We start from the raw sequence: 56,823 nt of genomic DNA, 5'->3' as shown, positions 1-56,823 counted from the left end.
AGGTGTGTGCGGCTGTGCGGGCGCAGGGCACGCAGCTGCATCCGGGGCAGGTCGCGCATCCGCGGGCCGACGGGGTAGGGCGAGAGGACGAGCACCCGGGCGTGGCCGGCCGCGAGGTCGGCGTTGGCGATGGTGCGCAGGCCGCCGTCGACGTACCGCCGCCCGGCGACCTCGACGGCGGGGAAGACGCCGGGGACCGCGCAGCTGGCGGCGACGGCGCGTTCGAGCGGGACCCCGCCGGTGCCGTCGAACACCACGGAAGTGCCGGTCTCGGCGTCGACCGCGGTGACGAACAGCCGGCCCGGTGGCCACTCCTTGCCGACCAGCCCGAGCCCGGCGGTCTCCAGCCACTCCTCCTCGCTCGGGGTGGACGCCTCGAGGGCGGCCTGGGAGACCACCGACCGCCCGCCGCGGCGGTCCGCGGTGAGCTGGGAGCGCACGTAGCGCCCGGCGTCGGAGGCGCCGAGCCGCCCGTAGCTGGACAGCGGCGCGCCCTCCCGGATGCGGGTGAGCGCTCCGTCCTCGTCGGTGCCCAGCCGCAGGTGGGCGGCGACGATGGACCCCGCCGAGGTGCCGATCATCGTGTCGGCGGTGCGCACGTCGACGCCTTCGTCGCGCAGCCCGATGACGATCCCGGCCTCCCAGGCGATGCCCGTGGCCCCGCCGCCGGCGAGCACGAGAGCCCGCTCGAGCCCGTGCTGCGGTGGCCGCCAGTCCGCGAAGACGCTGCTCGTGGGGTCCGCGACCCGGGTGCTGCCGGCGAGGCCGGGCGCGACGGTGTCCGGCTCCGGCCGCTCCGGCGCGTCCATGGCGCTCTCCAGCGGCTCGGGCCGCTGCGGCTGGTCGATGTCGCGCTCCGGGGGCGTCGGCGCATCGCTGTCGTGGTCGCTCACGTCAGCCATTGTCCGCCGGTCGGGCGGGTGCGGTCACGGGCACCCCCGGTGAGGGTCCTCACCGGCCCTCGGCGCTCGCGCCCGTCCGCTCACCGCGTGCGCCGTGCCTGCCCCCGCGCGTGCCACCTCATGCCACCCGGCCGGCGCGCAGCACCCGGACCGCGTCGAGCGGCACACTGACGAGGTCGTCGCCGAGGCGCACCTGGCACCGCACGGCCCCGATGAGCTCGACCTCGCCCGAGCGGCCCTGCCACGGACCGGCCGCCACCTCGACGGCCTCGCCGAGGCGCGGAGGCTGCGCCCGCACCGCGGCCACGGCCGGGCGCAGCTGGGCGAGCTCTGCGGTGTACGAGGCCGGCAGCGGTGCCGACCGGCCCCGGTAGGTCCAGGTGAACAGGTGCGCCGGGTCGAAGGCCCGCGAGCAGCGCCCGCAGGACATCAGCCGGGTGGGTGCCCGGTGGCGCATCCGCTCGTGCCCCGCCGGGCAGCGGCCGACCCAGTCCCCCGGGACGCGCGGTGCGTCGTTCGGGACGCAGCGCTCACCCGTGCACCCGATGCGCACGGCGGCCGCCCGCCAGGTGGCGTCGTGACCGTGGGCGGGGCCGACGAGCGCGTGGGCGATCTCGTGCAGGACGGTGTCGCGCACCTCCTCCTCGGAGTGCAGCGCCGTGAGCGGCCCGCTGATGCCGATCTGCCGCCGGGCGAAACGGCACACCCCGGCACGCGTCTTGGCGCGGTCGACGACGACGCTCCACTCCTCGAGCCCGTGCTCGTGCAGGAGCCGCCGCGCCATGGCCAGAGCCTGCTGGACCTGCACCGCGCACCTCCTCCGCCGTCGGCACCGCGGGGCGTCCTTCCACGGTGGCTCGTCTCGAAAGCGTAGGGACGGGCACCGACAGGGACGCTGCGCCACACCGGAGCCGACCCGAGCTCGGCCCGGTGGTGGCGCCGACCGTGCCCTCCGGCCACTTCGTGAGCCCGTTCCTCCCCACGCGGGCGCCAACGTCCCTAGTCTCGGTCGCGGTGTTCGCCGCGCGGCGGGCCACCCGAGGCGCAACGGTGCGCCGGGACCAGTGGAAGGGGAAGGCATGTCCGCCACGACCGACGAGCAGGGGGCACCCTCGGGAGGGCTGCTCTCGCTGCTCGACCGCCACCACACCGTTGCGCCCCACGACTACAACCGGTGGCTCATCCCGCCCGCGGCCCTCGCGATCCACCTGTGCATCGGCCAGGTCTACGCGACGAGTGTCTACAAGGCCTCGATGGTGTCCCACTTCGACTCGTCGCTGACGGCCGTCGGGATCGTGTTCTCGATCGCGATCGTCATGCTCGGCCTGGCGGCCGCGGTCCTCGGCACCTGGGTGGACCGGGTCGGGCCGCGCAAGGCGATGTTCGCCGCCGCGTGCGCCTGGGCGCTCGGCTTCTTCGTCGGCGCGGCCGGGATGGCCAGCTCCCAGCTGTGGCTGGTCTACCTCGGCTACGGCGTCATCGGCGGGATCGGGCTCGGCATCGGGTACATCTCCCCGGTGTCCACGCTCATCAAGTGGTTCCCCGACCGGCCCGGTCTCGCCACCGGCATGGCCATCATGGGCTTCGGCGGCGGGGCGATGGTGGCCTCTCCCCTCTCCCGCCAGCTCCTGCGCTTCTACGACACCGACTACGACCCGTCGGTGTCGACCTCCCTCGCCAACGGGCACGCGCTGACCATGCTGTTCGTCAGCCTGGGGGTCATCTACTTCCTCATCATGATGATCGGGGTCACGAACGTCCGGGTCCCCCCGCCCGGGTGGGCACCGGCCGGCTTCGACCCGGCGACGGCGAAGAAGAGCGCACTGATCACCGACCGCAGCGTCTCGGCGGCGAACGCGATCCGCACCCCGCAGTTCTGGCTGCTGTGGACGGTGCTGTTCTGCAACGTCACCGCGGGCATCGGCATCCTCGAGCAGGCGGCGCCGATGATCCAGGACTTCTTCCGCGGCTCGGACGGGACCTCGTCGGTGGCGGTCGCGGCAGCCGGAGGCTTCGTCGGGCTGCTCTCGCTGTTCAACATGGCCGGGCGGTTCGTGTGGTCCACGACCTCGGACAAGATCGGCCGCAAGCCGATGTACATGGTCTACCTCGGTGTCGGGATCGTGCTCTACCTCGTGCTCGCGCTGGCCGGCTCGACGGCGACGGCGGTCTTCGTGCTCGTCGCGGCGATCATCATCAGCTTCTACGGCGGTGGCTTCGCGACGGTGCCGGCCTACCTGCGCGACCTGTTCGGCACGTTCCAGGTCGGCGCGATCCACGGGCGGCTGCTCACCGCCTGGTCGGCGGCCGGTGTGGCCGGGCCACTGATCATCAACGGGTTCCTCGACGCGGCCGGCAAGCCCGGTGAGCTCACCGCGGCCGAGTACCGGACCGCGCTGTTCACCATGGTCGGGGTGCTGGCCGTCGGCTTCGTCGCCAACCTGCTCGTGCGCGCGGTCGACGCCCGCTACCACGAGCCGGAGGGGACGGCGGCCGAGGCCGTCCAGGACTTCGCCGAGGGAGAGCGCGAGGGCTCCGTGGCCCGTGGCGGGTCGCTGCGCGTGTACCTGTCGTGGGGCGTGATGGTCGTGCTGCTCGCCTACGGCGTGTTCCAGACGCTGCAGACGGCAGCGAAGCTGTTCTCCTGACGGCTCGACCGTGTCGGCCGGTGTCGGGGACCCCCGCGTCCCCGACACCGGCCGCTCGCGGTTCGGTCGAGGGAAGGTCGGTGCGGCCGGCGCTCAGTGGGTGTAGAGACGGGCGGTGGCCTCACGCACGGTGAGCGTGACCGGCGTGCCCTGGAGGGCGACCTCCCCCGGGATGTCGACCCATGCGCCGCCGCCAACCCGGAACTGGCCGGTGTAGACGATGTCCAGGCGCACCTGATACCGACCGGGCCGGGTGTAGGTCTGGACGACGGAACCATCCGGGTACGGCCCGCCGAGGTCCTGGGTGGGGCCGACAGTGTCCTCGCCGAGGTGGTAGGTGACCGACTTCAGCCGCGGCCGCACGTCGATGGGATGGCCCAGCAGACGGGCGGGATCGGGGTGGTCCACCTCATCCGGGCCAAAACCCGCGTCGGGAAACCGTGCCTCGAAGAACGTCGGCAGGTTCACCAACGTCACATCCCCCTCCGGCTGGATGTTGACGGTCGGCACAGTGAAGTCGGTGTCGTGGAACGCATCCCGAATCATCGCCATCGTCAACGCGTTCTCGTTCCCCGGCACCGCCTCCGGCCAACACGTCAACGCCACCTCCACCCACTCACCCAACGGCCCCACCACCGGCGTCCCATCGCGCCTGACCACCCGCCGATAGACCACCACCGCCGGACCCTCACCCCCACCCGACGCGATACGACACAGCCCCCACGACGGCGGACACAGATCCCCGGGATTGGCGCTCTCCGGTCCCGCGTTCCCACACACCGAGACCGCCCGATAGTCGTGGAAAGGCCCACTCGCCACCGCGTTACGGAAGTAGGAACTAGCCAGGTCACGCATGTCAGCACTACTCAACGTCACCCGAGTACCGGTATTCGCGGAGCTGGCGTCAAGGTCCAACGGAGGGCCCGGTTCGTCCGCACCCACGCCGGAGACAGAGGACGCAAGTATCCCGAAGGCAAGCAGCGCCCGCTTCATGTCTTCTCTACTTCGAGCATGACCCACCGGCTGTTCGCCCATCGCAAGGTTGCGTAGCGGGGCAGTTCCTTGTAGGTGTCGGTCTTTACCACCTCTCCATCAAGACTCTCAATGCTGGCTCGACGTTGGACCATCGTCAGTGAGAGGTATTGCTGCCCAGGAGGAGCGCCCCCGAAGACCCGTACGTCCCGCACATCCACGGGGTCGGAGGCGTAACGCTGCCCATGATCGACCAAGTACCTCGCGGTACCTTCCGTCACCTCACAGAAGTGGCAGGCATCGATGCTCAGGGCTGCGATCAGGCCGGACTCCGGCGTGGTCCACGCGCTCTCGAGCTGGGCGAAGAAGTAGCGGACGAACGCCTCGGCGCCGGCGGGGGTCTGTTTGCGGGCGGCGGCGGGGATGTCGGGGCCGCTCTCGCTCGGCGACGGCGAGGGGCTGGCGCTCGAGGCCGACGGCGACGGGCTGGCGCTCGTCGCGCTCGGCGTCGGGCTCGCGACCTGGTCGTCGTCGGAACTGCACGCCCCGAGGGCGAGCACCGCGAGCACGACGGCCCCGGTGAGCGCACGACACGTACGGCCCATCCGTCCCTTCCCGGGCCACCACCCCGGCGACCCCCACCCCCGAAACGGTAGCCAAACCCCCCGGATCCGCCACCCGAGTTGTCCACAGGCAGCCACCCCACCCGTGGCACGAGCACGGCCCCGGACCCACGCGGGTCCGGGGCCGTCTGCGGGCGGCGGGGGCCGCCCGGCGCCGTACGTCAGGCCACGCGGGTCTGTGGCGCGTTACGAGCCGTCATCGCCGGGTCACGCACGACGACGTCGCCGAGCGCCTCGTCGATCGCCGCCATCGCGGACTCCTCGAGACGGACCCCCGCCGCCGCCACGTTGCTCTCGACCTGCTCCGGACGGGACGCCCCGACGAGCGCCGCCGACACGTTGTCGTTCTGCAGCACCCACGCGATGGCCAGCTGCGCCATGGTGAGGCCCGCCTCGTCGGCGATCGGCTGCAGCCGCTGGACGCGGGCGAGCAGGTCGTCGTCCATGAACCGCTTGATCATGTCGGCGCCGCCCTTGTCGTCGGTGGCGCGCGACCCCGCCGGCGGAGCCTCACCTGGCTTGTACTTGCCCGTGAGGATGCCCTGCGCGATCGGGCTCCACACGATCTGGCCGATGCCCAGCTCCTCGCAGGTCGGGACGACCTCACCCTCGATGACCCGCCACAGCATCGAGTACTGCGGCTGGCTCGAGATCAGCTGGATGTCGAGGTCGCGTGCGAGGGCGTGACCGGCCCGGATCTGGTCGGCCGTCCACTCCGAGACGCCGATGTAGAGCGCCTTGCCCTGGCGCACGACGTCGGCGAACGCCTGCATCGTCTCCTCGAGCGGGGTCTCGGTGTCGTACCGGTGGGCCTGGTAGAGGTCGACGTAGTCGGTCTGGAGCCGCCGCAGCGACCCCTCGATCGACTCCATGATGTGCTTGCGGGAGAGGCCGGTGTCGTTCTTCCCGCCCGGGCCGGTGGGCCAGTACACCTTGGTGAAGATCTCCAGGCTCTCCCGCCGCTCACCCTTGAGGGCCTCGCCGAGCACCGTCTCCGCCTTGGTGTTGGCGTACACGTCGGCGGTGTCGAAGGTGCTGATGCCGTGGTCGAGCGCGGCGCGCACACACGCCGTCGCCGCGTCGTTCTCGACCTGTGAGCCGTGGGTCAGCCAGTTCCCGTAGGTGATCTCCGAGATCTTCAGCCCGCTGTTTCCGAGGTATCGAAACTCCATGTCGCCACCGTATGCCGAGGCCACCCACCCACAGCACGGGAGGGACGGGCGGCCTCGCGGGCCGTCTCGGCTCAGAGGGGCTGGCGCCCGACCGTGCCGACCAGCTCGGCGGCGTACCCCGGTGCCGACACCCGGGCCAGCTCGGCCGTGACGTCCTGCAGGCGGCGCTGGACGTGCAGCCGGTCGGCGGTGTCGGCGTTGGTGTCGCCGGCGAGGAAGCGCTCGAGGTCGGCCACCGAGCGCTCGTAGTGGTCGATGTCGTAGCTGCGCTTGGCGTCCAGCCGCTCGGCGTACCAGTCGCTGGCGAGCACGCTCTCGCGGGTGAACTGCGAGCGCAGCTCGGGCGACTGCAGCGTCCAGCCCTCGTCGGTCTTGCCCAGGGCCATGTACTGCAGCAGCGCACGCAGCGGGGGCACGGCGAGCTCGATCGTGCCGTCGTCGATGTAGGACTGCGCGACCCGACGGTGGGTCTCGATGATGACCTCGACGCTGTCGGCGTAGACGTCGGCGCCCTGCAGCTCGGGGGCGAGCATCTCGTCGGTGAAGACCGTCTCCGGGTGCAGGAAGATCCGCCCGAAGAAGGTCGTCGCGAAGCGGTGGTTCATCCGGTAGCCGAGGCGGCTGGCCTCGACGGTCATCCCCTCACGCTCGACGTCGGGCACCTTCTCGAGGAAGCCGTTGTCGATGAGGGCGCGCGCGTCCCGCTCGCTCGGCCACATCCGGGCGAACAGCTCGGGCACGAGCAGGCTGAAGTCGTGGTCGACCCGGATCCGAGGGCCGATGTACCCGGCACCGGAGACCCAGCCGTCGTAGCCGGTGAGGGCGTAGGAGAGGAAGGCCGCGTTGAGGTCGATCACCGAAGGCAGCATGTTGAACGGGCCCTTGGTGAGGGCGCCCTCGGACCCGGCTCCCGTCGTCGAGGGCGACTTGCCGGTCATCGAGCTGATGAACTCCATGAACAGCTCGGGCAGCTCCATGTAGTGCAGGGGGTTGTACGAGCACAGCGCCGGGGACCCCGCCTCGGGCGGGTTGTTGCGCCGCCCCGCGGCGACGACGTCGACCGGCAGCGGGGCGAGCTCGTCCAGGGGCCGCTTGAGCGCGAGGTGGCTCGCGACATCGGCGAGGGCGGTGGCCGTCGGGTCGGCAGTGTCCGGGCGCGGCTGCAGGTAGCGGGGGTTCTTCGTCGGCACGCCGCCGACGAGCCGGGGCTCGGAGGAGGAGACGACGAATCCGGGCCCCTCCTCGGTCGTCGCGAAACGGGCCAGCAGGTCGGCCATCGGCGGGGTGTAGCGGCTGAAGGCCACCGCGTCGCGCACCATCTCGGCGGCGTCGGCCCGGGTCAGCGGCTGGAAGTTGGAGAGGAAGGTGCCCGGGGTGGCGATGTCGCGCTCGGCCTGCTTGTCGTAGCCGCGGTGGATCGCGTCGTCCGGGCGCTGGAAGAGCAGCCGCTCGCAGTTGGTGACGTACTTGCGCGAGACCGCGGGGCGGCTGCGCGCCTCCCGGCGGGCCTCGGTGAGGCCACGGTGGTCGCCGAAGTCGAGCGGCGCGAGGGTCTCGGGGAGGACGACGCTCGCGGTGATGTCGTCCTCGCTCTGCACCTTGACCGCGGGGCTGAAGTCGGGCCGCAGCGAGAACAGCCGCCACGAGCCGTCCGGGGTGAACCCGAGCCGGAGCATGTTGACGATGACCAGCTCGCCGTCCAGGCGCACCCGGCTGCCCTCGCGGCCGTTGATCGTGCTCACCGAGAAGTGGCTGCGCCAGTCCTCGCCCCACTCCGGCTCGTAGTACTTCTTGACGAGGTACACCAGCTCCTTGACGTGCGGCGGGATCTCCTCGAGCCAGGCGTTGTACTCGTCGGTGAAGTCCTCGTTCGGCGTGAGCAGCTTGATGACGCTGCCGAGCGTGCGCTCGGCGGAGAGCAGACTGCGCTCGTCCCGCGGGCGCTGGGGGTCGCGGTAGCGGCCGGAGAAGTCGGTGCCGACGAGGTCGGCGACGGCGTCCATGTCGGCGTCGAAGCCGAGGGTGGTCGCGTGCCCGAAGACGACGGCGTCCATGAGCGACTTGCTGATCTCGCTCTTGCCCCCGCCGGAGACGGTCGCCGGCTTGTGGCACTGGGTCGACAGCGGCGAGATGCCGAGCAGGTGCCATTGGGTGGGGTCGGCCTCGCGGGGCTTGGCGAAGACCCGGTAGCCGTTGGGGGTCATGTAGACCCGGTCGGCGTCCAGGGGGATCTCGTAGCGCTCCCCACGGCGCCCCGTCCAGGTCACGGCACGGCGCGGGATGCTGAAGGCGGCACCCGTGGGCACGAGCGTCAGCTGGGGCAGCCGGGTGTCGACGGCGTGCCCCTCCGGCCGGGGCTCGAAGCGGCCGGGGTTGCCGGCGAGCACCTCCCGCACGCTGTAGTCCTCCGGCGTGAAGGTGTCGGTGTACTCCTGGCCGAGGTTGTAGGCCGGGTAGCAGATCGCGCCGCCGGAGTGCTCCTCCTCGGCCATCCCGAAGAGGTTGGCGGCGTAGCTGATCTGGGTCTTGACCTCCTTCTTGCAGTAGCCGAAGTAGTTGTCGGCGATGACGGTGACGACGACGCCACGGGCGTCCCGGGCGGTGACCTTGAACGCCTTGCCGCCGTTGTACCGCTCGTCGGAGGTGGTCCAGCACATGCCGTCGCGCCGCTGACGCTCGGTGGCGTCGTCGACGTGCGGAAGCCCGAGCTCGCGCTTGGTCAGCGCGGTCAGGTGCGGCGCGAGGATGACGCAGCCGGTGTGCCCCGTCCACGACACCGGGTCCAGCGAGGCGTCGTTCTCGGGAAGGTAGGGGTCGCCGGCGTTGCCGAAGACCGTCTCGACGAAGTCGAGGTTGCACACGAGGCCGCCGGGGACGATGAACCGGGTCTCCATGCTGCGGGCGAGCGGGCTGGCGCCCGTGGCCGGCACGACGACGGGCCGCAGGAGGAGGGAGACCCAGGTGCGCGCCGGCTCCGGCGCGGTGGCGGTCCAAGGGAGGACGAGGTCCTCCGCGGGAGGCCGCAGCGCCTCCTCGAGCAAGCGCGCGTAGACGGCGTTGGGCACGGCGAGCTTGTCGTCCTGGATAGGCAGCCCACCCTCGGCGATGTGGAAGACCCCGGCCGTCGTGCGGCGGTCGTTGGCCGGGTTGTGCAGGACGCCGTTGGCCAGGCGGTAGCTGGCCACGAGGCGTGAGGTGAACTCGTCGCCGTCCCGGGGCAGGGTGAGCTCTCGGGCGAGGCCGGGCTCGTCGAGGACCAGCGTGCGCCGCGGCAGCTGGGGCCGGACGGGGGCGTTGGCGAGGAAGTCGTCGAGGAAGGCCTGGATACGCCGGTCGGCGGCGCACGGCCGGTCGGCGAGCCGGCGGCTCAGCTCGCGGTTGCGGGCGAGGATCGGCGTCGCGAGCTGCAGGGCGCTGTCGCTCTCCGCTCCCGGCGGGAGGGGCAGGCCGAGCGCCGCGAGCCGGAGGGTGATCGCCTCCGTCGTCGGGCTGGCTTCTGACGAGGTTCGGGTGTCGGACATTGGGGTCGTCCCTCCTGCGTCGTCCTGCCGGGAATGCGGGCCACCACCGACGTCCTCGTCGTCGTGCTCGCCGTCTCCGATCTGCTCTCGAAACTACCACCGCGGCCTGTGGGCGACCCGGGCCGACGGGGGCCCTCGGGACCCTCCGACGAACGACAGCGCCGCGCCCTTCGCGGGGCCGTCGTCGGTGTGGCGCACGCCACATCGCTGTGGTTATTCAACTACTACGGCTAGTAGTAGATTGTGACTCGCAAGACCACCCCCCCACAGCACCACCACCGGGGCTCCTACCCCGCCCCGCGGAAGGACTCGAGAACCATGCGCAGCGCATTCGACAAGCTCATCTCCTGGACCGGCCTCATCATTGCGGCCATCCTCCTCGTGGCCGGCGGCCTGCTCACGTGGGCGTCGACCTTCGCCACCTCCACGGTTCACGACCAGCTCGCGGCCCAGGAGATCACCATGCCCGAGGGCGACCAGCTGACGACGGACGAGATGAAGGACCACCTCAGCCAGTACGCCGGCCAGGAGCTCACCACCGGTGCGCAGGCCAAGGCCTACGCCGACTACTACATCCAGGCGCACATGGACGAGTCGTCCGGTGGCAAGAGCTACTCGGAGATCTCCGGTGAGTACATGGCCGCCGTCGCCTCCGACCCGACCGCCGAGGCCACCCAGGACCTCGGTCAGCTGCGCCAGACCCTCTTCATGGGCACGACGCTGCGGGGCATGCTCCTCAACGCCTACGCCTTCGGCACCATCGGCCTCATCGCGATGTGGGCCGCCATCGCCGCCTTCGTCGGCGCGGCCGTGATGCTCGTCCTCGGCATCCTCGGCCTGCGGCACGCCAGCAAGGTCAACAGCACCGACTACCCGGCCGCCGAGCGGATCCCCGCCAGCGCCTGACACCAGCTGCCGTCACTGCAGCACCCCCGAGGCCCCGGTCACCCGACCGGGGCCTCGCCCTGTCCCGGCTAGCATCTGCCGCATGCCGCTGCGGGTGAGCACGTGAGGGGGCAGCCGGAGCGGCCGACCCTCGACCAGGTCGCCGCCCACGCCGGCGTCTCCCGGGCGACCGTCTCGCGGGTCGTCAACGGCTCGAGCACGGTCGACGAGGCGCTCGCCACCCAGGTGCGCCGCGCGGTCACCGACCTTGGGTACGTACCCAACCGGGCCGCCAGGTCGCTGATGACGCGCCGGTCCGAGACGGTCGCGCTCGTCGCCGCCGAGTCCACGACGCGCGTCTTCGGCGACCCGTTCTTCGCCGCGGTGACCCGGGGGGCCGGGCAGGAGCTCGCGCGCTCGGGGCTGCACCTGGTGCTCTCGATGGTCCAGAGCGAGGAGGACCTGGAGCGGCTGGCCGGCTTCGTGCGTGGCGGGCACCTCGACGGCATCCTCGTCATCTCCGAGCACGACTCGCGCGACGTCGTCGGGGTCGCGGCCGGCTCGGGGCTGCCGGTCGTCGTCGGGGGGCGGCCGATGACGCCGCACGGCGAGGTCCCCTACGTCGACAACGACAACGTCACCGGCGGGCGGATCGCCGCGGGCCACCTGCTGGCACGGGGCTGCCGCCGGGTCGCGTCGGTCGCCGGGCCGCAGGACATGTCCGCGGGAGTGGACCGGCTCATCGGGTTCCGGGAGGGCCTCGGCGGCGCGTTCGACCCGGACCTGGTCGAGGTCGGCGACTTCACGACGACGGGCGGCGCGGCGGCGACCGAGCGCCTGCTTGCCCGGCGCCCCAACCTGGACGGCATCGTCGTCGCCAACGACCTGATGGCCCTCGGCGCGCTGACCGTGCTGCGCGGACGTGGCCTGGAGGTACCGCGCGACGTGGCGGTCGTCGGCTTCGACGACGCGGACGTCGCCGCCGTGGCCGCTCCCCCGCTGACGACGGTGCGCCAGCGGACCCTCGACCAGGGCCGTCTCATGGCGCAATACCTCCTGACGCGGCTCGGGCGCGAGGTGGCCGAGCCAATGCCCGAGCTGCACGGCAGGCACGACGGGCCGGGGATCGTCCTCGGCGTCGAGCTCGTCGCCCGCGAGAGCGCCTGAGCCCGTCCTCGGCGGCCGGCAGCTCCCGCGGGTCAGCGGGCGGCGTCCGTGCCGGTCACGGGTACTCGGCGACGTAGGCGGGCGTGCCGGTGTTGCTGTTGTCGACCTGGGCGCCGGTGTCGTTGACGACGTGCCGGATCGTGCCGGCCCCGAGGTTGACGGTGAGCAGGTGGTGCAGGCGCACGCCGGGCGTCCGGGGTACCTGGAACCCGTGCTCGGTGACGATGTCGGGGTCGTTGCGGTTGTAGACGTAGGAGCCGCCGCCCCAGAGCTCGTGGGTGCGGACGTCGTCGGCCACGAGGTAGCCGGCGTAGCCGAGGGTGCCGTCCGGCTGGGTCCAGTCGGCCTGGCTCGGCGGGTCGTAGGGCAGCTCGTTCTGGTAGAGCACGGTGCGGCCCCGCTCGCCGTTCCAGACGGTGTTGTGCCGCTGGAAGTGCTCGACGAACAGGCCCGTGGCGGTCACGTCGTCGCCGTTGACGACGACGCCGGTGGTGCCGATGTTCGTCACCCAGCGCTCGTCGTCGCCGAGGGCACCGCCGCTGAAGTCCTCGACGCCGTGGTCGGCGCGCCACACCCAGGTGTGGTCGACGAGGACGTGGTCGGCGTCGATCTCCAGGGCGACCCGCGTCTTGCCGACGTGCGGGCCGCCGACGCGGAAGTACACGTCGCTCAGCGTCAGGGGGTCGCGCGCCGAGGAGCCGCGGTGCGAGGCCCAGCCTCCCCGGCCGCGGTCGTGCCGGCCGACCTCGAGCAGGGAGGAGGAGAGCCGCTCGCCCGCGTCGATGGTGACGCCGGCGACGACGGTGCCGGGGCCGTCGGCGACGCGCAGGGGCGTGGAGCCGTTGCGGGCGGTGAGGGTGGCGTGCCCCATCCCGAGGACCACGGTGCCCGGCCGCCGCACCTCGATGCTGCGCGCGACGTCGTAGACGCCGGGGGTGAGCAGGAGGTGGCGCCCTCGGGCGAGCTGGGCGTTGATGGTCCGGACGGAGTCACCTGGGTGGGCGACGTAGAAGGCCGAGAGCGGCAGCGTGCGTCCCGCGGTCTCGTCGGCCGCCCAGCTGGTGCCGCGGGTGTCGGTGTGGGCCGAGGGGACGCGCACGGCCCAGCGGCCACGCTCGAGGACGAGGAAGGGCTTCTCGCGGCTGACCGGCGTGGTCTCCAGGGTCGTGTACGGCGGGTCCGGGAAGGTCGCGTCGTCGGGGGCACCCTGCACGCCGGAGAACACCTGGTTCCAGACGGCGTTGCTCCAGCTGCCCACGTCGCTGTTGCGGGTCAGCCACTGCTGCTGGGAGCCGTTGACGACGGTCTCGGCCGAGGAGTCGGCGATGAACCCGCCGCTGGCGTACTGCGGGCCGGCGGTGCAGTAGTCCATGAGGGAGAGGGTCCCGCCGTGCACCGCGACCCGGCGCATGGAGACCGCCTGCGAGACCGCCCAGAAGTTCGCGGACTGGCGGCAGTCGTCCTGCCCCGCGCCGTTGACGTCGATCGTCAGGTTGCTCAGGGTGCGCCAGAAGTTGTTCAGGGCGATGCAGTTGCTCGTGCCGTCGTCCTCGAGGCAGCGGTTGTAGACCTCCACCTTGCCGTTGATGTGTACGTCGTCCGGGCTCGCGCCGAGCCCGGCGACCTCGGTGTAGTAGCCGACCTTCATCTGCAGCGGCTCGTCGGCGGTGCCGTAGGTGCCGGGCTCGAAGAGGATGCTCCAGCGGCTGGTGCCCATCTCGTCGTCGGTCTGGGCGTCGCTGATCCGGTCGACCGCGGCCTGGACCTCGCTCGTCGGCATGCTCGGGTCGAGGAGGAGGACGTGGTCGCCGAAGGAGGTGCGGTGATGCCCCCGACCGGGCTGCGTGGGGCCTGGACCGGTGGGGCTGGGGTGCGTCCGGTCCGCCGAGGCGGCGGCAGAGGCGACCGACGCGGTGGCGACCGACGCGGTGGCGACCGACGCGGTGGCGACCGACGCGGTGGTGGCCGACGCGGTGGTGGCCGACATGGTGGTGGCCATCGCGGAGGTCGGGGCGACGGCTGCGGCCGAGGCACTCACGGCGCCGACCGCGGCGGCCAGAGCGACTCCCCGCGCGAGCCGGCCACTGCGCGCGGCGCCGCCCCGAGGTCGCCGGCGGGGCAGGCGGAGCGTGGAGGTCTGGTGGGGCCGGAGCAGGTGTCGGGTCATCGCGGTCCGTTCGCGCCGGGCCCTCTCGCCGCTGAGAGAGCGCTCTCTCGCACCCAACCACAGGCCGGGCAGGTCGACAACCGGAGGCGCAGGCATCGCGGCCGCGCGGGCGACGATCAGGCGATGTCGCGCGGCAGGCGGCGCAGGTCGCGAGACCGGTCACTGCCGTGCCAGGTCCTGTCGGGTCGGCCCCTCTCCCCTCGGGCCGTGTCGACGCGGCGTCCGGCGAAACGTGCCGGGTCACAGGGGCGCTCCGACGAGGCGGGCGCTGTCCGCTCCGCGCGGCCCTGGTCGGGCCCGTTCGGCACGCAGCCGTTCGAGATGTCGGTCGTAGCTGCCGGGCCGAAGGTCCCACACGACGCTGCGCCCCTGCTCGTCGGGCCGGTGGCGCACCTCGGCCACGAGACGTCGGCGGTGCACGTACGAGTGGTGCCGCTGGCAGAGCAGTGCGGCGTTGCCGGTGTCGCTGCGACCCCCGTCGACCCAGTGCACGACGTGGTGTGCCCTGGTCCACGCCGCCGGCGCGGTGCAGCCGGGGTAGGTGCAGCCACCGTCGCGCCGCCACAGGCGCCGCCGCTGTGCCCGGGTGAAGAGCCGGACGACCCGGCCGAGGTCGAGGTCCTCCCCCGCCGTGCCAAGGACGTGCGGGACGAGGTCGGCCTCGCAGCACATCCGGCGGAGAGCCTCGGGCGAGAGGACCGCGCCGGTGGCGCAGGAGCCCATCACCTCGCCGCACCCGGAGCGTGCCTCGAGGTCGGCCAGCGCGATGGTCACGTGGACGGCGGAGGACGCGGCCGCGGCACCGTCGCCGCCGCTGGCGTCGGCATCGAGGGCGCTCGATCGGCGGCAGACCTCGCTGAGCGCCTCGACCCGCCGCTGGCCGGCGGGGCGCAGGTCACGCTCGCCGGTCTCGTCGTTCGGGGCGGGCGCGCTCAGGGGGCCGATGGCGGCCTCGAGCGCGGCGGCCTGCTCGGGCGTCATGAGCAGCTGGTACTCGGTGAGGTCACCGGACTCCACCGCCGGGGCGGAGAGCCGGGCGGCAGGTGCGAGCCGCTCCTGGAGGCGGTCGAGCTCGCCCGGGAGCCCGTACTCGGCGAGCAGCCGGGGCCGCAGGCGCCGCATCATCGACGGCCCCCACTGGACGCCGAGGTCGAGCAGGGCACGCGCCACGGTGGGCTTGGCCTCGGTACTCAGATGCGCGTCGAGGCGCTCGAGCTCGCGCACGGCAGTCGTCGCGAGGGAGGGCGAGACGGTGCCGTCGAGGACGCCGGCGGCCACCACCCCGACTGGGGTCTCCGGGTCGGGGGCTCGGCGCTCGTCCTGCCACGGAGGGCCGCCCTCGGTGAGCATGCCGGCGAGCGCCGCGACGTGCCCGGCCCCCCCCTGGCGCAGGGAGGGGGCGTGCTCGCGAACCCAGGTGTGCGCGGTGGCACCGGACTCGGCGACCTCGCCGCGGGCGAGCGCCTCCGCCGTGACGGCCACCCGTGCCGCACCGGCCTGGGCGCCCACCTCGTCGACCAGGGACATCAGCCGGGCCAGCTCGGCGCCGGAGGCCTCGTGCAGCACTTCCGCGAGCCCCGACAGCGCGGTGCGGGCGGCCTCCATCGCGGAGCGGCGCCCCGCGAGACGAACTGCCGGCTGGTCCATGTCACGACATTAGACGCCACCACTGACAGCCCCTTGACCTGCGATGATGCCGTCCGCCGAGCCCCACAGGCGTCGCCAGCAACGTCAGCCGCCGAGCGCCGCCAGCGCCGCCCGCAGCCGCCGGCCCGCATCCGCGGCGACCTCCGCGAGCGCCTCGTTGCCGGTGACGGTGACCATCGCGTCGGGGTCCATGGCCTCGACGAGCGTGGCGCCGCCCTCCCCCGCCCGCACGACGACGTTGCACGGCAGCAGCACCCCGATGGACGGCTCGGCCTGCGTCGCGGCGTGCGCGAGAGGCGGCCGGCACGCACCGAGGATGACCTGCGGCGGGATCTCGGCGCCGATCTTCTCCTTGAGCGTCGCGGCGAGGTCGATCTCGGTGAGGATGCCGAAGCCCTGGTCGGCGAGCGCGCCGCGAGTCGCCTCGAGCACCTCCTCGAACGGGCGGTCCAGCGATGCGTCGAGCGTGTACGTCATGTCTCCTCCTCGGTCGGCCGACGGGTCCACCCCCACCATCGCACGCACCCCTGGGGGTATCCACCTCCGTCCCCTCGGCCAGCCCTCCCGGCGAGCACCTTCCCCACACACGTGGTCGACTGCGGATCTCGTGCCGAGTCGAAGGTCCGCGTCGCAGCCAGAACTCGCTGAGCGGCACATCGGCCGACAGCCGCGGTTACGGCACCCCGATCCACCCCGGGGCAGCCTTCGAGCGGTGACTCGACTCGTTTATACCCGTTGTGGGCTGGCCGTACGTGATTCCGACATGCTCCGTCCGCCTGCCGCGACGGGCGGTGGGCTACGCGCTCTGCGCGGCGACGCGGGCCTCGGCCTATCGCACACCCCGACTCGGAGCGGAGCCACGCACAGCCGCTGCGGGATGCTTCTGGGCCGACTTCTCGATCTTGGTCAGCGCGGCTGCCCCAAGATCGACATCAAGCTTGTCGGCGAGTGTCACGAGATAGATGATCACGTCCGACATCTCGTCCGCCACTCTCGTTCTCAGCGGTTCCTCCCGCAACCGCGCTCGTGCCTCATTCGCTGGAAGCCACTGCATCAGCTCAGCGAGCTCCCCAACCTCGCCCACCAGTGCCAGCATCACGGACTTGGGGTCCTGAAACTTCTCCCAGTCCCGTTCTTCGCGGAACGCGCGGGCAGCATCGCGGATGGTCTCAAGGTCCGACACGACCGCGAGTATGCCGCTTCCCCTCGTACCGGGCGCGCCCCCGTTAGAGTCACTTGCGTAACAGCGGCCCGACGGGCTTCCGCGTCAGGACAAGCCCCCACCCGCACGGTCTTTCTCGTGCTGCCTGGGGTTCTTCTTCGTGACGCTCTATCGGACGTCTGTCATTGGCTTCTCTGCGGTCGAGCACCGCCTGAGCGAGATGCTTGCTGAGCAGATGGCGATCCGCACCGGCCAGTCGGCCAGTCCGGCCGAGCGCCGCTCGTGGGAGCGCAGCCTGCCTGCACTCCGCGCCGATCTCTTGGATGCCGGACTCGACCACGTCGAGATGCTCATCGAGTACCAGCTGCCGCTCACGAGCAAGCGCGCCGACGTCGTTTTGGCGGGCAGGCACCCCGAGACGGGTCGGGACTCGTACCTCGTGGTCGAGCTGAAGCAGTGGAGCCACGCCACGCGCTTCGAGCAGAGCGACACCCTCGTCACCATTGAGGAGTACCACGGGCGACCGGTGACCCACCCTGCTCTCCAAGTGCGCGACTACTGCGACTATTTGCTCGGGTTCACCACTGCGCTCGCGGACGACCCGCACTCGGTCGCCGGCGCCGCATACCTCCACAACGCGACGGACTCCGGAGTGGACGATCTCTTCCGGCTCCCGGGCGACGACCACGGCCGAGTGTTCACTGGGCAGCGGCGAGGGGAGTTTCAGGACTTCCTGAAGAGTCGCTTCGCGCGCGGCGCTGAGGGGGCGGAAGCCGCGGACCACCTGATGAACAGCCGAATCGCGCCGTCGAAGCAGCTACTGGCACTCGCCGCGGAGGAGGTCCAGCAGCGCGAGATGTTCACGTTGCTGGACGAGCAGCGCGACGCGTACAACCTCGTTCTGCACGCGGTGGAACGAGCCCGGCGAAGCAACACCAAGACGACGGTCATTGTCGCTGGTGGCCCCGGCAGCGGGAAGAGCGTGATCGCGCTGTCCCTGTTGGGCGAGCTCACCCGGCAAGGGCGGTCGGTTCTTCATGCCACGGGGTCACGTTCGTTCACGCAGACACTGCGCAAGGTGGCCGGTCGACGCGCACCTCGTGTCCAGAAGATGTTCCAGTACTTCAACTCGTTCATGACCGCTGTACCCAACGACCTCGACGCATTGATTCTGGACGAGGCGCATCGCATCCGCGAGACGTCTGCCTCACGATGGACGAGAGCCGAGCACCGGACCGGGAGGCCACAGGTTGACGAGCTCCTCGATGCCGCGAGGGTTCCTGTCTTCCTCCTCGACCAGTATCAGGTCGTGCGGCCCGGCGAGCTCGGGACTGTGGAGGATATCCGCGGCCACGCCTCGTCGCGCGGACTCGACGTCATAGAGATCGACCTTGCCGACCAGTTCCGCTGCGGTGGATCCGAGGCGTATGTCCACTGGGTCCAGCGCCTTCTCGGTCTTGAACCCGGCGCCGAGTCCCCCTGGAGCGGGGACTCGGCATTCGCGGTCTCGGTCGTAGATTCCCCCGAGGAGATGGAGGCGATGCTGCGCTCTCGACTCGAGGCCGGATACTCGGCACGGATAGCTGCCGGCTACTGCTGGCCCTGGAGCGACCCCCGCAGCGACGGGACGCTCGTGCCGGACGTTCGAGTCGGCGAGTGGGCACGACCATGGAACCTCAAGGGCGACCGGTCCGTGGGCGGCGCTCCAGCCGCCGCGCTATGGGCTACCGATCCCGCCGGGTTCGGCCAGGTGGGGTGCGTCTACACCGCCCAGGGTTTCGAGTACGACTACGCCGGTGTGATCTTCGGTCCCGATCTGGTCTGGCGTGACGGCCGGTGGCTCTCGGTGCGTGGCGCCAACCAGGACCCCGACTTCAAGAGCCGCGCCAAGGTGAGTGACGAGGTCTTCGACCGCCTGGTGCGGAATGTCTACAAGGTGCTGCTGACCCGCGGTATGCGTGGTGTCGTTCTGTTCTCGACCGACCCACGTACCCAAGACCACCTCCACGACTTGGTCAGGTAGCTCGGCGCGCTGCCGCTCACTCACAGGCGACACCGTCGCCGTCTCGATCGAGGTGAGACGCATACCCGGGATCGCCGCGGTAGAGGGGGGTATCCCCCGCCTCACGGGCCTCGGTGCAGTTGTCGTAGTACACCGAGGCGGAACCGGGGTCGACCAATGGTGCCGCAGGCACCGTTCGGGTTCGAACCTTCGTCACCGTTTTGACCTTCGTCTTCGTGACCGTGGGTGCCGGGGACGCCGTTGCCGTTCTCGTCGCGGTCACCGTCGGGCCGGCCGTCGTGAGCGTCTGCGTGACGGTCGGCTCAGACACCACCGGGTCAGCGAGCGGCAAAGCGTCGACCCGCGATCCACCCTCATCGTGGCCAGCACCGAGCCCTACCAGAAGCCCAAGGATCGCTGAGCAGAGCGCGATGGCGACTCGTCCACCCGTGATGCGAGGTCTCGTGGCGCCGTACAACCCGGCCGGCCCGGAGACCGGCCGGTTGCTGTCGTCCACCCAGAAGCGCCAACCGTGCGGCGCCGGCGGCCACGACGGGTCTGGGGCCCAACCGGGATCCGGCAGCCAACCCTCCGGCGGGGACGGCCACTCCGGTGGCGCGATGAAGCGCATTCGCGCCTCCTTTCCGTCGCGCGGGAGACGTTTTCGGCCTCGTTGCCGATGCCACCGAACGTACGCACAGTTCCAGACCGTGTCCCGGAAATGCACACGCAGCCACGCGGGGATGCTCTCCGCACCATCGGGCACACCACCCGTCGGCACCCATCGACACCGCCTCACGCAGGAAGGCCGGGCCCGGTGTCGTGGCGGGCCCGGCCTTCCTGCGTGGCTGTCAGCTGCAGCCGGAGGTGCTCCCGCAGCCTTCGCAGACGTAGCAGGAGCCGGCGGGGCGCATCTTGGTCCCGCAGGTCATGCACATCGGGGCGTCGGCGGCCTTGGAGTTGCCGAACGCGGCGAGCAGGTCGGCCGAGGAGTGGATCTCCCCGGACACCTCACGCGCCGAGGCCGCACCCGAGCCGGAGGCCGTCGTCGACGCGGCGTCCGCGTCGGCGGAGGACTCGGTGGCCGGGGCGGGCGCCGAGGCGGTCGTCTCGTCGGCCTTCTTGGCCGAGGCCCCGATGCCGGCCGAGAGCGCCTCGATCTCGCCCTCGAGCTCCTCGTCGGACTCCTCCGTGGCCGGCGCGTACGAGCCGGTCTCGAGCTGGCGCGCCCGCTCCTGCGCGGTGTGGATGCCCATGAACGACCGCGTGTCGAAGTCCATGTAGTCCAGCGCCAGGCGGCGGAACACGTAGTCCATGAGCGACTGCGCCATCCGCACGTCCGGGTCGTCGGTCATGCCGGCCGGCTCGAAGCGCATGTTCGTGAACTTCTCGACGAAGGTCTCCAGCGGCACGCCGTACTGCAGCGCGACCGAGGTGACGATCGAGAAGGCGTCCATGACACCGGCGAGCGTGGAGCCCTGCTTGCCGAACTTGAGGAACACCTCGCCGAGGCGGCCGTCGTCGTAGGTGCCGGCGGTGAGGTAGCCCTCGGCACCACCGACGGTGAACGACGTCGTCTGCGAGGTGCGGCGCTTGGGCAGCCGCTCGCGCGTCGGCCGGTAGACGACCTTCTCGACGACCTCGGCCGTCGCCGCGTTCACGGCCTCCGCGGCCTTGTCCTTGGCGGTGGAGCCGCCGTCGGACAGCGGCTGGCCGACCTTGCAGTTGTCGCGGTACACGGCCAGCGCCTTCAGGCCGAGCTTCCAGCCCTGGACGTAGACCTCCTCGATGTCCTCGACGGTGGCCGTCTCCGGCAGGTTGACCGTCTTGGAGATCGCGCCGGAGAGGAACGGCTGGACGGCAGCCATCATCCGCACGTGGCCCATCGGCGAGATCGCCCGGGCACCCATCGCGGTGTCGAAGACCTCGTAGTGCTCCGGCTTGAGGCCGGGCGCGTCGATGACGTGCCCCTTGTCGGCGATGTACTCGACGATCGCCTCGACCGTCTCCTCGGTGTAGCCGAGCTTGCGCAGCGCCCGCGGGATCGTCAGGTTGACGATCTGCATCGAGCCACCGCCGACGAGCTTCTTGAACTTCACGAGCGAGAAGTCCGGCTCGATGCCGGTGGTGTCGCAGTCCATCATGAAGCCGATGGTCCCGGTGGGGGCGAGCACCGACGCCTGCGCGTTGCGGTAGCCGTTCTTCTCCCCCGTCTTGACGACGGCGTCCCACGCCTTGGTCGCGACCCGGTGGATGTCCTTGTCCATCGTGTGCATCGTGCGGATCGTGTCGTTGGCCGCGGCGTGCTTGCGCATGACGCGCTTGTGGGCCTCGGCGTTGCGGGCGTACCCGGCGTAGGCACCGACGACGCCGGCGAGCTCGGCCGAGCGCTTGTACGCGGCGCCGGTGAGCAGCGAGGTGATCGACGCGGCGAGCGCGCGCCCGCCCTCGGAGTCGTAGCCGTGCCCGGTCGCCATGAGCAGCGCGCCGAGGTTGGCGTAGCCGATGCCGAGCTGGCGGTAGTCGACCGTGGTCTTGCCGATCGCCTCGGTGGGGAAGTCGGCGAAGCAGATCGAGATGTCCATCGCGGTGATGACGAGCTCGACGACCTTCTGGAAGGTGACGGCGTCGAAGGTGTCGTCGTCGCGCAGGAACTTCAGGAGGTTGAGCGAGGCGAGGTTGCACGAGGAGTTGTCGAGGCTCATGTACTCCGAGCACGGGTTGGACGCGGTGATCCGGCCGGACTCGGGGTTGGTGTGCCAGTCGTTGATCGTGTCGTCGTACTGGATGCCGGGGTCGGCGCACTCCCAGGCCGCGGTGGCGATCTTGCCCATGAGCTCACGGGCGTCGACCGTCTCGATGACCGACCCGTCCATCCGCGAGGTCAGCCCGAACTCGCTGCCCTCCTCGACCGCGCGCATGAACTCGTCGGTGACCCGGACCGAGTTGTTGGCGTTCTGGTACTGGACCGAGGTGATGTCCTTGCCCCCGAGGTCCATGTCGAAGCCGGCGTCGCGCAGGGCGCGGATCTTGTCCTCCTCGCGCGCCTTGGTCTCGACGAACTCGACGATGTCGGGGTGGTCGACGTCGAGGACGACCATCTTCGCCGCGCGGCGGGTGGCGCCGCCGGACTTGATGGTTCCCGCGGAGGCGTCCGCGCCCCGCATGAAGGAGACCGGGCCGGAGGCGGTGCCGCCCGAGGAGAGCAGCTCCTTGGAGGAGCGGATGCGCGAGAGGTTCAGCCCCGCGCCGGAGCCGCCCTTGAAGATGAAGCCCTCCTCCTTGTACCAGTTGAGGATGCTGTCCATCGAGTCGTCGACCGAGAGGATGAAGCAGGCGCTGACCTGCTGCGGGCTCTTGGTGCCGACGTTGAACCAGACCGGCGAGTTGAAGCTGAACACCTGGTGCAGCAGGGCGTAGGTCAGCTCGTGCTCGAAGATCTCGGCGTCCTCGTCGGAGCCGAAGTAGCCGTGGTCCTTGCCGGCCTTGACGTAGGTGAGGACGACGCGGTCGATGAGCTGCTTGAGCCCGGTCTCGCGCGCCTCGGTGCCGACGGCTCCGCGGAAGTACTTCGTCGTGACGATCGTCGAGGCGTTGACGCTCCAGAAGTCGGGGAACTCGACCCCGCGCTGCTCGAAGATCGTCTCGCCGGTCTTCCAGTTCTGCTGGACGACGTCGCGCTTCTCCCAGGTCACCTCGTCGTAGGGGTGGACACCGGGGGTGGTGTAGATCCGCTCGATCTTCACCCCCTTGCCCTTGGCGGCCCTGCGGGCACCTGCACGTGCTCCGGCGGTCTCGGTCATGCCTATCCCTTCCTTCTGCCCCGGGTGGGGCCGTGGTGACCTCGTGGTTGCTGTTCTACTGCTGGGGTCCGACAGGCGCCCCGGCCTGCGGCTCGGCGCCGGTCGGTGCGTGCTCGGCGCGCAGGAGCGTGATGGCCGACTCGAAGTCCTCGAGGGAGTCGAAGGCCTGGTAGACGCTCGCGAAGCGCAGGTAGGCGACCTCGTCGAGCTCGCGCAGCGGCTCGAGCACGGCGAGGCCGACCTCGTGGGCGTCGATCTCGGCCGACCCCGCGCTGCGGATGGACTCCTCGACCCGCTGGGCGAGGATGGCGAGCTGGTCCTCGGTGACCGGGCGGCCCTGGCAGGCCTTCCGGACACCGACGAGGACCTTGTCGCGGCTGAACGGCTCGGTGGCGCCCGAGCGCTTGACGACGCTCAGGCTCGCGGTCTCGACGGTCGTGAACCGGCGGCCGCACTCGGGGCACTGGCGCCGGCGCCGGATGGCGGCGCCGTCGTCGGTGGTGCGCGAGTCCATGACCCGGGAGTCGGTGTGCCGGCAGAACGGGCAGTGCATGAGGCGCGGCTCCTCCCCCTTGTGGACGATGCGGTGGACTCTGGTGTGAACAACCTGTGGAGAACCGGAATTTCATGTGCACAAGATGTGGATGAACTACACCGGTGTAACCACTAGATGTTGTGATCATCGTGCCACCGGCCCCCCGCCCGCGCAAGAACACCGCGGCAAAGATCGTCCGTTCGGCTGTTTGCGCAGGTCACAGGCCTGCAGGGGGTGCCACACCGACCCGTCGTCCGCGTGTCGCAGCACCACCAGTGGGACTCATGGGGCCGGTGAGGCACCAGATCTGGGGTCGTGGGGGCCGGCCTCGGGTGGGTCAGGGCGCCCCCACCGTCACAGCTGCGGCCCCTGCGCGCGGAGCCGGTCGACCGAGGTCATCGCCGCGCGCAGCTCGGCGAGCCACTCCTCGGCGTGGTCCCCGACGAGGCGCACGCACCAGGCGAGCGCGTCGCTGCGCGAGCGGGCGACGCCGGAGTCGACGAGCGTGTCGAGCACGGAGCGCTCCGGCTGGCGCAGCCGGGTCATGACCGGGACGGCGAGGTGGGTGAACAGCTCGACCCGCTCTCCCACCTGGACACCCCAGGAGACCGCTCGGCCGTAGCGGGCCTGGGCCTCCTGCGCGATCTCGATGCGCTGCTCGCGGGTCTCCGCCCGGAAGCGCCCGGCGCGCCCCTCGACCTCCGCCGGCGGCGCGTCGGGGTCCAGCCCCGCGAGCCGCCCGACGACGAGGACCTCCTCGCGGTCGACGGTGACCGTCACCGCGTCGAACCAGCCCTGCGGGAGCCGCCCGGCGAACCACTGCCCGGCGTCGTCGGCATCGGGCAGGTCGGCCTGCTGCCAGCCGCCGGGGCGGCCGTGGCCGCGGCGCGCTCCGGGACCCCCCGGGCCACCCCGTCCACCTCGTCCACCGCCGCGCGGTCCGCGGCCCCGGTGCCCGCCGCGGGCACGCTCACCCCGCTCGTCCCCGAGGTCCTGCGGCTCGTCTCGGTCGTCCATGGTGTCCATCTCCTCTTACAGTGATTACACCATTACAGCACTGCAGGACGGCAGGCGCCAGCCTTCGGGGCACGCCGGAGCGTGCCGGGACCTGGAGGACGAGCGAGGGGTGCGGCCCGGGGCCCTCTGTTTCCCCGGGCCGCACGTCTACTCGCCCGGGCTGAGGCTCTGGTGCACGAGCGCCGCGGTCACCGCGCCGTGCCACCCGCCCGAGGCCGCCGTCCCGCGCGCGCCGCACGCACAGGCCCAGCTCCACCGGCCGTGCCCACCACAGTGGACGACGGGGTGGTGGCTGGCGCGGTGGCTGCGCCGACGGGACTGCATGAGTGCAGTCTCCGCCACCGGGGGCCGTCGGCAAAACCCGGCGCGCCCACGACCCGGCCGCCCGGGCGCGGGTTCGGCGCAACGGGTGATGCCGCCTCGGCCGTTCGGCCGATGCCCGTCCGCCGACGCGCGCGAGCAGCCGGGGACGGCACGCACGAAGGGCGCCGTCCCCGCCTGCACGGGAGGACGACGCCCTTCGGCGTCCCGAGCCGGGTCGAGGGACTCGGACGATGGGGCCGGGGCCGCTCGGGCCACGGCGGGGCCGGCTCACCGGGCGGGGATGACGAGCTCCTGCCCGGCGCTCACCTGCGCGGTGCTGAGGTCGTTGGCCAGCTGGATGGCGACGATGCCGTCGCTCAGCGTCATCTGCGGCAGCTCGGCGGCGGCGACCTCTGAGAGGGTCTGACCGGCCTCGACGGTGACGGTGTGCGCCGGCTCCGCGGCACCCGCACCCCCGAGCCCGCGCACGCCGAGCAGACCGGCGAGGACGACGACCCCGAGGACGAGCAGGACCAGGCGCCCCCGCGCGGTCAGCCGCAGGCCCCCGCGGGCGGCCTGCGGGCGCCCCGCACCGCCGGGGAGCAGGACCAGCGCCGGACGGCCGGCCCCGGCCGGAGTGCACGAACCGGCCTCGGCCGGCTCCCATGCGATCGCACTCATCGTCTCCTCCATCCCGGCGGCCAGGGCCACCGTCGAACCGGTGTTCGATAGAACGTCTGTACGAGTTGTAGCACGAGCCGCGCCGCCGGACAAGACACGCGTCGAAAGAATGTTTGAATTCTCTGTTCGACGGCCGTACGCTGTTCTCACGCGGAACAGACTGCCCGGCAGCACTGACAAGGCACCTGACCTGCACAAACACCGACAGGCCCAGCGGGCCGGAGCAAAGGGGTCGCGAGATGGCACGTCCGAGGAACGCCGACATCCACGAGATGCCCGACCGCGGCGACGGCGGCGACCTCACCCACCGTCAGCGCAAGATCCTCGAGGTCATCCGCAACGCCGTCGACCGGCACGGCTACCCCCCGAGCATGCGCGAGATCGGCGAGGCCGTCGGGCTGACCTCCCCCAGCTCGGTCGCCCACCAGCTCTCCGCCCTGGAGCGCAAGGGCTTCCTGCGCCGCGACCCCAACCGCCCGCGCGCCATCGAGGTCGTCTCCCCCGACCGCCCCGGCGAGGGCTACCGACGCCCCGACCAGGAGGAGGAGCTCGACGTCACCGGCATCGGGGACGAGCGCCCCGAGGCCTCGTACGTGCCGGTGCTCGGGCAGATCGCCGCCGGTGTCCCGATCACCGCCGAGGAGGTCGTCGAGGACGTCTTCCCGCTGCCGAAGCAGATCGTCGGCGAGGGCTCCCTCTTCCTGCTCAAGGTCGTCGGCGACTCGATGGTCGAGGCGGCCATCTGCGACGGCGACTGGGTCGTCGTGCGCCAGCAGGCGGTCGCCGACAACGGCGACATCGTCGCCGCGATGCTCGACAACGAGGCGACGGTCAAGACGTTCAAGCGGCGCGACGGGCACGTCTGGCTGATGCCGCACAACCCCGCGTTCGACCCCATCGACGGCGACCACGCGACGATCCTCGGCAAGGTCACCGCCGTCCTGCGCCGGGTCTGACGCCGGGCGCGCTGCCCCGCAGGGGCCGGCGGGTCTACGGCGCGCCGCCGCCGCGCACGTCGGGGTGCATCCGCTGCCAGAGGGCGGTGTCGACCCAGCGCCCGAACTTGAAGCCCACCTCGGCCAGGGTGCCGACGTGCTCGAAGCCCAGCGCCCGGTGCAGCGCCTCGCTCGCGGGGTTGGGCTGGGCGATGACCGAGACGATCGTGTGCACGCCGTCGGCGTCGAGGCGGGCGACGAGCTCCTCGTAGAGGAGGCGCCCGAGGCCCCGTCCGCGGTGGTCCTCGTCGACGTACACGGACACCTCGCGCGTCCCGTCGTAGGCGGGCCGGGGCCGGTAGGTGTTGCTGAACGCGTACGCGGCCACCTCGCCGCCGACCTGCGCGACGACGACGTGGTCACCGGGGCGGGTGGAGGCCACCCGGGCCGCGTAGTTGTCGTCCGGGCGCGGCTCGACGTCGAACGTCGCGGTCGTGCGCTCGATGGCCTGGTTGTAGATGGCCGACATCCGGGGCAGGTCGGCCGCGGTCGCGGTCCGCACGACGACCTCGCTCATGCCGCCTCCCGGCTCACCAGGCGGGCGAGGGTCGGTGCGAGCGGGCCGTCGACGCGCACGCTCATGTGCTCGTCTCCCCGGCTCGGGCCGCGGGTCACCGCCATGACGGGGATGCCGCGCCGCGCCGCCCGTCGCACGAACCGCAGGCCCGACATCACCGCGAGCGAGGACCCGAGGACGAGCAGGGCGGGTGCCGCGTCGGTGAGCGCGAAGCACGCCTCGACGCGCTCGCGAGGCACCGAGCCCCCGAAGAAGACGACGTCCGGCTTGAGGGCGTCGCCCCCGCAGACGAGGCACCGGGGCAGGCGGAAGGCGGCGACGGCCTCGTCGGGCAGCACGACGTCCCCGTCGGGACGGATCTGGCTGCTGACCCGTGAGCCGTCGGATGCCTGCCCGCGCACGAACCCCTCGAAGCCGGGGTTCTCCCGGGCCATCCGGGCCTGGAGCGCGTCCCGCGCGCAGCGGGCGTCGCAGGAGAGGCAGACGACCTCGGCCAGCGTGCCGTGCAGCTCGGTCACCGCCGGGCTGCCGGCCGCCTGGTGCAGGCCGTCGACGTTCTGGGTGACCACGGCGCCGAGCACGCCGGCCCGCTGGAGCGCGGCGACCGCGTGGTGGCCGCTGTTCGGCCGGGCCCGGCTGAAGCGCTGCCAGCCGACGAAGGAGCGCGCCCAGTACCGGCGACGGTTCTCGCTCGAGGCGCAGAACTCGCCGTGCTGCATCGGGGTGACCCGGCGGGTGCCGTCGGGTCCGCGGTAGTCCGGGATGCCGGAGTCGGTCGAGATACCGGCTCCGGTGAGCACGAGGGTCCCCGGGTGCTCGCGCAGCACCGCCCCGAGGCGCTCGACCGCCGACGGGTCACGCGTGCGCTCGGGCAGGACGCGGCTGGACCAGGGCGGGGCGGTCGCGGCGTCCGGCATGCCCCCATTATCCCCGGCGGCCCCGGGCCGGTGCGCTACTAGGATGCGGGGATGATCGACGCCGCCGGGCTGCGCGTCATGCGGGCCATCGCCGACGAGGGCAGCTTCACCGCCGCCGCCGCCGCGCTCGGCTACACCCAGCCCGCGATCTCGCAGATGGTGCGCCGGCTCGAGCAGCGCACCGGCACCGTGCTCGTCGAGCGGGTGGGGCGCAACGTGCGGCTCACCGAGGCCGGCGAGGTCCTCGCGCGGCACGCCGGGCCGGTCCTCGCCGCGCTCGACGCCGCCGAGGAGGAGGTCGCCGCGATCGCCGGCCTGCGCAGCGGCCGGGTCCGGCTCATGGCCTTCCCCTCGGCCTCGGCCACCCTCGTCCCGCGCGCGCTGGCGCTCGTCAAGGCGCGCCATCCCGACGTGAGCATCAGCTTCACCGAGGCCGAGCCACCCGAGAGCCTCGCCGCGCTGCGCTCGGGGGACTGCGACCTCGCCGTGGCCTTCGCCTACGAGGGCACCGACGTCGCCCGCGGGGAGGCCGACCTCGACGCCTTCGTCATCAGCCCGCTGCTCGAGGACGAGGTGCGCCTGGCCCTCCCGCGCACCCACCCGGCCGCCGAGCACGAGACCGTCGAGCTCGGCGACCTCGCCACCGAGCCGTGGATCGCGGGCTGCCCGCGCTGCCGCGGCCACCTCGTCCAGCTCGCCGCGACGGCGGGCTTCCGCCCCGACGTCGCCTACGAGACCGAGGACTACGTCGCCGTCCTCGGCCTGGTCGCCGAGGGGCTCGGTGTGGCCCTCATCCCCGACCTCATCCTGCGCACGGTGCACCACGACGACGTCGTGGCGCTGCCCATGGCGCCGGCGTCGCGGCGCACGATCATGGCCGTGACGACCCCCGACCTGGAGCGGGTGCCGGCGGTCCGGGCGACCCTGGCCGCGCTCGCGGAGAGTGCCGCGGCCCAGTCGACCGCCCCGACCACCCGGATGCCGGAGCCGGCCTGGTCGATCTGAGGTCAGCGGCTCGTCACCACCCGCAGCCGCCCGTCGTCGCGCGTCAGGGCGACGTCCCCGCGCTCGTCGGTGCGGTAGACCGCGTACCCCAGCTGCCGCAGCAGTGCCAGGTGCGCGGCACTCGGGTGCCCGTAGTCGTTGTCCTCCCCGACGCTGACGACCCCGACGGGGGCTCGCACCGCCGCCATGAGGTCGGCGTCGAGGTTGCTGCTGCCGTGGTGCGGTGTCTTGACCAGCTCGAACCCGCGGGCCGTGCGCGACATCGCGGGGTCGCGGCGTAGGCGCAGAAGCAGGTCGTGGGCGGCCTCGCGCTCGACGTCGCCGAGCAGCAGGACGTCGACGTCGCCGGTGCGCGCCGCGAGGACGACGCTGGCGTTGTTCGGCACCGACCCCTCCTCGATCCGCCGCCAGGGGCTCCAGACCACGGCACGCAGCTCGCCCACCTCGAGCCGGTCCCCGGCGTGCACGGCCGTGACGGGGACGTCCTGCTCGGCCGCGAGCCGGTCGACCGCGTCGGCCGCGCTCTCCGGCTCGCGGACCGGGCAGACGAGCAGCTCGCGCACGGTGCGCCCCCGGAGCGCCCCGACGAGGCCGTCGACGTGGTCGGCGTGGAAGTGGGTCAGGACGACGGCGTCGAGCGTCCCGACGCCGAGCCGGTCCAGGCAGCCGTCGACGAGGGGCGGGTCGGGCCCGGCGTCGACGAGCACGGCGTGCCCCGGGCCGCTGCGCAGCACGACGGCATCCCCCTGCCCGACGTCGCAGACCACGAGCCGCCAGCCGTCGGGCGGCCAGGTGACCGCCCGGGTCGGCACGAGGGCCGCACCGGCCAGGGCGAGCACGCCCAGGGCGATGACCGGGTGACGTACCACCCCGCCGACGAGGGCCCGCCCGCACAGGAGGACGAGCACGACCAGGCCGGCGAGCAGCAGCGCTCCCGGTGGGCCGTCCGGCCACGGCAGCGTCCCGCCGGGCACCTGCGCGAACACCCGGGCGACCCACGCGATGACCGTCGTCGGCACGACCCCGAGCCAGCCGGCGGCGGCCGCGGCGGGCCCCCAGACGAGGGAGGCGAGCGCGGCGGCCACGCCGGCGACGGTGGCCGGCGGCACGAGAGGCGCGGCGAGCAGGTTGGCGAGGACCCCCACGAGGCTGACCGACCCCTGGAGCAGCACGATGACGGGCGCCGTCGTCACCTGGGCCGCGACCGGCACCGCGACCGCGGGGCCAAGCGGTGCCAGCCGGCGCGGCAGCCGCGCCCCGACCGCCTCGCCCCACGGGCGGGTGAACAGCAGCAGGCCCACGGTGGCGAGGGTGGAGAGGGCGAACCCGTACGAGCGCGCCAGCCAGGGGTCGAGGACGAGCAGGGCGACGAGCGCGCCGCCGAGGACGGGCATGCCGGCCGAGCGCCGGGAGCGGCTGAGGCCGAGCAGCCCGATGGCCCCCATCGCGGCGGCCCGCAGCACACTGGGCTCCGGGCGGGCCAGGACGACGAACCCGGCCAGGGCCAGGCCGGCGAGCGGCGGGCGAAGCCTCCGGGGCACGCCGAGGACGGCGCACATCCCGAGGACCAGGCCGACGACGACGGCCACGTTGCTTCCCGACACCGCGGTCAGGTGGGTCATCCCGGTGGCGCGCATGGCCTCGGTGAGCTCCGGCGGGGTACGGCTCGTGTCGCCGACCACGAGCCCCGGCAGCAGCCCCCGGGCGTCGGCCGGGGCGTGGTCGACCGCCGCGCGCAGCCCGGTGCGCAGCCGCTCGGCCCCCCGGGCCACGGCCCCGGGGGGCGCCACCGGCTCGACGCCACCGTGGACCGCGAGCGTGGCCACCCGGTCGTCGGCCCGCTCGAGCGGCCCGAGACGCCCCTGCACGCGCACCGTCTCGTGCCAGCGCAGGGCCGTCAGCTCCGCTCCGCCGGTGAGCAGCACCGGGGCCCGCACGTGGGAGGTCCGCCCCCGGCCGGTGAGCAGCCGCGCCGTGGCGTCGCGCAGGATCCGGTCCTCCCCGCTGCGTGAGGCGACCCGGACGGGCTCGCCCGTGACGAGGACCACCGCGGTGACCTCGGCACGGGCGTCGGCGAGCTCGCGGACGCCGCCGGCCTCCCGAACCGCCCCCGCGGCCAGCGCCGCCCCCTGGAGGAGGACCACCAGCACGGCGAGCAGGGCGAGCGGACCCCGCCAGGAGGCGAGCCCCTCCCGCCCGCGGCCGGACCGGGAGGCGACCGCGACCCCCACCGCGGGCACGCCCGCGGCGAGCACGACGGCGCCCCGCTCTCCCGGCGTGCAGCCGAGGGTGGCCGCGGCGACCGCCCACGCCGCCACCGCGGGAGCGAGCAGCCGCAGGTCTGCGTGCTCGGCCCCGGACGCCGCGCTCACGGCACGACGAGGGGGCGCAGCTGCTCGAGCAGCTTCTCGCCGATGCCACTGACCTCGACGACCTCGTCCACGCTCGTGAACTGCCCGTTCTCGGTACGCCAGTCGACGATCCGCTGGGCCAGGACCGGCCCGATACCCGGGAGCGTGTCGAGCGTCGTGAGGTCGGCGGTGCTCAGCGAGACCGGCGCGGCCGGCTGCGCACCGCTCGTCGCCCCCGGCGCCGGTGCCGCGAGCGGCTCGCTCACCGCCTCACCGGGCCTCGGGACCCGCACTTGCTCCCCGTCGACGAGGAGCCGGGCCAGGTTGACCGCGGACAGGTCGGCACCCCTGCTCGCTCCGCCGGCCGCCTCGACGGCGTCGGCGACGCGGGACCCCGCCGGCAGCCGCCGCACCCCGGGGTGGCGGACCCGCCCGACGACGTGGACGACGAGCTGCCCGCCGTCGGCACCCGTGGCCGCCACCGGTGCCGTGGCCGGCGCCGCGACCGACGACGGGGCCACCGGGTCGAGGTCGTCGCCGGTCACCGCGCCGGAGGGCACCCCCGCCGAGACCGCCCCCGTGGCCAGGCCCGCGACCGTGCTCGAGGGTGCCGCCGCGGGCGCGATGACGTCGCCCTCGCTCGTGTCGCGGGCCCAGGCGACGCGCAGGCCGAGCACGAGGGCGACGAGCAGGGCGACGAGGGCCACGCCGAGCACGGCCGAGGCGCCCGGCTGCCACCGGGCGGCGGTGAGCGTCACCGGCAGCCGTACCCAGCCGCGCAGCCCGGAGCCACGGTGCCGCCCGCGGCCCTCGTCGCCGCCCGGCGGCGGCTCGACCGGCGGCGGCTCGACCGGCGGGAGCGGCGCCGAGGGCACCCACCCCCGGCCGGCACCGCGGGCACGGTGGCGCAGCCAGCCCATCCCCCGGGGGGAGACGGCGTCCGGGTCGGGTCGGCGGCGCATGCCGCGACGCTAGGCAGGAGCACGCAGTGACCGGCACCGGCCCGCCGGATCTGTGGACGGGGCGAGCGCAGCCGCCGACCTGTGGACGGGCGGGAGGCTCAGGCCGGGCCGGCCTCGTCCGCACCGCGTGCGTGCCGCCGCCACCAGGCCCGGATGTTGCCCCGGTGCCGCAGCAGGACGAGGCAGCCGACGCCGAGCAGCCAGCCGGCCTCGGGCGCCCGCGCCCCGGGGAGGACCCCGGCCAGGCCGAGCGCGCCGAGCACGGCGACACCGCCCGCGACGAGGACGGAGGCCTCTCCGACGTACCGGGTGAGCGCGAGCGCCAGCAGGAAGACCACCACGGCCGCGAGGGCCACGAGCGGGGCCAGGGCGAGCACCGCCCCCAGGGCGCAGGCCATCCCCTTCCCCCCGCGACCGCCGAGGAACGGGCTGAACATGTGCCCGAGGAGCACCCCGGTGGCGACGACCAGCGCCATGGAGGTCCCCATCGAGCCCGCGACGGCCGCCGTCGGCAGCCAGGCCTTCGCGACGTCGAGGACGAGGACGAGCAGGCCCCACCGGCGGCCGAGCACCCGCCCTGCGTTCGTGGCGCCGGGGTTGCCCGACCCGGCCGTGCGCAGGTCGTGCCCGAGCGCGCGGGCGAGGATGCTCGCCGGGTTGACCGACCCGACGAGGAAGCCGGCCACGAGGAGGAGCAGCGCCTCGAGGAGCAGGACGACCGGGACCGCCCCCACCGATCAGCCGCCCACCCGGGGGACGACGGCGACGGCCAGCGTGCCGGGGCCGACGTGCGCACCGACGACGGCACCGAGCTCGACGACCTCGACGCCCACCGCCGCGCGGTCCCCGAGCAGCCGTCCGGCCCGTTCGGCGAGGCGGTCGGCCAGCTGCTCGGCCCGGGCCTGCGCGTCGAGATGGTGCACCGCGAGGTCGGCTCCGGCCGGGTGCGCGCCGAGCGCCCGCTCAGCGGCGGTCAGGGACAGCTCCTCGAGCCGGGCGATGGCCCGGCTGGCGGTCCGCACCCGCTCGAGCGGGACGATCTGCCCGTCGCGCAGGCCGAGGATGGGCTTGATCGCGAGCGCGGAGCCGACGAGCGCTCCCGCGCGCCCGATGCGTCCGCCCCGGCGGAGGTACTCGAGGGTGTCGACGTAGAACACGACGCTCGAGCCGGCACAGGTCTCCCGGACGAGCCGCTCGACCGTGGCGGCCGAGGCACCCTCGCGGGCGGCGCGGGCGCCGGCGAGGACGGCGTGGCCCATGACCATCCCGAGCGCGCGGGAGTCGACGACGGTGACGGGCACCGGCGCCTGCTCCGCAGCGAGCTCGGCCCCGGCGACGGTGCTCGACAGCTCGCCCGACAGGTGCACGGAGACGACGGCGTCCGCACCGTCTCGGGCGGCGGACTCGTAGGCCTCGAGGAAGGCGCCCGGAGCCGGCCGGGAGGTGGAGACGGGCGTGAAGGCGTGCAACGCGTCGGCCACCCGGGCCGGTCCGATGTCGACGCCCTCTTCGTGCTCGCGCCCGCCGATGACGACGTGCAGCGGCACGACGTGGACGGGCAGCCCGTGCAGCGACCCCGGCGGGAGGTAGGCCGTGGAGTCGGTGACGAGCGCGGTGGGCACGAGCGCAGGCTAGCGGGCGGCGACCCACCGGGCGGGTCACCAGGGCAGGGCGGCCTCGAGCGTGCGCGGGTCGACGGACGGCTCCCAGCCGGCTCCCTCCCGCAGCCGGTACTCGCCGGCCGGCCCCGCGGCCGCCAGCCGGGCGACGGCGGTGAGGAGGCGCTCGACGTGCTCGGCGGTCGTCGCCAGCCCGGCGCTGGCCCGCACGGCGGTGTCGCCGCCCGCTCCGGCCCGGGAGAGCAGGGTGTCCACGAGCCGGTGCGCGCAGAACTTGCCCGCCCGGACCCCGATGCCGTCCTCGGCGCTCAGGGCGGCGGCCACGAGATGGCTGTCGAGGCCGTCGACGGTGAAGGCCACGACGGGGACGCGCTCGTGGTCCTCGCCGAAGAGCGAGAGGGTCCGGACGCCGGGGACGGCGCGCAGGCCACGCAGGAGCCGCTGGGTGAGGGCAGCCTCGTGCGCCTCGACGGCGCCGCGGTGCTCCCGCAGCGCGGCGCACGCGGCCGCGAGCGCGACGGCCCCGACGACGTTCGGGCTGCCGCCCTCGTGCCGGGCGGCGCCGGTGGCCCAGGTGACCTCGTCGGCGGTGACGGCGAGGCTCGCACCACCGCCGGCCAGGTAGGGCGGGGCCGCGTCCAGCCAGTCGGCCCGGCCGACGAGGGCGCCGGCCCCGAACGGGGCGTGCAGCTTGTGCCCCGACAGCACGAGCCAGTCCGCCCCGAGACCGGCGAGGTCGACCGGCCGGTGGGCGAGCAGCTGCGCGGCGTCGAGGAGCACCCGGGCGCCGTGCCGACGGGCGAGGCCGACGATCTCCTCGAGCGGCCACAGCTCCCCCGTCACGTTGGAGGCTCCGGTGACGACGACGAGCGGCTGCGGGCCGTCGGCGAGCCCGGCGAGGGTGTCCCCCAGGGCCGCCACCGCCTGGGCGGGGCTGTGCGGGACCGGCAGCCGGTGCGTCCGCTCCGCGTCCCACGGCAGCAGCGAGGCGTGGTGCTCGCTGTCGAAGACGACGACGGGCGTCGCGTCGGGGAGCGCCCCCGCCAGGAGGTTGGTCGCGTCCGTCGTGGTCCGGGTGAAGACGACGAGGTCCTCGGGCCGGGCACCGACGAAGCGGGCGACCTCCTCCCGGGCCGCCTCGTAGTGCGCGCTCGTCACCCGCGAGAGCCACCCCGTCCCGCGATGGACCGAGGAGTACGTGGCGGTCACCGACGCCACGGCCCGGGCCACGCTCGCCAGCGCCGGCGTGGAGGCGGCGTGGTCGAGCTGGGCGTAGTCGACGAGGCGGCCGTCGAGCAGCGGGACGGTCGGCGCGAGGACCGTGGCCGGCAGCAGTGCGGGCGACAGGGCCCGGCCGGGCGCGTCGGGGCCGCGGGTCAGCGTCGCCGTCGGGGGGACGTGGCCGGTCGTGGTCGTGTGGTGGGTGGACATCGATGCTCCCGAGGGCCAAAGGACCCTCGGCGTGCCACCGGGATCCCGCGCTTGCCGACGCCGCTGCGGCGCCGACCCGGTCGTCACCCGGGGCACCCCACCGCGGAGGAGGGTTGCCGGCCAGCAAGCCGGGGCTTGACGCTGGCACTCGTGACCTGTCACCGGCGAGTCTGGCGACCGGGGTGGGTCGTGTCATCCGCGGTCCACCCTGCGAGATGGCCCGCGACGGGCGGGCCCTCAGGCGTCCGGCGCCGCGTACACCCGCTCACCGTCGACGAACGTCTGCAGCACGCGGGTCTGCCCCACGTCCTCGGCCGGGCCGGCGAACGGGTCCCGGTCGAGGACGACGAGGTCGGCCAGCGCCCCCTCGCGGATGCTCCCGGTCCCCTCGAGCCGGTTGACGTACGCCGAGCCGGCCGTGTAGGCGGTGAGCGCCGTGGCGAGGTCGATCCGCTGCTCGGGCAGGAACACCGGGTGCTCCGGCTCCCCCTCGCGGTGGGCCTCCGGCACCTTCCGGTTGACCGCGACGTGGATCGCGGCGAGCGGGTCGGCCGTCGAGACCGCCCAGTCCGAGCCCATGGCGAGCACCGCACCCGAGCGCTGGAGGTCACCGAACGGGTACTGCCACGAGGTGCGCGGCTCGCCGAGGAACGGGATGGTCAGCTCGACCATCTGGGCCTCGAGTGCCGCCCAGAACGCCTGCATGTTCGCGACGACCCCGAGCTCGCGGAAGCGGTGCACGTCGTCGGGGTGGACCACCTGGATGTGCGCGATGTGGTGGCGGGCGTCCCGGCGGCCGTTGGCGGCCAGCGCCCCCTCGACCGCGTCGAGGCACTCGCGCACCGCGCGGTCGCCGATGGCGTGGAAGTGCAGCTGGAAGCCCGCGGCGTCCAGCTGCACGGCGGCCGGCATCAGGGTCTCGACCGGGACGAACGAGATGCCGGAGTTGTCGGTGTAGCGGCCGTGGCCGTCGCAGTACGGGTCGAGCATCGCCGCGGTGAAGTTCTCCGGCACGCCGTCCTGCATGATCTTCACGCTCGTCGCGCGGAACCGGCTGCTCGAGAGGCGCTCCCGACGCTCGATGATGTCCGGGACCTGCTCGAGACCGGCGTTGCGGTCCCACCACAGGGCCCCGACGACCCGCGCCGTGAGCCGGCCGGACTCGTCGGCGGCGCGGTAGGCCGCCGCGGGGTTCCCGCCGTCGCCGTAGTCACCGATGATCGCGTCCTGCCAGGCCGTGACGCCGAGGGAGTGCAGGTGGGCCTGGGCGCGCAGCAGCCCCTCGAGCCGCTCCCCGTCGGTGGTCTCGGGGGCGACCCGCCCGACGAGCGCCATCGCGCCCTCGTGCAGCGTCCCCGAGGGGTTGCCGTCGGCGTCCCGCTCGATCCGCCCGTCACGCGGGTCGGGGGTGTCCCGGTCGATGCCGGCGCGGCGCAGCGCGGCCGAGCTGACCCAGGCGCCGTGCCCGTCGCGGTTCGGCAGGAACGCGGGGCGGTCGCCGACGACCGCGTCGATCGCGGCGGCCGTGGGGGTCCCCCCGGGGAAGGCCGCCATCGACCAGCCGGCGCCGAGCACCCACTCCTGCTCGGGGTGCTCGCGGACGTAGTCGCCGATCCGGGCCAGGTACTGCTCGGCGGTGGACAGCTCGGTGAGGTCGCAGCGCAGCATGTCGACCCCGGCCCACACCGGGTGCACGTGCGCGTCCTGGAAGCCCGGCAGGAGCATCCGCCCCGCGAGGTCGACCCGCTCGGTCCCGGGCCCGGCGAGGTCGAGCACCTCGTCGTGGCCCACCGCGACGACCCGGCCGCTGTCGACGGCCACCGCCGTCGGGCGGGCACGGACCCCCCGTGAGGTGAAGACCGGTCCGCCGGAGAAGATCAGGTCGACCACTAGCCGCCTCCCATGGTGCGTGCGATGTCGGTGGCCGAGTCACCGCTGCGTCGGAGGACGAGCGCGACGAGGCCGAGGGCGAGCAGGGTGAGCACGAGCATGACCGTCGAGACCGCGGCGATCTCCGGGCGCAGGCCCGAGCGCAGGGCCGACAGGACGTACACCGGCCACGGGGTCGTGCCCGAGACCTGGACGAACGCCGAGACGATCGTGTTGTCCAGGCTCAGCGTGAACGAGAGCAGGTAGCCGGCGAGCACCGCGGGCATCGCGAGCGGCACGGTGATCCGGCGGAAGGTGCGCACGGGCGGCGCGTAGAGGTCCCCGGAGGCCTCCTCGAGGGACTCGTCGAGGCCGACGAGCCGGGCCCGCACGATGTAGCTGACGACGGCGGTCGAGAACAGCGAGTGCCCGACGACGAGCCGGACGATCCCGCCGTTGAACACGCTCAGGCCGGCGTCCGAGCCGAGGTAGACCAGCCACGGCAGGAGCGAGACCGCGTCGACGATCTCGGGCGTGACGGAGACGAGCAGCAGCAGCCCGATGAACCAGTAGGTCCACCGCCCCGGTCGCCGGGCGAGCGCCACCCCGGCCATCGTCCCGAGGAAGGTCGCGAGCAGCGAGGAGAGCACCGCCACCTGGACCGACACGAGGACGGCGCTGCGGATCGCCGGGCGCTCGGTGAGGGCCCGGAAGGACCCGAACCCGAAGTGGTCCCAGGCGATGAGCAGGCGGCCCTCGTTGAACGAGTACACGATGACGACGACGATCGGGGCGAAGAGGAAGACGAGGACCGCGAGCCCGCCGAGGGTGAGCAGACGGTCGGCCCACGAACGCGGCGGACGGTTGCGCGGCGGGGGGCCCGCGCCGGCCGGGTCACCCGCGGGGGCGGCCTGGCCCGCCGCGCCGAGGTCGCTCCCGGCGCTCACGGTGCGTCCTCGAGGACGAGGCGGTGGCGGGCCTGCAGCGGGCGGGAGGCCAGCCAGTACAGCCCGGCGATGACGGCCACCGTGGCCGCGATGACGAGGATGAGGACGACGGCCATCGCCGAGCCGAGCGCCCAGTTCTGCGCGGTCTGGAACTGGCTCGCGACGAGCTGGCCGACCATGTTGCCCCGGGCCCCGCCGAGGACGGTGGCCGTGACGTAGTCGCCCATGAGCGGGATGAACACGAGCACCGTGCCCGCGATGATGCCCGGGCGGGCGAGCGGGAGGGTGACCCGGGTGAAGGTGCGCCAGCGGTTCGCGCCGAGGTCCTTGCTCGCCTCCCGCAGCGGCTCGCCGACCCGGTCGAAGGCGACGAACAGCGGCAGGATCATCAGCGGCAGGTAGTTGTAGACGACGCCGATGAGCACCGCCGTGCGGGTGTAGAGGATGTCGAGCGGCTCGCCCGTGAGGTGCAGCGTCTGCAGCAGCGAGGAGAGCCACCCCTGCGGGGCGAGGATGACCTGCCAGCCGATCGTGCGCACGAGGAAGTTCGTCCAGTACGGCACCATGACGAGCGCGACGAGCAGTCCACGGCGGTTCGGCGGTGCCTTGACCGCCATCCAGTAGGCCGCGGGCATCCCGACGAGCAGACACAGCAGCGTCCCCGCCACGCCGACCCAGAGAGTGTTCTGGAAGGTGGCGAAGAAGGTCGAGGAGAAGGTCTCGCGGTAGCGGTCGAGGGAGAGGACGTCGTTGGCGTGCGTCCCGAACAGCCCGGGCTTGTAGCCGAAGCTGAACCACACGATCGTCCCGATGGGGACGACGAAGAAGGCGACGAGCCACACCCCCGCCGGCAGGGCGAGCGCGTAGCGCGGAGCACGCAACCGGGGCCGCGCGGCCTCGGGGGCGAGGTCAGGCACCCGCTGCGGCCTTCGCCTTGTTCCAGATGTCGACCGTCCGCTGCTGGGCGTCGTTGACCTCGCCGGTCTTCATCGTCGCGATCTGCTCGGGGGTGAAGAAGACCAGGTCGAGCATCTCCAGCCCCTCCTTCTCGGCCTGGGCCTCGATGTCCTTGGCGCCGGTGTGGTAGCCGATGTAGTCGACGTTCTTCAGCTGGTTCTCCGGGGTCAGGACGTAGTTGATGAAGGCGTGCGCCGCCTCGGGGTGCGGCGCGCCCGCCGCGATCGCCCAGTTGTCCATCCACAGCTCGGTCGCCGGGCTGCCGAGGACCCACTGCCACTTGTCGGGGTCCTTGCTCTCCTGGATGCCGATCCGCGCGTCGCCGTTCCACACCTGCATCAGCCAGTGCGTGCTCTGCGGGATAGCCTGGCCGCCGGGGTAGGAGTCGAACGCGGCGATGTGCGGGGCGAGGGTGTTGACGACGAAGTCCTCGGCGGCGTCGAGGTCCTCGGCCTTGGTCGTGTTCCAGTCGATGCCGTTGGCCCAGTAGTAGATCCCGGTCACCTCGGCCGGGTCGTCGAGGACGGAGACCTTGCCGCTGGCCTCGTTCGTGGCGGCGTCGATGAAGTCGTCCCAGGTCGTCAGCTCACGGGTGATCTTCGTCGTGTCGTAGACGAACCCGGTGGTCCCCCACGCCTTGCAGATGGAGTAGTTGTTCTCCGGGTCCCAGGACTGGCCGAGGAACTGCGGGTCCATGTACTCCAGGTTGGGAATGAGCTCCTTGTTGATCGGGGCGAGGAGCTCGTTCTGGACCATCTGGGGGATGAAGGCCCCGGTGGGGACGACGATGTCGTAGCCGCCGGTGCCCTTGCTCGCGACGAGCTTGGAGATCAGCTCCTCGTTGGAGCCGAAGGAGTCGGTGGTGATCTTCGGGCCCTTGCTCTTGGTGAAGCTCTCGAGCACCTCCGGGGCGTCGTAGTCGCCCCAGGAGTACATCGAGATCGAGCCCTCGAGGGGACCGCCGGTCGCGACCTGGCTCGCGGGCGCGTCGGTGGGCACGGCGGTGGCGTTGCTGCTGCCGCCCCCGCCGCTGCCGCCGTCGCCGCAGGCGGACAGGACGCCGGCTCCCCCGGCGGCGGCCGCCAGGCCGAACAGGTTCCGTCGGGTCAGCTCGCGCCGGATGCGCGGGACGGCCGAGGTGTGGGCGAGGATGCGCAGCGGCTGCTCGGGGCTCGTCATGGGGTGGTCCTCTCCGGGAAGGGTCAGCTGGACGGCTGGTCGGGGACGGTGGTGGGTGGTGGCGCGGAGTGCGCCCCGTCGTGGGGGAAGACGTGGACGTCCTCGGGGCTCCAGTGGCACCACGCCGGGTCGCCGACGTCCAGGCGCGGTGCCCGCGGGGTCGGCCGCCGCACGAGGAGGGTGTGCTCGTCGCCGGCGTCGACGAGGAACTGCCGGGTCTCACCCTGGTGCGCGACCCCGATGACGGTGCCCTTGACGGTGTTCTCGCTCGTGCCGTCCGGCTGGTCCGCGGTGAGGTCGACGAACTCCGGGCGCACCGCGACCCGGACCCGCTCCCCTGGCCGGGTCTCGCTCGGGCGCGAGGAGCGCATCGGCCCGAGCTCGGTCTCCACGGCGCCAGACTCCCCCGCCCGGCCCTCGAGGAAGTTCTGCTGACCGACGAAGCCGGCGACGTAGGCCGAGGCCGGCGAGGAGTAGATGGTGTCGGCGTCGCCGAGCTGCTCGACCTTCCCCTCGCGCATGATGGCGATCCGGTCGCTCATCGAGAGCGCCTCGCCCTGGTCGTGGGTGACGAACACGAAGCTGATGCCGAGCCGGGACTGCAGCAGCTTCAGCTCGACCTGCATCTCCTCGCGCAGCTGGCGGTCCAGCGCCCCGAGGGGCTCGTCGAGCAGCAGGACCGAGGGGCGGTTGACGAGCGCCCGGGCGAGGGCGACCCGCTGCTGCTGACCGCCGGAGAGCTGGGTGGGACGGCGGTTGGCGTAGCTGCGCATCTGGACCATCTCGAGCGCCTCGGCGACCTTGCCCCGGATCTCACTCTTGGGGGTGCGCTGCTGCTCGAGCCCGTAGGCGACGTTCTCGGCGACCGACATGTGCGGGAAGAGGGCGTAGGCCTGGAAGACGGTGTTGACCTGGCGCTTGTAGGGCGGCACCCCGAGCACGCTGCGGCCGTCGACGAGGATGTCACCGGTGTCGGGGTACTCGAAGCCCGCGATCATCCGCAGGGTCGTCGTCTTCCCGCATCCCGAGGGGCCGAGCAGGGAGAGGAACTCCCCGCGGCGGACGGTGAGGGTGAGGTCGTCGACCGCGGCGACCTCGCCGTAGAGCTTGCTGACCCGGCGCAGCACGACGGCGTCGGCGGGTGCCGCGTCGGTCTCGGCGGGTGGGGGTGGCGTCACGTGTCGGCTCCTCGTGCGGGTTCCGGCGATTCAACCCGACTCGACCCCCGGTTCGCAACGGTTTCGCGTGACGATCATGTTTCGATCCGTGCCCGCACCCGACGCCAGCCCACGGAATCCGCATCCCGGGCGGCCCCGCCCTGGGCCCGTCGCCGAGGGCGTGGGGCCCCGGCCGGGGCTCCCCGGGTCAGGCCGGGACGACGTTGACGAGCTTGGGGGCACGCACGATCACGGTGCGCACGCCGTTGTCCAGGCTCGCCTGCACCTTGGGGCTGGCGAGCGCCAGCTCGCGCAGCGCGTCCTCGGCGATGTCGCTCGGCACCTCGAGCCGGTCGCGCACCTTGCCCCGCACCTGGACCACGCAGGTGACCGTCTCGTCGACGAGCAGCGCGGGGTCGGCCACCGGGAACGGCTCGTGGGCCAGCGAGTCCGGGTGGCCCATCCGCATCCACAGCTCCTCGGCGATGTGGGGCGCGAGCGGGGCGACCATGAGGACGAGCGCTTCGGCGGCCTCGCGCGGCACCCCGGCCTCGAGCTTGGTCAGGGCGTTGTTCAGCTCGGTGAGCCGGGCGATGGCGGTGTTGAAGCCGAGCTCGCCGAGGTCGGTGCGCACGGCGTCGATGGTCCGGTGCAGCACCCTGGCGGTCTGCGCGTCCGGAGCCTCCTCGAGCACCCGCAGCGCGCCGGTCTCCTCGTCGACGACGTTGCGCCACAGCCGCTGCAGGAACCGCTGGCTGCCGACGACCGCCCGGGTGTCCCACGGCTTGCTCTGCTCGAGGGGCCCCATGCCCATCTCGTAGAGGCGGAAGGTGTCGGCGCCGTAGGCGGCGTACATGTCGTCCGGGCTGACCATGTTCTTCAGCGACTTGCCGATCTTGCCGAACTCACGGGTGACCGGCCGGCCCGCGTAGGTGAAGGTCACCTGGCCGTCCTCGCCCACCTCCTCCTCGACGGCGGAGGCCTCGACGTACTGGCCGCGCTCGTCGGTGTAGGCCGGCGCCTGGATGTACCCCTGGGCGAAGTACGTGCGGAACGGCTCGTCGGAGGAGAGGTGCCCGAGGTCGTGGAGCACCTTGTGCCAGAACCGTGCGTAGAGCAGGTGGAGGACGGCGTGCTCGACCCCGCCGACGTACAGGTCGACGCCGCCGGGGTCACGGGTGCCCGTCGGGGCGCCGGCGACCGGCTGCTCGCGCGGGCCCATCCAGTACGACTCGTTCTCGGGGTCGACGAGGGCCTCGGCGTTGGCCGGGTCGAGGTAGCGCAGGTAGTACCAGCACGAGCCCGCCCACTGCGGCATGACGTTGGTGTCCCGGCGGAAGCGGCGCCGCCCGCGGCCGTCGCCGAGGTCGAGCTCGACCTCGACCCAGTCGCGGTCGCGGGCCAGCGGCGGCTCGGGCTCGCTCTCGGCGTCCTCGGGGTCGTAGACCCGGGGGCTGTAGTCGGGCACGTCCGGGAGCTCGACCGGCAGCTGGTCCTCGGGCACGCCGTAGGCGATGCCGTCCTCGTCGAAGACGACGGGGAACGGCTCGCCCCAGTAGCGCTGACGGGCGAAGAGCCAGTCGCGCAGCTTGTAGGTGACCGCGCCGCGCCCGAGGCCCTTCTCCTCCAGCCAGGCGGTCATCCGCTCCTTGGCGTCGGCGACGCCGAGACCGTCGAGGCTGAGCTCGTCGTTGGTGGAGTTGACCGCCGGCCCGTCGCCGGTGAACGCGGTGGACTCGTCGTGGCCCGCCGGTGGCTGCACGGTGCGCACGATGGGCAGCTCGTAGGCCGTGGCGAAGTCCCAGTCGCGCTCGTCCTGGGCGGGGACGGCCATGATCGCCCCGGTGCCGTAGCCCATGAGCACGTAGTCGGCGACGAAGACCGGGATGCGGGCCCCGGTGACCGGGTTGGTCGCCCAGCCGCCGGTGAAGACGCCCGTCTTGGCCTTGCCCTCGGCCTGCCGCTCGAGGTCGGTCTTGGCCGCCGCCGCGGCGCGGTAGGCCTCGACGGCCGCGCGCGGGCTCTCGGCGCCGGCGGTCCAGGCCTCGCGGGTGCCCGCAGGCCACCCGCCGTCCGGGACGAGGGCCTCGAGCAGGGGATGCTCGGGGGCCAGCACCATGAACGTCGCGCCGAAGAGGGTGTCGGGACGGGTGGTGAACACCTCGATGCCGGGCCCGGAGGCGGCGTCGGCCAGCGGGAAGGTGACGTGGGCACCCTGGCTGCGGCCGATCCAGTTGCGCTGCATCGTCTTGACCTTCTCGGGCCAGTTCACCCGGTCGAGGTCGTCGGCGAGCCGGTCGGCGTACTCGGTGATCCGCATGACCCACTGGCGCAGGTTGCGCCGGAAGACCGGGAAGTTGCCGCGGTCGGAGCGGCCCTCGTTGGTGACCTCCTCGTTGGCCAGGACGGTGCCGAGCCCCGGGCACCAGTTGACGGTGGCCTCGAGGGACTGCACGAGCCGGTGGGCGTCGAGGATCTCGGCGCGCTCGACGTGCGAGAGGTCCTCCCAGCCGCGCCCGTCCTCGGCCGGCAGGGAGCGCTCCCCGCGGCGGTACTGCTCGACGAGCTCCTCGATCGGCCGGGCGCGCCCGGTGCCGCCGTCCTCGCGCGGGGCGTCCGGGTCGTACCACGCGTTGAAGATCTGCAGGAAGATCCACTGCGTCCAGCGGTAGTAGTCCGGGTCGATGGTGCGGATGGCGCGGCGGTCGTCGTGGCCGAGGCCGAGGCGGCGCAGCTGGCGCGCCATGATCGTGATGTTCTCCTCGGTGGTCTTCCTCGGGTGCTGCCCGGTCTGGACGGCGTACTGCTCCGCGGGCAGGCCGAAGGCGTCGTAGCCGAGGCAGTGCAGGACGTTGCGCCCGAGCATCCGGTGGAAGCGGGCGTAGACGTCGGTGGCGATGTAGCCGAGCGGGTGGCCGACGTGCAGGCCGGCGCCGCTGGGGTAGGGGAACATGTCGAGGACGAGCAGGTGCCCGGCGGAGTACCCGGCCACGGCCTGCGGGTCGCCCCAGGGGCCCGCGGGGTTCGGGGCGTGGAAGGTGCCGCGCTCGGCCCAGCGGTCCTGCCAGGCCACCTCGATCGTCCCGGCCAGCTCGGCGGTGTAGCGGTGCGGGGTCTCGCTCATCTCGTCCTCGTCGTCGTTGCGTCCTGCGGCCATGAAAAAACCCCTCGCACAGGAGGGGTCGCCGCGCGGGTCGGGTGGCCGGCGCGGCTACGCAAGGAGCAGGGAACTCGTCACGGGGTCAGGGTAGCGCAGCGCCGCGGGCCGCCCGCGCCGCGTCCGGCTCAGTGGGCCGCGCCCTGGAGGTTGAGCAGGACGACCCCGGCGACGATGAGCGCGATGCCCGCGAGCTTGGCCGGCCCGAGGGGCTCCCCGAGCCAGAGGTAGCCGACCACGGCGATCGCCGCGGTGCCGAGCCCGGACCACACCGCGTAGGCGACCGAGACCTCCATCCACCGGACGACGAGCGTGAGCAGCCAGATCGACAGGACGTAGCCGGCGACGACGGCGAGGCTCCACCCGAGGTCGGTGAAGCCCCGCGCGCGCGGCAGGGCGGCGGTCGCGCTGACCTCGACGGCGATGGCGAGCAGCAGCAGGAGGAAGGCGGGCATCGGCGGTCTCCGGGCGGCGTCGATGTAGCAGGTGCTACATGGACACTGTAGCAGCCGCTACACTCATCTCTCGTGGACCGCCGGGAGGACCTCGTCGAGCGCGCGACCGACTACGTCCTCGAGCACGGCCTCGTCGGGCTGAGCCTGCGGCCGCTCGCCGCGGCGCTCGGGACGAGCGACCGGATGCTCCTGTACCACCTCGGGTCCAAGGACGAGCTCGTCGTCGCCGTCATTCGCTGCTCCACCCACCGGGCGCTCGCGCAGCTGCAGGCGCTGCCGGCCTCCCCCTCCGCCGGCCGGGCGGTCCTCGACCAGTGGCGGCTGCGCTCGGCGCCGCAGCAGAGCCGGTGCGAGCGCCTGTACGTCGAGGCCTCCACGCTCGGGGTCTTCGGCGAGGAGCCGTACGCCTCGGCGGTGGCCGCGACCAACGCCCGGTGGCTGGCCGCCGTCCGTGACCACCTCGCGGCCTCCGGCGTGCCCGAGGACCACCTCGAGGGGGTGGCCGGGCTCGTCGACGCCGCGTTCATGGGCTTCGCCCTCGACGCCCCCTTGGCCCCCGGCGCGCAGCCGACGGGCCTGGCCGCCCTCGCCGAGGCAGTGGAGGCGCTGGCGGCGGTCCGTCACGGCTGACGCGGCCCGGCGGCGCCGCCGCCCGACGGGGCCGCCGCCCGTCGGGGCCGCGTGCGACGATTGGGGGCATGAGCACCCTGTCGGACTTCACCGCGACGACCCTTCAGGGCGAGGAGCGCAGCCTGTCCGAGTACGCGGGCGACGTCGTCCTCGTCGTCAACACCGCGAGCAAGTGCGGCTTCACCCCTCAGTACGCCGGCCTGCAGTCGCTCTACGACGAGCTCAAGGACGAGGGCTTCGTCGTCCTGGGCTTCCCGTGCAACCAGTTCGCCGGCCAGGAGCCGGGAACCGAGGACGAGATCGGGCAGTTCTGCCAGCTCAACTACGGGGTCAGCTTCCCGATGTTCGCCAAGGTCGACGTCAACGGCCCCCAGACCCATCCGCTCTTCCGCTGGCTGAAGTCCGAGCGCAAGGGCGTCCTCGGCGGCCGGGTGAAGTGGAACTTCACGAAGTTCCTCCTCGGGCGGGACGGCGCGGTCCTCGGCCGCTGGGGCCCGAACACCGAGCCGGCGGCCCTCGCCGACGAGGTCCGGGCCGCGCTCGCCGCCGGATGAGCGCGGGGCGCCCGCGACGCCCGCCCGGGAGGTGGCCGTGAGCGAGCCGGGGCTCGTCGTCGGCGAGGACGGCCGTGCCCGCCCACCGTGGGCCGCCACCGACCCCCTGCTGCGCGAGTACTACGACCGTGAGTGGGGGATGCCGGTCCGCGACGAGCGCGGGATGTTCGAGCGGCTGAGCCTCGAGGCGTTCCAGGCGGGGCTGTCGTGGGCGACGATCCTGCGCAAGCGCCCCGCCTTCCGCAGCGCGTTCGACGGCTTCGACCCCGAGCGGGTCGCCGGCTACGACGAGCAGGACCTGCGGCGGCTGCTCGCCGACCCCGGCATCGTGCGCAACCGGGCCAAGGTGCACGCGACGGTGACCAACGCCCGGGCCACCCTCGCGCTGCGCACCGACCCCGAGGGCGACCTCGCCCGCCTCGTGTGGTCCTTCGCACCGGACCGCACGCCGCGCCCCCGGACCCCCGCCGAGGTACCGACGACCTCCCCGGAGTCGGCGGCACTCTCGCGGGCGCTCAAGGCCAAGGGGTTCGTCTTCGTCGGGCCGACGACGATGTTCGCGCTCATGGAGGCGGTCGGCATCGTCGACACCCACCTCGTGGGCAGCCACCGCCGCGGCAGCAGCGGGGTCTGGCCCGCCTGAGCGGCCCCCGGGACGCCCACGGGCCGGCCCCCGCGAGGAGGCCGGCCCGTGGGTGGGAGCCCGCGGGCTCAGCGGTGCAGGTCGAAGCGGTCGTTCTCCATGACCTGGACCCAGGCGGCGACGAAGTCCTCGACGAAGCGGTCCTCGCCGTCGACGCTGCCGTACACCTCCGCGATGGCGCGCAGCTGGGCGTGCGAGCCGAGGACGAGCTCGGCCGCGCTGGCGCTCCAGCGTCCGTCACTGCTGTCGTAGACGTTCTCGGCGCTCGCCGAGGTCGACCAGGTCAGCCCCGGCGCGAGCAGCGTGGCGAACACGTCGTTGGTCAGCTGCCCCGGCCGGTCGGTGAGCACCCCGACCGTGCTGCCGCCGACGGTGGCCCCGAGGGCCCGCAGGCCGCCGACGAGCACCGTCATCTGGGGCGCGGTGAGTCCGAGGAGGTTGGCCCGCTCGAGGAGCAGGGCCTCCGGACGGGCCTTCTCGCCCGCACGCAGGTACCCACGGAACCCGTCGGCTCGCGGCTCGAGGACCGCGAAGGAGTCGACGTCGGTGCTCTCCTGGGTGGCGTCGGTGCGCCCCGGGGTGAAGGGGACGGTGACCTCGCGCCCGGCCGCGCGGGCGGCCTGCTCGATCCCGGCCGAGCCGCCGAGGACGATGAGGTCGGCGAGCGAGACGGTGCGCCCGCCCGCGTCGTCGAACTCCTGCTTGACCCGCCGCAGGGTCTCCAGGACGGTGGCGAGCTCGGCCGGCTCGTTGACCTCCCACGAGCGCTGCGGCTCGAGAGCGAGCCGCGCGCCGTTGGCGCCGCCTCGCATGTCGGTCTTGCGGAAGGAGGCCGCCGAGGCCCAGGCCGTCTTGACCAGCTGCTGGACGGTGAGCCCGGAGGCGAGCAGCGCGTCCTTGAGCGCCGCGACGTCCTCGTCGGTGAGCGGCTCGCCCGATGGCGCGGGGACCGGGTCCTGCCACAGCTGGGGCTCGGGGACCCAGGGCCCGAGGTAGCGCGTCACCGGGCCCATGTCGCGGTGGAGCAGCTTGTACCAGGCCTTGGCGAAGGCGAGGCGGAAGGCCTCGGGGTCCTCGTGGAAGCGGCGGGAGATCTGCTCGTACTGCGGGTCGAAGCGCAGGGCGAGGTCGGTGGTGAGCATCGTCGGCGGCCGGCTCAGCGAGCCGTCCTCGGGGTCGGGCACGGTGTTGGCCCCGGCGCCGTCCTTCGGCTGCCACTGCCACGCACCGGCGGGGCTCTTGGTCAGCTCCCACTCGAAGCCGAAGAGGTTGTCGAAGAACTTCGTCGACCACTGGGTGGGCGTCTGGGTCCAGGTGACCTCGAGCCCGGAGGTGATGGCGTCCCGGCCCTTGCCGCTGCCGTACTCGCTCTTCCAGCCCAGGCCCATGGAGTGCACCGGGCAGCCCTCGGGCTCGGCGCCGACGAGGTCGGGGTCACCGGCGCCGTGGGTCTTGCCGAAGCTGTGCCCCCCGGCGATGAGGGCGACGGTCTCCTCGTCGTTCATCGCCATCCGGGCGAAGGTCTCGCGGATGTCCCGGGCCGCCTTGAGCGGGTCCGGCTCGCCGCCCGGCCCCTCGGGGTTGACGTAGATCAGGCCCATCTGGACCGCGCCGAGCGGGTTGGCCAGGTCGCGCTCCCCGCTGTAGCGCTCGTCGCCGAGCCAGGTGTCCTCGGTACCCCAGTTGACCTCCTCGGGCTCCCACACGTCGGTGCGCCCGAAGCCGAACCCGAAGGTCTCGAAGCCCATGTCCTCGAGGGCGACGTTGCCGGCGAAGACGAGCAGGTCGGCCCAGGAGATGCGCTGGCCGTACTTCTGCTTGACCGGCCACAGCAGCCGGCGCGCCTTGTCGAGGTTGGCGTTGTCCGGCCAGGAGTTCAGCGGCGCGAAGCGCTGCTGGCCCCGGCCGCCACCACCGCGCCCGTCCTCGATGCGGTAGGTGCCGGCGGAGTGCCAGCTCATCCGGATGAACAGCGGCCCGTAGTGACCGAAGTCGGCCGGCCACCAGTCCTGGGAGGTGCGCATGACCTCGACGATGTCGGCCTTGAGTGCCTCGACGTCGAGCCCCGCGAAGGCCTCGGCGTAGTCGAAGGAGGCACCGAGCGGGTTGGCCTTGTCGCTGTTCGTGTGCAGGACCTGCAGGTCGAGCTGGTCGGGCCACCAGTCCTGGTTCGTCCGCGGGCGGCGCCCGGGGACGGGGGTCGGCGACGGGATCGCCGGGTTCTCGCTCTCGCTCCCCTGCTCGGTCACGCCGTGCTGCTGGTCGGTCACGTCGGTCCATCTCCTGTTCGGTGGTGGTGCGGTGGTCTTCGGGTGCTCGTGGGTCGCGGACGTCGGGTCAGGCGCTCGCGCGCGCGGCGCAGTCGGGGCAGGTGCCCCAGTACACGACCTCGGCCTCCTCGATCGCGAAGCCGTGGTCGCTCGAGGCGGTGAGGCACGGGGTGTCGCCGACGGCGCAGTCGACGTCGGCGACGGCGCCACACGTGCGGCACACGACGTGGTGGTGGTTGTCCCCGACGCGCGCCTCGTAGCGGGTGGCCGAGCCGGCCGGGCGGATGGCACGGACCAGGCCGGCGTCGGTGAGGGTGTGCAGCGAGTCGTACACGGCCTGGTGGGAGACCGACGGCAGCGGCTCGCGCACGGCGGCCAGGATGGCGCCCGCCTCGGCGTGCGGGTGGGCGTGGACGGCGGTGAGGACCTCCAGCCGGGGGCGGGTCACCCGGAGCCCGGCGGCGCGCAGCAGCTGCTGGAGGTCCGGTGGATGAACCATGCGACCACGATGACGGCCTGTCTTGAACCTGTCAAGACACGGGCCGCGGTGGACGGGTCAGCCGGCCGCCGGCGGGTGGGCGAGGTCGGCCTGGATCTCGCGGATCGTGACCGCGAGCATCCCGGAGGTCAGCAGCCCCCGGCCGAGCGGCCCGGAGGGGTCCTCGCCGAGCCGTGGCAGGAGGGCGAGGGCCTTGCGGACCTCGGTGGTCATCCGGCCCAGCTGCCACCGCACCTCGGCACGCCGGCCCGCCTCCTGGTCGCTCGCCGCGAGAGCGGCGGCCTTGGCGGCGTAGGCGGCGGCGCCCAGCGCGTGCGCGCCCATGTGCGCGACCCCCGAGGCCTGCCCGGCCGAGCGGGCCGCGGCGACTGCCGCCGGCGCGCTCGCCGAGCCGGCGGCCCGGCCCGCGAGGAACCGCCGGCGGATCTCCCCCGCCGTGTCCAGCTCGCCGCGGCCGAACGCCCGGGCACGGTCGATGCCGTCACGGGCCCGGCCCTCCCCCGGGGCGTCGGCTTCGAAGAGCGGTAGGACGTGCTGCGCGCAGTCCGCCGCCCAGAGCGCGACGAGGCGGCGGTGGGTCTCGCCGAGCGACTGCGCAGATGCCATGCACCCACCCTCGCACGCCGCGTGGCGCGAGCCGGGCGGACGACAGCCGACGGTACCTCTGACTACAGTCAGAGGTATGACGTCCCGCGACCAGACCGCGACGGTCCGCCTGTTCAACCGCACCGTCACCGAGCGGCTCGGTGCGCTGGAGGAGCACTACCTGGCGCGCGGCCGCTCGCTCGGCCTGGACCGGCTGCTGTGGGAGATCGGCCCCGACGGGCTCGACGTCCGCACGCTGCGCGTGCGGCTCGGCCTCGACTCGGGGTACCTGAGCAGACAGCTGCGCACGCTGGAGGACGAAGGCCTGGTCGAGGTCTCGGCGTCGCCGGGCGACCGGCGGGTCCGACGAGCGACCCTGACGGCTCGAGGGCTCGCCGAGCGGGACGTGCTCGACGAGCGCTCCGACGAGCTCGTCGAGTCGATCCTCGCTCCGCTGACCCCGCGCCAGCGCGCGGAGCTGACCGACGCGGCCTCCACGGTGCAGCGTCTGTTCGCCGCGTCCGCGGTCTCCATCGGCCCGGCCGACCCGGCCCAGCCACGGGCACGGGAGGCCGTCGCCGCCTACCACTCGACGCTCGAGCAGCGGTTCGAGGGCGGCTTCGACCCCGGCCGGAGCGCTCCGACCCGCGACGAGGCGTTCCGCCCGCCCCGAGGTCGGTTCCTGACCGCGACCTCCCACGACGAGGTCGTCGGGTGCGTGGGCGTGACCGTGGCGCCGGACGGCGCGGCTCGGCTTCGCCGGCTCTGGGTCTCCTCCGCCGTGCGCGGCCTCGGCGTCGGCCGTCGGCTCGTGCACGCGGCCGAGGAGGCCGCCGCCGGTCTCGGTGCGCGGCTCGTCCGCCTCGAGACCAACCGCGCCTTGACCGAGGCGGTCGGTCTGTACCGGTCGGCGGGCTACCACGAGGTCGCTCCGTTCGACGACGAGCCCTACGCCCACCACTGGTTCGAGAAGCAGCTCGTGGGCGACCCGGCCCCCTCGGAGCGCGTGGGCTTCGTCGGCCTGGGCATCATGGGCCTGCCCATGGCGCGCCGGCTGGCCGCGAGCGGGCTCCCCCTGACGGTGTGGAACCGCACGCCGAAGGAGGACCGGGAGCTGAGCCTGGCCGACGTCAGAGACGCACGCGAGGTCGCCGAGGTGTTCGCGCAGTGCCGGACGGTCCTGCTGATGCTGCGCGACGAGACGGCCGTCGACGACGTGCTGGGCCGGGCCGACGGCCGGCTGGCCACCCTCGTTGCCGGCCACACCGTCGTCAACCTCTCCACGCTGGCCCCCGGCTACTCCGCGGGCCTGGCCGAGGAGGTCGAGCAGGCGGGTGGGCGCTACGTCGAGGCGCCGGTGTCCGGCTCCCGTCGACCCGCCGAGGAGGGGACGCTGGTCGCGATGCTGGCCGGTGCGCCGACGGACGTGCAGCGGGTCGCCCCCCTGCTGGCCCCGATGTGCGCAGAGTCCGTCTCGTGCGGGCCCGTCCCGTCGGGGACCACGACCAAGCTCGCCGTCAACGTGTTCCTGCTCGCCCTCGTCACCGGCCTCGGGGAGGCGTTCCACTTCGCCCGACGCTGCGGGGTCGACGGCGAGGTGCTGCGCAGCATCCTGGACTCCGGCCAGATGGCCTCGCCCATCTCGAAGCTCAAGGCGGCCAAGCTCGTGGCCGACGACTTCGACGCCCAGGCCGCCGTCACCGATGCCCACCGCAACGCCGCCCTCATCCTCCGAGAGGCTGCCGACCGGGAGCTGCGCACACCGCTGAGCAGCGCCTGCGAGGCGCTGTACGCCGAGGCGGTGCGGCGCGGGCACGGCTCGCAGGACATGGTCGCCGTCGTGCATGCCTTCGACACCTCTCCCCCACCCCCGGTGTGACGCCGCTCCACGCGGCCCTCTCGGGCGCGATAGCCGACGAGGACGATGGTGAGCTGCCCGTTGACGTGCGTGGCGGCCACCTACCGCGACAGGCTGGCCAAGCCGGCGACGTGCTTGCGCAGAGCTGTCGACCAGCTCGCGGGTCGTGAGGCGGTCGGCGGCCGCCTGCGGCGGGAAGCGGCTCCCGTCGCTCGGCACCCGGGCATGGCCTGTGGCGGATCAAGGACCGCAGCTTCGTCGTCCGGCACCAACTCCACCCGGCAGAGCTCGCCGCCTTCGACACCCGCGCCCGGGGGAGCGCGTCCTCAGCCGATGAGTTGCTCGGAGCGTTCCCAGAGTCGGCGGGCGAGGTCGACGTCGTTCGCGAGGGGGTTGAGTCCTTTGCCAGGGGTCTTCTTCGCGTAAAACTCGCCCGAAGCCCAGTCGATCCCCGGCCGCCCGCCGGTGAGCCAGACCAGTTGCTCCGCGCCCTTGTCGGGAGTTGTCAGCAGCACAGCCCGGGAAAGCCGGTTGGTCGCGAGGAACTTCATCAACCGGCTCGTGGTCTCGGACCCGAAGCTGGTGGCGACATTACCGGGGTAGAACGCTGCGGACGAGATGCCTTGGGCGTGATAACGGCGGTGGAGCTCTTTGGTGAACAGGACATTTTCCAGCTTCGCCGCACTGTACGCGCGAACCGGGCTGTAGTTCCTGTCCATATTCAGGTCGGCGATATCGAGGGTGCGCTCCAGGCCGCCGTGCAGTGTCGTGGTCTGAATCACCGATGCGCGAGAAGCGATGAGCTTCCGCATCAGCAAGGTGGTGAGCAGGAACGGTGCGAGGTGGTTGATCTGGAAGGTCTTCTCGAATCCGTCGACGGTCTTTGCCCGATCCCCGAAGACACCGCCAGCGTTGTTGGCGAGGACGTCGAGGCGAGGATACGCGGCGTCCAGTTCCTCGGCCAGATGCCGCACGTCGTCGAGACGAGTGAAGTCCGCAACGAAGTGGTCGGCACCGACCTCGCGTGCCACGGCGGCTGTCTTCTGGGGAGACCTCCCCACCACCACGACAGTGTGGCCATCTCGGGCGAGCCTGCGGGCCGCAGCAGCACCGATCCCGTCACTCGACCCGGTCACCACGACAACCTTCTTCTCACCCACGACGCACCCATCCCGAACGAGACATCTAACCGAATGTGGGACACTGTATCATGCTCAGGATGCGGTACCATTCGACGATGGGCGGACCGCGAGAGCAGCCTGGAGGGTCACGAGCCGTAGCCCGTGAGGCAGTCAAGGCGCACGTGTCGAACACAGCCCGGACCCTCGTTCTCGAGCGGGGATACGAGGCCATCAGCGTGGAGGCCATTTGCAGCGCCGCCGAGATCTCTCGGAGCACCTTCTTCCGCTACTTCGCCTCCAAAGAGGACGCTGTGCTGACCGATATCGAGGAAGCGGCCGAGACATTGCGCAGCGCTCTCAGCGCGCGCCCGGGCGACGAGCCTGTGTGGACCGCAGTGCATCGAGCTCTCGAACCACTCGTCGAGCAGTACGACGCCTCACCCGAACCGGCCCGTCCACTGGCCGCGCTGACCGCGACCACGCCGGCCCTCGCCGCCTACCAACACGAAAAACACTCCGCGTGGCGCGACGCACTTCGTCCCGAGATCTGTCGCCGCATCGGGGTCGACCCTGCCGACCACACCGATCCTCGTCCGACGGCGATCCTCGCCGCCGCGCTCGCCTGCCTCGACGCCGCCATCACCGCATGGGCCACAACCGAACAGACCACCCCCATCTCCGCACTCCTGCGCGCCGCCATGGACAGCACCCGCCTTTAGCGCCGAACACGCCGGTTCCACGCGGCCTCGGGGACTGCTGCACCGTGCCCTGGGCCGGCGCACCCCGGCCGCCGCCTACCGTCACCGCCTTGGTCCACGGCCTGCACATCACCGTCATCGACACCACCACCGGCGAGCTCATCCGCCAGCTCACCCTCGACACCACCCGCCGATACCAGCCCCAAAACCAAGGACTCCCCGAACCCTGAGGGTTCGGGGAGTCCGCGATGTCCTGAGACATCACACTGTGGACCTAACAGGACAACTATCGAACCCCTCTCCTGCCCTCCGGCAGATCCTCGACGGGAAGAAGCCGCAGGTCAGCCGGCCTGCAGTCGTCTGCGAGCCCGTCTCGGCTAAGCAGCAGCAGGTCCGCCTATCGGACACCCAGAAGGCTGAGCTGGTGTAGCGGCACCGCAACGGGGCCTTCAAGAAGGAGCTCGCCCGGGCGTACGGGGTCCACGTCGAGACCGTGCGGGCGATCATCCGAAAGCGCTCGATGGGCCAGGCATGATGACACGCTCGCACGAGTTCAGCCAGCCCCCCGATCGGTCGGATGCAGAGGTCCGAAGCTGAACCATAGGGCGAGGGCGACCGGCAGGCTGTCGCTCATTTCGTAGGCTCACAGACATGGCGAACGAGAAGATCACCGTCGATGAGCTGGCGGAGTTCATGACGCGACAGCTGCCGATGACGTTCGATGTCTTCGAGAAAAACCGGGACGCCGGCAACGAGAACCAGGAGTACTGGGCGCGTGGCCGCGTTGACGCATTCCTGCAACTCATGCAACTACTTGATCGAGATCGCGAGGCGATGCTCCGCGCCGAGTGGGAACGTGTTGTGCACGGCGAAGGGTTCATGAGCGATGAGGACTGACGACCTCCGGTCCAGATGACGCCCGCCTACTCGTCCCCGAGCAACGCACTGAATCGGCTCGTGATGCTGTCCGGATCGTCGAGTTCGTGATCCAGGTCTTCCTTCAGTGCGCTTCGGAGATCAGGTAGGTCGGGCGCGGCATACGCCGGCTCCTCCATGAAGCTCGCAACCTCGGCGATTGCCGAGCTCCACCACTTCTGGGTGCCGCGCTGTGTGCGTTGCTCGTTGCGATCCTTGAGCAGGTCCTGCCAGACCCTCACCTCCCAGCTGTTGCGAGCCGCGTCTAAGGACACGTCGGACGTCAACAACTGACGTAGTCGTCTTTCAAGGTCGTCAGCACGCTTGGAGGTGTGCTCCCACGTGTCGACGGTGAAGTTCCACCAGACCTTTCGGCGGAGGCGCAGAACCCTGTGCGCCAGGTTCTGCAAGGAGTCGTCCTGGAGCGCTTCGACTACATCGTGCAGATCCCGAACCAGTTGCTGCACGTGTCCGACTTCGTACTCAACGGAATCTGCCGAGGCAGCAGCCGACTCAGCTGAGGACGATGCCGATCGCGCGGCATCGGCCGCCTCAACGCTCGTTCCCGTAAGGCGGTGGATCGGGTCGGCGATGTTCTTCTCTATCGCCTCCGCGATCTGGTCGACCTGATTGCCGACGGCTCCGACGGCCGATTGCAGCTCCTCACTGGTCTGACGGAATCGAACAGCAAAGCTGCCGGCCTCGCGGTCTAGGTAGATGCTGAGCAGCTCATCGTCTGTCAGCGCACGGGTCGAGCGGCCTTGTCGTGTCTGGCGGCGCCCCTGGTCATCGAAATGCGGCGGCATTGTTGGCCGAATCTCCACCCGAACAAACGGCGCCTGCTCGGCAACCCCTTCTTCCACGATGAAGGCGTCGACGGGGATCGGTCGGGTCTTGGAGGCAAGGTCCTGTATGCGTGCGACTGCCCGGTCAAGGCCCTTCGAGAGCCCGCACGGCACTCCCCTAACGAGACCAGTGGCCTTATCTTCCACCTCATCGACACCCACCAGAAGGTGCGCCACGTCGCGTGCAGGATCGGCCGCGACCCAGTTGGCGAGGGCAGCCAACAGTCCGGGGCTCACAGCGTCCGCGTCGCGCTTGAACTCGAAACGGCCCGATTCACCCGTTTCCAACATCCGTCGCGCTGCGGCGCTCACCTTCTGGTGGCGCGACGCCTTAGCCGGTTCCGTCATGTCCACGTTCTAACAGCCACGATCGACACATTGGGACTGCTGCACCGATAGGTGACAACCGATCTGTGGCGCCGTGAGGCGCCGCTGGAAGGATGTCCCCGTGCCCAAGCCCTACCCCCAGGAGTTCCGCGACGACGTCGTGCGAGTGGCCCGTCAACGCGAGGACGGGGTCACGCTGAAGCAGGTCGCGAAGGACTTCGGGATCTCCGAGTCCTGCCTGACGAACTGGATGAGCCAAGCCGACCGAGATGCCGGGATCCGCTCGGGGCCCGGCCGTGAGGAGCTCGCGGAGCTGCGCGAGGCCAAGCGTCGGATCCGCACCTTGGAGCAGGAGAACGAGGTGCTGCGCCGCGCTGCCGCGTACCTGTCGCAGGCGAACATCGGCCCAAAATGATGTACCCGCTCGTCCGCGAGCTGGCCGCCGACGGGATCCCCGTGACGGTGACGTGCCGGGTGCTGAAGATCGCGAGAGCGCCGTACTACCGGTGGCTCCAGGGGCCGGTCACCGGGGCCGACATGGTTGCGGCGTACCGCGCCAACGCCCTGTTCGACGCCCACCGCGACGACCCGGAGTTCGGGTACCGGTACCTGCACGACGAAGCCGTCGACGCCGGACAGGTGATGGCCGAGCGGACCGCGTGGGCGATCTGCTCCCAGCACGGCTGGTGGTCCGCGTTCGGCAAGAAGCGCACCCGGAACGGGAAGAAGCCTGGCCCACCGGTCCACGAGGACCGGTGCGCCGTCACTGACAAGCACGGCGTGACCCGGCACGTCTTCACCGCGCACGCCCCGAACCAGCTGTGGCTGGCCGACATCACCGAGCACCGCACCGGCGAAGGCAAGCTGTACCTGTGCGCGATCAAGGACGCCTACTCCAACCGGATCGTCGGCTACTCGATCGACTCGAGGATGAAGTCCCGCCTGGCCGTCGCCGCCCTGGAGAACGCGATCACCCGCCGCGGCGACGTCGCCGGCTGCATCCTGCACACCGATAGAGGCTCTCAAGGCGGATTCAAGCGGTCGTCGCAACACCTCGATCGTGGAGGTGTCGATGGGAGTTCGGGAGCGTCAGCAGCAGGTCCGGTTGTATCGGGGGCAGGTGCCCTCGCCGGGGCGGCCGACGGTGGCGTGG

49 protein-coding genes, 1 pseudogene and 1 riboswitch (1 of these 51 only partly in view) are annotated in these 56,823 nt (G+C 72.5%); of the genes and pseudogenes, 15 read left to right on the top strand and 35 right to left on the bottom strand.

The features are described 5' to 3' along the window. Together G8D98_RS13600 and G8D98_RS13595 are read right to left on the bottom strand one after the other, a co-directional pair. Positions 1-893: the 5' portion of a patatin-like phospholipase family protein gene (locus G8D98_RS13600; protein WP_166104415.1), read on the bottom strand. Its footprint begins 139 nt before the window's first position; 893 of the gene's 1,032 nt are visible here — the first part of the coding sequence; it begins with the start codon at positions 891-893; the stop codon falls past the left edge of the window. A gap of 127 nt (positions 894-1,020) precedes the next feature. Then, positions 1,021-1,710: a SprT-like domain-containing protein gene (locus G8D98_RS13595; RefSeq protein ID WP_166104413.1), complete on the bottom strand. Its 690-nt coding sequence runs from the start codon at positions 1,708-1,710 to the stop codon at positions 1,021-1,023. 271 nt (positions 1,711-1,981) lie between these two features. On the opposite strand from G8D98_RS13595, the gene G8D98_RS13590 reads away from it, so the two are divergent. After that, positions 1,982-3,550 (top strand): OFA family MFS transporter, encoded by a 1,569-nt coding sequence (locus G8D98_RS13590; RefSeq protein ID WP_188744923.1) that lies wholly within the window; start codon positions 1,982-1,984, stop codon positions 3,548-3,550. 93 nt (positions 3,551-3,643) lie between these two features. On the opposite strand, the gene G8D98_RS13585 is transcribed toward G8D98_RS13590, so the two are convergent. The 4 genes from G8D98_RS13585 to G8D98_RS13570 all read right to left on the bottom strand — a co-directional run bounded on the left by G8D98_RS13585 (position 3,644) and on the right by G8D98_RS13570 (position 9,838). Next, a complete protein-coding gene (locus tag G8D98_RS13585) occupies positions 3,644-4,228 on the bottom strand; it encodes a hypothetical protein (protein WP_166104411.1) in 585 nt (194 codons plus the stop codon). A gap of 311 nt (positions 4,229-4,539) precedes the next feature. Next, a complete protein-coding gene (locus tag G8D98_RS13580) occupies positions 4,540-5,091 on the bottom strand; it encodes a DUF6318 family protein (RefSeq protein WP_166104408.1) in 552 nt (183 codons plus the stop codon). 215 nt (positions 5,092-5,306) lie between these two features. Beyond that, positions 5,307-6,317 carry an aldo/keto reductase family protein gene (locus G8D98_RS13575; protein WP_166104405.1) on the bottom strand — a complete coding sequence of 337 codons (1,011 nt, stop codon included), beginning with the start codon at positions 6,315-6,317 and terminating at the stop codon, positions 5,307-5,309. A gap of 71 nt (positions 6,318-6,388) precedes the next feature. Further along, the gene (locus G8D98_RS13570) at positions 6,389-9,838 is read right to left on the bottom strand and encodes a PPi-type phosphoenolpyruvate carboxykinase family protein (protein WP_166104402.1); all 3,450 of its coding nucleotides are present in this window, start codon (positions 9,836-9,838) and stop codon (positions 6,389-6,391) included. Between the two features lie 318 nt (positions 9,839-10,156). On the opposite strand from G8D98_RS13570, the gene G8D98_RS13565 reads away from it, so the two are divergent. Together G8D98_RS13565 and G8D98_RS13560 are read left to right on the top strand one after the other, a co-directional pair. Beyond that, positions 10,157-10,744 carry a hypothetical protein gene (locus tag G8D98_RS13565; RefSeq protein WP_166104399.1) on the top strand — a complete coding sequence of 196 codons (588 nt, stop codon included), beginning with the start codon at positions 10,157-10,159 and terminating at the stop codon, positions 10,742-10,744. A gap of 102 nt (positions 10,745-10,846) precedes the next feature. Continuing rightward, entirely contained in the window at positions 10,847-11,890 is a 1,044-nt protein-coding gene (locus tag G8D98_RS13560; RefSeq protein WP_166104397.1) for a LacI family DNA-binding transcriptional regulator, read from the top strand. A gap of 55 nt (positions 11,891-11,945) precedes the next feature. Here the strand turns inward: G8D98_RS13560 and G8D98_RS13555 are convergent, their stop codons facing one another. The 4 genes from G8D98_RS13555 to G8D98_RS13540 form a co-directional block, all read right to left on the bottom strand. After that, entirely contained in the window at positions 11,946-13,877 is a 1,932-nt protein-coding gene (locus G8D98_RS13555; RefSeq protein ID WP_229661949.1) for an adenylyl cyclase, read from the bottom strand. Positions 13,878-14,297: 420 nt separating this feature from the next. Then, positions 14,298-15,704, bottom strand: coding sequence for an HNH endonuclease signature motif containing protein (locus G8D98_RS13550; RefSeq protein ID WP_166104391.1), 1,407 nt, complete (start codon positions 15,702-15,704; stop codon positions 14,298-14,300). Between the two features lie 84 nt (positions 15,705-15,788). Continuing rightward, the gene (locus tag G8D98_RS13545; RefSeq protein WP_166104388.1) at positions 15,789-16,181 is read right to left on the bottom strand and encodes a DUF302 domain-containing protein; all 393 of its coding nucleotides are present in this window, start codon (positions 16,179-16,181) and stop codon (positions 15,789-15,791) included. A gap of 352 nt (positions 16,182-16,533) precedes the next feature. Continuing rightward, positions 16,534-16,887, bottom strand: a complete 354-nt coding sequence (locus tag G8D98_RS13540; RefSeq protein ID WP_166104385.1) for a nucleotide pyrophosphohydrolase — start codon at positions 16,885-16,887, stop codon at positions 16,534-16,536. A 139-nt stretch (positions 16,888-17,026) separates the two neighbouring features. Here G8D98_RS13540 and G8D98_RS13535 point away from each other — a divergent pair, with 139 nt between their 5' ends. Next, positions 17,027-18,889 carry a DUF2075 domain-containing protein gene (locus G8D98_RS13535; protein ID WP_229661948.1) on the top strand — a complete coding sequence of 621 codons (1,863 nt, stop codon included), beginning with the start codon at positions 17,027-17,029 and terminating at the stop codon, positions 18,887-18,889. A gap of 16 nt (positions 18,890-18,905) precedes the next feature. On the opposite strand, the gene G8D98_RS13530 is transcribed toward G8D98_RS13535, so the two are convergent. From G8D98_RS13530 to G8D98_RS13500, 6 genes are all read right to left on the bottom strand, one after another. Beyond that, positions 18,906-19,385: an excalibur calcium-binding domain-containing protein gene (locus G8D98_RS13530; RefSeq protein ID WP_229661947.1), complete on the bottom strand. Its 480-nt coding sequence runs from the start codon at positions 19,383-19,385 to the stop codon at positions 18,906-18,908. Positions 19,386-19,719: 334 nt separating this feature from the next. After that, the gene (locus G8D98_RS13525; protein ID WP_166104381.1) at positions 19,720-22,671 is read right to left on the bottom strand and encodes a vitamin B12-dependent ribonucleotide reductase; all 2,952 of its coding nucleotides are present in this window, start codon (positions 22,669-22,671) and stop codon (positions 19,720-19,722) included. 55 nt (positions 22,672-22,726) lie between these two features. Beyond that, positions 22,727-23,224, bottom strand: coding sequence for a transcriptional regulator NrdR (nrdR, locus tag G8D98_RS13520; RefSeq protein ID WP_166104378.1), 498 nt, complete (start codon positions 23,222-23,224; stop codon positions 22,727-22,729). A 336-nt stretch (positions 23,225-23,560) separates the two neighbouring features. After that, positions 23,561-24,223: a hypothetical protein gene (locus tag G8D98_RS13515; protein WP_275944350.1), complete on the bottom strand. Its 663-nt coding sequence runs from the start codon at positions 24,221-24,223 to the stop codon at positions 23,561-23,563. Positions 24,224-24,370: 147 nt separating this feature from the next. Next, the gene (locus G8D98_RS13505) at positions 24,371-24,547 is read right to left on the bottom strand and encodes a hypothetical protein (protein WP_166104375.1); all 177 of its coding nucleotides are present in this window, start codon (positions 24,545-24,547) and stop codon (positions 24,371-24,373) included. A gap of 267 nt (positions 24,548-24,814) precedes the next feature. Beyond that, positions 24,815-25,207: a LysM peptidoglycan-binding domain-containing protein gene (locus tag G8D98_RS13500; RefSeq protein ID WP_166104373.1), complete on the bottom strand. Its 393-nt coding sequence runs from the start codon at positions 25,205-25,207 to the stop codon at positions 24,815-24,817. 239 nt (positions 25,208-25,446) lie between these two features. Here G8D98_RS13500 and lexA point away from each other — a divergent pair, with 239 nt between their 5' ends. Then, a complete protein-coding gene (gene lexA / locus G8D98_RS13495; RefSeq protein ID WP_166104370.1) occupies positions 25,447-26,163 on the top strand; it encodes a transcriptional repressor LexA in 717 nt (238 codons plus the stop codon). A 34-nt stretch (positions 26,164-26,197) separates the two neighbouring features. On the opposite strand, the gene G8D98_RS13490 is transcribed toward lexA, so the two are convergent. Together G8D98_RS13490 and G8D98_RS13485 are read right to left on the bottom strand one after the other, a co-directional pair. Next, positions 26,198-26,719, bottom strand: a complete 522-nt coding sequence (locus G8D98_RS13490; RefSeq protein WP_166104367.1) for a GNAT family N-acetyltransferase — start codon at positions 26,717-26,719, stop codon at positions 26,198-26,200. Beyond that, positions 26,716-27,636: an NAD-dependent protein deacetylase gene (locus G8D98_RS13485; protein ID WP_166104365.1), complete on the bottom strand. Its 921-nt coding sequence runs from the start codon at positions 27,634-27,636 to the stop codon at positions 26,716-26,718. The genes G8D98_RS13490 and G8D98_RS13485 overlap by 4 nt, the downstream gene beginning before the upstream one ends. Positions 27,637-27,687: 51 nt before the next feature. Here G8D98_RS13485 and G8D98_RS13480 point away from each other — a divergent pair, with 51 nt between their 5' ends. After that, positions 27,688-28,641 carry a LysR family transcriptional regulator gene (locus G8D98_RS13480; protein WP_166104362.1) on the top strand — a complete coding sequence of 318 codons (954 nt, stop codon included), beginning with the start codon at positions 27,688-27,690 and terminating at the stop codon, positions 28,639-28,641. Between the two features lie 2 nt (positions 28,642-28,643). On the opposite strand, the gene G8D98_RS13475 is transcribed toward G8D98_RS13480, so the two are convergent. From G8D98_RS13475 to G8D98_RS13420, 12 genes are all read right to left on the bottom strand, one after another. Then, complete coding sequence (locus tag G8D98_RS13475; protein ID WP_166104359.1) at positions 28,644-31,013, bottom strand: ComEC/Rec2 family competence protein; 2,370 nt, start codon at positions 31,011-31,013, stop codon at positions 28,644-28,646. Continuing rightward, a complete protein-coding gene (locus G8D98_RS13470) occupies positions 31,010-31,954 on the bottom strand; it encodes a ComEA family DNA-binding protein (RefSeq protein ID WP_229661946.1) in 945 nt (314 codons plus the stop codon). Before G8D98_RS13470 ends, G8D98_RS13475 begins: the two co-directional genes overlap by 4 nt. A 98-nt stretch (positions 31,955-32,052) precedes the next feature. Further along, the gene (locus tag G8D98_RS13465; RefSeq protein ID WP_229661945.1) at positions 32,053-32,688 is read right to left on the bottom strand and encodes a glycerol-3-phosphate acyltransferase; all 636 of its coding nucleotides are present in this window, start codon (positions 32,686-32,688) and stop codon (positions 32,053-32,055) included. A gap of 3 nt (positions 32,689-32,691) precedes the next feature. Further along, positions 32,692-33,576: a DegV family protein gene (locus G8D98_RS13460; RefSeq protein ID WP_166104358.1), complete on the bottom strand. Its 885-nt coding sequence runs from the start codon at positions 33,574-33,576 to the stop codon at positions 32,692-32,694. Positions 33,577-33,612: 36 nt separating this feature from the next. Further along, positions 33,613-35,004, bottom strand: a complete 1,392-nt coding sequence (locus tag G8D98_RS13455; protein ID WP_166104355.1) for an aminotransferase class V-fold PLP-dependent enzyme — start codon at positions 35,002-35,004, stop codon at positions 33,613-33,615. Between the two features lie 42 nt (positions 35,005-35,046). Next, positions 35,047-35,160, bottom strand: a riboswitch (SAM riboswitch). Between the two features lie 81 nt (positions 35,161-35,241). Next, positions 35,242-36,894, bottom strand: a complete 1,653-nt coding sequence (locus G8D98_RS13450) for an amidohydrolase (RefSeq protein WP_166104352.1) — start codon at positions 36,892-36,894, stop codon at positions 35,242-35,244. After that, on the bottom strand, positions 36,894-37,820 hold the full coding sequence (locus G8D98_RS13445; protein WP_308788832.1) for an ABC transporter permease: 927 nt from the start codon (positions 37,818-37,820) through the stop codon (positions 36,894-36,896). Before G8D98_RS13445 ends, G8D98_RS13450 begins: the two co-directional genes overlap by 1 nt. Then, positions 37,817-38,737, bottom strand: a complete 921-nt coding sequence (locus G8D98_RS13440; RefSeq protein ID WP_166104349.1) for an ABC transporter permease — start codon at positions 38,735-38,737, stop codon at positions 37,817-37,819. The genes G8D98_RS13445 and G8D98_RS13440 overlap by 4 nt, the downstream gene beginning before the upstream one ends. After that, on the bottom strand, positions 38,730-39,956 hold the full coding sequence (locus tag G8D98_RS13435; RefSeq protein ID WP_166104345.1) for a polyamine ABC transporter substrate-binding protein: 1,227 nt from the start codon (positions 39,954-39,956) through the stop codon (positions 38,730-38,732). Before G8D98_RS13435 ends, G8D98_RS13440 begins: the two co-directional genes overlap by 8 nt. Positions 39,957-39,979: 23 nt before the next feature. Beyond that, positions 39,980-41,134 (bottom strand): ABC transporter ATP-binding protein, encoded by a 1,155-nt coding sequence (locus G8D98_RS13430; RefSeq protein ID WP_229661944.1) that lies wholly within the window; start codon positions 41,132-41,134, stop codon positions 39,980-39,982. A gap of 187 nt (positions 41,135-41,321) precedes the next feature. Beyond that, a complete protein-coding gene (leuS, locus tag G8D98_RS13425; protein ID WP_166104477.1) occupies positions 41,322-44,237 on the bottom strand; it encodes a leucine--tRNA ligase in 2,916 nt (971 codons plus the stop codon). Positions 44,238-44,398: 161 nt separating this feature from the next. Continuing rightward, positions 44,399-44,725 (bottom strand): DMT family transporter, encoded by a 327-nt coding sequence (locus tag G8D98_RS13420; protein ID WP_166104343.1) that lies wholly within the window; start codon positions 44,723-44,725, stop codon positions 44,399-44,401. A 72-nt stretch (positions 44,726-44,797) separates the two neighbouring features. Here G8D98_RS13420 and G8D98_RS13415 point away from each other — a divergent pair, with 72 nt between their 5' ends. From G8D98_RS13415 to G8D98_RS13405, 3 genes are all read left to right on the top strand, one after another. Then, positions 44,798-45,355: a TetR/AcrR family transcriptional regulator gene (locus G8D98_RS13415; protein WP_166104341.1), complete on the top strand. Its 558-nt coding sequence runs from the start codon at positions 44,798-44,800 to the stop codon at positions 45,353-45,355. Positions 45,356-45,423: 68 nt separating this feature from the next. Next, the gene (locus tag G8D98_RS13410; RefSeq protein ID WP_166104338.1) at positions 45,424-45,909 is read left to right on the top strand and encodes a glutathione peroxidase; all 486 of its coding nucleotides are present in this window, start codon (positions 45,424-45,426) and stop codon (positions 45,907-45,909) included. A 37-nt stretch (positions 45,910-45,946) separates the two neighbouring features. Then, positions 45,947-46,552: a DNA-3-methyladenine glycosylase I gene (locus G8D98_RS13405; RefSeq protein WP_166104336.1), complete on the top strand. Its 606-nt coding sequence runs from the start codon at positions 45,947-45,949 to the stop codon at positions 46,550-46,552. A gap of 68 nt (positions 46,553-46,620) precedes the next feature. On the opposite strand, the gene katG is transcribed toward G8D98_RS13405, so the two are convergent. From katG to G8D98_RS13390, 3 genes are all read right to left on the bottom strand, one after another. Next, on the bottom strand, positions 46,621-48,822 hold the full coding sequence (katG, locus tag G8D98_RS13400; RefSeq protein ID WP_166104333.1) for a catalase/peroxidase HPI: 2,202 nt from the start codon (positions 48,820-48,822) through the stop codon (positions 46,621-46,623). Between the two features lie 67 nt (positions 48,823-48,889). After that, a complete protein-coding gene (locus G8D98_RS13395; protein ID WP_166104331.1) occupies positions 48,890-49,321 on the bottom strand; it encodes a Fur family transcriptional regulator in 432 nt (143 codons plus the stop codon). 57 nt (positions 49,322-49,378) lie between these two features. Further along, positions 49,379-49,927 carry a putative immunity protein gene (locus G8D98_RS13390; RefSeq protein ID WP_166104329.1) on the bottom strand — a complete coding sequence of 183 codons (549 nt, stop codon included), beginning with the start codon at positions 49,925-49,927 and terminating at the stop codon, positions 49,379-49,381. A 76-nt stretch (positions 49,928-50,003) separates the two neighbouring features. Here G8D98_RS13390 and G8D98_RS13385 point away from each other — a divergent pair, with 76 nt between their 5' ends. Then, entirely contained in the window at positions 50,004-51,785 is a 1,782-nt protein-coding gene (locus tag G8D98_RS13385) for a GNAT family N-acetyltransferase (protein WP_166104326.1), read from the top strand. Positions 51,786-52,090: 305 nt separating this feature from the next. On the opposite strand, the gene G8D98_RS13375 is transcribed toward G8D98_RS13385, so the two are convergent. Next, a complete protein-coding gene (locus G8D98_RS13375) occupies positions 52,091-52,924 on the bottom strand; it encodes an SDR family NAD(P)-dependent oxidoreductase (protein WP_166104324.1) in 834 nt (277 codons plus the stop codon). 143 nt (positions 52,925-53,067) lie between these two features. On the opposite strand from G8D98_RS13375, the gene G8D98_RS13370 reads away from it, so the two are divergent. The 3 genes from G8D98_RS13370 to G8D98_RS13360 all read left to right on the top strand — a co-directional run bounded on the left by G8D98_RS13370 (position 53,068) and on the right by G8D98_RS13360 (position 54,480). Continuing rightward, on the top strand, positions 53,068-53,604 hold the full coding sequence (locus G8D98_RS13370) for a TetR family transcriptional regulator (protein ID WP_166104321.1): 537 nt from the start codon (positions 53,068-53,070) through the stop codon (positions 53,602-53,604). A gap of 89 nt (positions 53,605-53,693) precedes the next feature. Next, positions 53,694-53,813 carry a flagellar protein FlaG gene (locus G8D98_RS15555; RefSeq protein ID WP_166104319.1) on the top strand — a complete coding sequence of 40 codons (120 nt, stop codon included), beginning with the start codon at positions 53,694-53,696 and terminating at the stop codon, positions 53,811-53,813. Positions 53,814-54,234: 421 nt separating this feature from the next. Next, entirely contained in the window at positions 54,235-54,480 is a 246-nt protein-coding gene (locus tag G8D98_RS13360) for a hypothetical protein (RefSeq protein ID WP_166104316.1), read from the top strand. Between the two features lie 26 nt (positions 54,481-54,506). Here the strand turns inward: G8D98_RS13360 and G8D98_RS13355 are convergent, their stop codons facing one another. Further along, a complete protein-coding gene (locus G8D98_RS13355) occupies positions 54,507-55,691 on the bottom strand; it encodes an AlbA family DNA-binding domain-containing protein (RefSeq protein WP_166104313.1) in 1,185 nt (394 codons plus the stop codon). A 100-nt stretch (positions 55,692-55,791) separates the two neighbouring features. Between G8D98_RS13355 and G8D98_RS13350 the strand changes: the two genes are divergently transcribed. Continuing rightward, positions 55,792-56,085: a transposase gene (locus G8D98_RS13350; RefSeq protein ID WP_166104311.1), complete on the top strand. Its 294-nt coding sequence runs from the start codon at positions 55,792-55,794 to the stop codon at positions 56,083-56,085. Then, positions 56,082-56,666, top strand: a pseudogene (locus G8D98_RS15670) (DDE-type integrase/transposase/recombinase); the annotation flags it as partial. The gene G8D98_RS13350 and the pseudogene G8D98_RS15670, both read left to right, overlap by 4 nt. Between the last annotated feature and the right edge of the window lie 157 nt (positions 56,667-56,823).

The sequence above is a fragment of the Phycicoccus endophyticus genome, assembly GCF_011326735.1.
Classification (GTDB): Bacteria; Actinomycetota; Actinomycetes; order Actinomycetales; family Dermatophilaceae; genus Phycicoccus; species Phycicoccus endophyticus.
This window is presented reverse-complemented; position numbering and strand designations above follow the sequence as displayed.

What these genes read in the sequence shown, in the direction of transcription:
- G8D98_RS13590 (WP_188744923.1), top strand. Translation starts at nt 1,982, where the DNA reads ATGTCCGCCACGACCGACGAGCAGGGGGCACCCTCGGGAGGGCTGCTC.
- G8D98_RS13575 (WP_166104405.1), bottom strand. Translation starts at nt 6,317, where the DNA reads ATGGAGTTTCGATACCTCGGAAACAGCGGGCTGAAGATCTCGGAGATC.
- G8D98_RS13570 (WP_166104402.1), bottom strand. Translation starts at nt 9,838, where the DNA reads ATGTCCGACACCCGAACCTCGTCAGAAGCCAGCCCGACGACGGAGGCG.
- G8D98_RS13565 (WP_166104399.1), top strand. Translation starts at nt 10,157, where the DNA reads ATGCGCAGCGCATTCGACAAGCTCATCTCCTGGACCGGCCTCATCATT.
- G8D98_RS13555 (WP_229661949.1), bottom strand. Translation starts at nt 13,877, where the DNA reads ATGTCGGCCACCACCGCGTCGGCCACCACCGCGTCGGTCGCCACCGCG.
- G8D98_RS13550 (WP_166104391.1), bottom strand. Translation starts at nt 15,704, where the DNA reads ATGGACCAGCCGGCAGTTCGTCTCGCGGGGCGCCGCTCCGCGATGGAG.
- G8D98_RS13545 (WP_166104388.1), bottom strand. Translation starts at nt 16,181, where the DNA reads ATGACGTACACGCTCGACGCATCGCTGGACCGCCCGTTCGAGGAGGTG.
- G8D98_RS13525 (WP_166104381.1), bottom strand. Translation starts at nt 22,671, where the DNA reads ATGACCGAGACCGCCGGAGCACGTGCAGGTGCCCGCAGGGCCGCCAAG.
- nrdR (WP_166104378.1), bottom strand. Translation starts at nt 23,224, where the DNA reads ATGCACTGCCCGTTCTGCCGGCACACCGACTCCCGGGTCATGGACTCG.
- G8D98_RS13515 (WP_275944350.1), bottom strand. Translation starts at nt 24,223, where the DNA reads ATGGACGACCGAGACGAGCCGCAGGACCTCGGGGACGAGCGGGGTGAG.
- G8D98_RS13505 (WP_166104375.1), bottom strand. Translation starts at nt 24,547, where the DNA reads ATGCAGTCCCGTCGGCGCAGCCACCGCGCCAGCCACCACCCCGTCGTC.
- G8D98_RS13500 (WP_166104373.1), bottom strand. Translation starts at nt 25,207, where the DNA reads ATGAGTGCGATCGCATGGGAGCCGGCCGAGGCCGGTTCGTGCACTCCG.
- lexA (WP_166104370.1), top strand. Translation starts at nt 25,447, where the DNA reads ATGGCACGTCCGAGGAACGCCGACATCCACGAGATGCCCGACCGCGGC.
- G8D98_RS13490 (WP_166104367.1), bottom strand. Translation starts at nt 26,719, where the DNA reads ATGAGCGAGGTCGTCGTGCGGACCGCGACCGCGGCCGACCTGCCCCGG.
- G8D98_RS13485 (WP_166104365.1), bottom strand. Translation starts at nt 27,636, where the DNA reads ATGCCGGACGCCGCGACCGCCCCGCCCTGGTCCAGCCGCGTCCTGCCC.
- G8D98_RS13480 (WP_166104362.1), top strand. Translation starts at nt 27,688, where the DNA reads ATGATCGACGCCGCCGGGCTGCGCGTCATGCGGGCCATCGCCGACGAG.
- G8D98_RS13470 (WP_229661946.1), bottom strand. Translation starts at nt 31,954, where the DNA reads ATGCGCCGCCGACCCGACCCGGACGCCGTCTCCCCCCGGGGGATGGGC.
- G8D98_RS13455 (WP_166104355.1), bottom strand. Translation starts at nt 35,004, where the DNA reads ATGTCCACCCACCACACGACCACGACCGGCCACGTCCCCCCGACGGCG.
- G8D98_RS13435 (WP_166104345.1), bottom strand. Translation starts at nt 39,956, where the DNA reads ATGACGAGCCCCGAGCAGCCGCTGCGCATCCTCGCCCACACCTCGGCC.
- leuS (WP_166104477.1), bottom strand. Translation starts at nt 44,237, where the DNA reads ATGAGCGAGACCCCGCACCGCTACACCGCCGAGCTGGCCGGGACGATC.
- G8D98_RS13420 (WP_166104343.1), bottom strand. Translation starts at nt 44,725, where the DNA reads ATGCCCGCCTTCCTCCTGCTGCTGCTCGCCATCGCCGTCGAGGTCAGC.
- G8D98_RS13410 (WP_166104338.1), top strand. Translation starts at nt 45,424, where the DNA reads ATGAGCACCCTGTCGGACTTCACCGCGACGACCCTTCAGGGCGAGGAG.
- G8D98_RS13395 (WP_166104331.1), bottom strand. Translation starts at nt 49,321, where the DNA reads ATGGTTCATCCACCGGACCTCCAGCAGCTGCTGCGCGCCGCCGGGCTC.
- G8D98_RS13390 (WP_166104329.1), bottom strand. Translation starts at nt 49,927, where the DNA reads ATGGCATCTGCGCAGTCGCTCGGCGAGACCCACCGCCGCCTCGTCGCG.
- G8D98_RS13385 (WP_166104326.1), top strand. Translation starts at nt 50,004, where the DNA reads ATGACGTCCCGCGACCAGACCGCGACGGTCCGCCTGTTCAACCGCACC.
- G8D98_RS13360 (WP_166104316.1), top strand. Translation starts at nt 54,235, where the DNA reads ATGGCGAACGAGAAGATCACCGTCGATGAGCTGGCGGAGTTCATGACG.
- G8D98_RS13355 (WP_166104313.1), bottom strand. Translation starts at nt 55,691, where the DNA reads ATGACGGAACCGGCTAAGGCGTCGCGCCACCAGAAGGTGAGCGCCGCA.